This window comes from Nonomuraea monospora, from assembly GCF_039531895.1.
Classification (GTDB): Bacteria; Actinomycetota; Actinomycetes; order Streptosporangiales; family Streptosporangiaceae; genus Nonomuraea; species Nonomuraea monospora.
In genome coordinates this window covers 400,146-454,813 of sequence record NZ_BAAAQX010000004.1, presented here as the reverse complement: position 1 = coordinate 454,813, position 54,668 = coordinate 400,146, and the positions used below count along the sequence as shown (strand labels likewise).

Genomic DNA, 54,668 nt, shown 5'->3' with positions numbered 1-54,668 from the left:
CGTAAAAAGGGGGGCATGAGGCAAGGTGCCGCGGGGAAGGGTCGTGGACATGTCATTGTGCCTGGTCACCGGCGCGACCGGCTATATCGGCGGGCGGCTGGTGCCCGAGTTGCTCGCCGCCGGCCACCAGGTGCGGTGCATGGTCCGCTCGGCCGGACGGCTGCGTGATCTGCCGTGGGCGGCGCGGACGCAGGTCGCCGAGGCCGACGCCACGGACGCCGCGGCGACGCGCCGGGCGCTGGACGGGGTCGAGGTCGCGTACTACCTGATCCACGCGATGGGGGCGAGCGGCCGGTTCGCCGAGCGGGATCGGCTGGCGGCGCGCACGTTCGCGGCGGCGGCGGCCGAGGCGGGCGTGCGGCGGATCGTCTACCTGGGCGGCCTGACCGCTGATGAGAGGCTTTCGCCGCATCTGAGGTCGCGGGCCGAGGTGGGGGAGATCTTCCTGGAGGGGGCCGTGCCGGCGGTGGTGCTGCGCGCCGCGGTGATCATCGGTTCCGGGTCGGCCTCGTTCGAGATGCTGCGCTACCTGACGGAGCGGCTGCCGGTGATGACGACGCCGCGCTGGGTGCGCAGCCGTACGCAGCCGATCGCGGTGCGGGACGTGCTGCGTTATCTGCTCGCGTGGGCGCAGGTGCCGGGGACGGTCAACAGGGGGTTCGACCTCGGAGGGCCGGACGTGCTGACCTACGCCGACATGATGCACGGTTACGCGGCCGTGGCAGGGCTGCCACCCCGGCTGATCATTCCGGTGCCGCTGCTCAGCCCACGGCTGTCCAGCCTGTGGGTGGGGCTGGTCACGCCGGTCCCAGCGAGCATCGCGCGTCCGCTGGTGGAGTCGCTGCGGAACGAGGCCGTGTGCGGCGAGCACGACATCGCCCGATACGTCCCCGATCCCGAGGATGGGCTGATCGGCTTCCGGCAGGCGGTGGCGCTGGCGCTGATGAAGATCAAGGAGGCGGACGTGGCCACCCGCTGGTCCTCGGCGTCCACGCCGGGCGCGCCGAGCGATCCGCTGCCCACCGATCCCGGCTGGGCGGGCGGCAGCCTGTACGTGGACGAGCGCAGCCTTGCCGTGCCGGCGAGCGCGGAGGCGTTGTGGCAGGTCATCGAGGGCGTCGGCGGCGACAACGGCTGGTACTCCCTGCCGGTCGCCTGGAAGCTGCGAGGGCTGGCCGATCGGCTCGTCGGCGGCGTCGGCCTGCGGCGCGGCCGGCGGGACCCGGCCCGGCTGCGGGTGGGCGACTCGATCGACTTCTGGCGGGTGGAGGAAGTGGTCCCCGGCGAGCTGCTGCGGCTGCGGGCCGAGATGCGGCTACCCGGCCTGGCCTGGCTGGAGCTGGGCGCCGCCCGCGACGGCGACCGGACGATCTACACGCAGCGGGCGATCTTCCACCCGCGCGGCCTGCTCGGACATCTGTACTGGTGGGGAATCTCGCCCTTCCACGGTCTGATCTTCGGGCGGATGCCGGTCAACGTGGCGGCGGCGGCCCGGCGGCGGCAGCAGATCTTGTCCTGATTCTCGGCCGGCCGTGAGGGACGCTTGGCACGTCTCGGGGCACATGCGTCCGTGACCGGGGGCGGCTGCGAAAGACAGGGTGTGCGACAGACGCGGAGCGGACAGGACAGACGCGCGGCCCCGCGGCCGGCCCGCGTGCTGGGCGTGCTGTTCCTGGTGGCCATGATCGGCTGCCAGGTGGCGTCGGGGCTCGACGCGCGGCCCGAGCGGCTCACCACGGTGATCGTGGCGCTGCTGGCGGCGTGCGCCGTGGCGTTCGCCGCGGACGTGTGGGGCGCGCGCAGAGCGGTGGCCGCGTTCGGCGCGGCGGTGCTGATCGGGTACGCGGCCGAGCTCGCCGGGGTGTCGACCGGGTTCCCGTTCGGTGCCTACAGCTACAGCGGCGTGTTGTGGCCGCAGGTGGGCGGCGTACCGGTGGTGGTGGCGCTGGCCTGGGGCGGGATGGGGCTGGCGGCGTACGCGGTGGCCGCCGCCATCGCACCGGCCGGTTGGGCGCGGACGTTCGCGGGCGCCGGCGCCCTGACGGCGTGGGACCTGTTCCTCGACCCGCAGATGGTCCGCCTCGGGCTGTGGACGTGGGCGCAGGACGGCCTCTACCGCGGCATCCCGCTGAGCAACTTCGCGGGCTGGCTGCTGGTGTCGGCCCTGGTCATGCTGGCCGTCGGGCACATCATCGGCGGGGCAGGGGCAGGGCGGGGGCTGCTGACGCTGTACACGGTCATGGCGGTGATGGAGACGGTCGCCTTCGCGGCGGTGTTCGACCCGCCCGACGCGCTGGTGGCGGTGGCCGGAGGGATCACGATGGGCGCGTTCGCCGCGCCGGCCTGGAGGCGGTCATGGCAGAGGTGACGGTGGTCGGCGGCGGCGTGGGCGGCATGGTGTGCGCGCTGCTGCTCGCCAGGCAGGGGCACGAGGTGCGGCTGTACGAGCAGTCGCCGCGGCTCGGCGGCAAGCTGGCCGAGCATCGCCGCGACGGGTTCACCTTCTCCCTGGGGCCGTCGCTGCTCACCATGCCGGAGCTGTTCCGCGAGCTCGGGCTGGGACGCGAACTGATCGAGCCGGAGCTGCTGTGCCGTTACCGGTTCGCCGACGGCAGCGTGCTGGACGCCCGGCGCGACCCGGACCGGATGGCCGCCGCGATCGACCTGCTCGCCCCGGGCGAGGGACAGGCCTGGCGCGCCTTCCACCGCTGGGCCGAGGGCTGCCTGGAAGCGGCGAGGCGGACCGTGTTCACCGGGCCGCTCATCCGGCCGCCGCACGAGGCCAGGCTGTCGGACCTGCTGGCCGTGGCCCCCGCACACACCCTGGACGGGCTGGCCCGCCGCTACTTCACCGACGCCCGGCTGCGTCAGTACGTCGGCCGCTACGCCACCTACGCCGGGTCCAGCCCCTACCGGGCGCCCGCCGCGCTCGGCTGCGTCCCGGCGCTGGAGCACGGGCAGGGCGTCTGGTACGCGCCCGGCGGCCTCGCCAGGCTGGCCGACGACCTGGCGCTGCTGCTGAAGGCCGCGAACGTGCAGGTGCTGCTGTCCGAGCCGGTCGCCGCCGTCGAGGCCGACGGCTCCCGGGTGACGGGGGTGCGGCTGGCCAGTGGCGAACGCGTCCGGGCCGACGTGGTGGTGGCCAACACCGACGCCGCCGACCTGTACGGCCGCTTGCTGCCCGACCGCCGCCGGCTGCGGCGGATCGCCAGGCTCGGACGGTCGTCGTCGGCGCTGCTGATCCTGGCCGGGGTCGAGGGGCGGACGCCTGGCCTGCCGCATCACTCGGTGCTGTTCTCGTCCGACTACGAACAGGAGTTCGGCGACCTCTTCGACCGTGGCAGCCCGCCGCTCGACCCCACCGTCTACCTCGGCTGCTCGGCGGTCGACGACGCCTCCCAGGCTCCGGAGGGGGCGGAGAACTGGACGATGCTCGTCAACGTGCCCGCCCGCGATCCGGGGCGGTGGCCTGTCGGGGTGAACGCGTACCGGGATCTGGTGCTGGAGCGGCTGGCCGAGCGGGGCTACGACCTGGCGGGCCGGTTGCGGTTCGCCGACGTCTTCACGCCCGCCGACCTGCGTGATCGTTACGGTGCCTGGGGTGGGGCCATCTACGGCAGTGCCTATCGGGGGCGGCTGGCGTCCTTCCAGCGTCCTGGCAACCGCGGCCCGCGCAAGGGGCTGTACCTGGTCGGCGGGTCGGCGCATCCGGGGGGCGGGCTGCCCATGGTGGCGCTGGGCGCGCGCATCGTGGCCGGGCTGGTCGCCGAGGACCTGCACAGGAGCGGGCGATGAGCCCGCGCGCGGCTGCGGGATCTGCTCGGGCAGCGTGCGATGCGGCTGGCGGTGTCCGCTCGGGCGGCGTGCGAGCGGGCGGCGTGCGAGCGGGCGGCGTGCGAGCGGGCGGCGTGCGAGCGGGCGGCGTGCGAGCGGGCGGCGTGCGAGCGGGCGGTGGGCGATGAGGCTGCTCACCGCCGCACAAGCGGTCGCGGCCGCCGTCGTGGCCGCCAGGCTGGCGCGCGGACGGCGGCGGTTGCCGCCGCTGCGGCCGATCCCGCACGCGGGTGTGACGATCTCCGTGGTGATCCCGGCTCGCGACGAGGCGGCCAGGATCCGGCCGTGCCTGCGCGCCGCGCTGGCGTCCCCCGCCGTCACCGAGGTGATCGTGGTCGACGACGGCTCCCGCGACGGGACGGCCGAGGTGGCAGCCTCGCTGGGGGCCACGGTCGTCACCGCCGAGCCGCTGCCCAGCGGCTGGGTGGGCAAGCAGTGGGCGCTGCGCCAGGGGGTGGCCGCGGCCGGCGGCGAGGTGGTGGTCACGCTGGACGCCGACACCCGGCCGGAGCCGGGGCTGTTCGGGGCGCTCGCCGATGCTCTGGAGCGCTACGACCTGGTGAGCGCGGGCCCCCAGTTCGTCTGCGACGGCGTGCTGGAGCAGGCCCTGCACGCCTCCATGCTGGCGACGCTCGTCTACCGGTTCGGGCCCGTCGGCCCGGCGAGCACGCCGCCGCCGCACCGCGTCGTCGCCAACGGGCAGTGCATGGCCTTCCGCCGTGCCGGGATGGTCGATGTGGACGGGTTCGCGCTCGTCCGGGATCGGATGACCGATGACGTGGCGCTGGCCCGGTCGCTGGCTGAGCGGGGGTGGAGGGTGGGGTTCCTGGACGGGGGCGCTCTGCTGGAGGTAGACATGCACGACTCGGTGGGCGAGTTGTGGCGGGAGTGGGGGCGTTCGCTGCCGCTGAGCGACGTGACCGGGCCCGGGTGGCAGGCGGCCGACCTGGCCGTCATCTGGCTCACCGGGGCGCTGCCCGTGCTGCGGCTGGCCGCCGGTCGGCCCACCGGGCTGGACGTGGCGCTGCTGGTGGCGCGGTCGCTGCTCACGGGTGCGTTGCGGGGCAGCTATCGCGGGGCGGGTGCGGGGGTGCTGTTGTCGCCGCTGCTCGATCCGGCGTCGGCGTTCCGGCTGACCCAGGCCACGCTCCGGCCGGTACGAACGTGGCGAGGCCGCACCTACCCGGCCACCGGCGGCACCCGGCAGGACCCCCGCGACGTCCAACCGGCCACCGACCAGGGAACGGGGAGCGTCAGTGGCGGCGCGCGGCCAGTGCGGCCTGCCCGAAGCGCAGCCCGATGAGGCACATCAGCCCCCCAGTGGCCGCCACCAGCTCCACGGGCGCGAACAGCAGTTGCAGCACCGGCACCCCGAACACCGCCAGGCGCGCCCCCACCGCGAACGACCGCACCGCCAGCGCCACCCCCACCAGGGCCGCGATGGCCAGCACGAACGCCGGCGGGCAGATCACCGCGATGCCGCCCGCGAACGTCAGAATGGACCGGCCGCCACGGAAACCGGCGAAGACCGGCCACGCGTGCCCCGCCATCGCCGCCGCCACCGCCAGGTACACCGGCGCCACGCTCGCCCCCGTCACCACCCCCAGGCCGGTGGTGTGGGCGCCGCTGACGAACAGCCCCACCAGGGCCGCCAGCGTGCCCTTCGCCGTGTCGCCGGCGAACACCGGCACGGCCGCCCGCAGGCCGAGCTGCTCCTTGACGTTCCAGTACCCCGGGTTGCGGTCGCCGACCTCGCGCGGATCGACACCATGCGCCCGCGCCACCAGCACCGCGACCGGCACCGAGCCGAGCAGGTAACCGGAGATGACCGCCACCAGCACGTCAACCATCGCCTCGTTCCACCTCATCCGATACGGCGGCATCCGGGAGATGCGGCACATGGCTTTCGACCGGCCGCTGCTGCGGAGCACCGGCGGGCTGCTGTTCTGGCGGCTGCTCGGCACCGGCCGGGGCCGCACCATGTCGCTGGGGGCCGACCTGCGCCGGTGGGCCATGTTCGCGGTCTGGCGCGACGAGAGTGACCTGGAGAAGTTCCTGCGCACCTCGCCGATCGCCGCCCGATGGCGGACGGAGGCGGACGAGAGCTGGCAGGTACGGCTGGCCCCGCTCGCCTCGCGCGGCGCCTGGGCGGGACGCGACCCGTTCGCCGGGCACCCGGACCGACCCGGCGGGGCGGGGCCGGTGGCGGTGCTGACCAGGGCGTCGATCCGGGCCCGCCGCCTGGTCGCGTTCTACCGGTCGGTGCCGCCGGTCGAGGAGCTGCTGCGGCGGCAGGACGGCTGCCTGGCGTCGATCGGCATGGGCGAGTGGCCGCTGGCCCGGCAGGCGACCTTCTCCCTGTGGCGGGATCGCGCAGCGGTGAGCGCCTTCGCCTACCGGGGGCAGGCGCATCAGCGGGTCATCGAGCAGGTGCGCTCGCACGACTGGTACGCCGAGGAGCTGTTCGCCCGCTTCGTCCCGTACGCCAGCGAGGGCACCTGGGACGGAACCGACCCGCTGCGATGAGCCCATCACGGCCTCGTCGCCGCGCCCTCAAGCCCCGCCCCGATCCCGGCCGCGGGATCCTGCGCCGCCAGGGCGTGCGCCACCACGCAGGCCCGGGCGATGGTGGCCGCCCGCGATGAGCCGTGCGCGACGACGACGGTGCCCCGCAGCCCGAGCAGGGTGGCGCCCCCGTGGGTCTGCGGGTCGTAGCGGCGGGCCACCTCCGCGAGCCGGTCCGGCGACGCGATGCCGGCCTGGGCGACCATGGTCAGCGCCGTACGGACGCAACCCTCGACGTTCTTCAGCACCACGTTCCCCGTGAACCCGTCGGTGACGATCACGTCCACCACCCCGGTCAGCACGTCATGGCCCTCGATGTTGCCGTGGAACCGCACCGGCGAGGCGGCGATCAACTCCGCGGACTGGCAGGTCAGCCGGTTGCCCTTGCCCGGCTCCGAGCCGATGGACAACAACCCCGCCGTCGGGTCGGGACGGCCGAGCACGGCTCGCGCGTACCCCACGCCGAGCAGGGCGAACTGAGCCACCATGGCCGGGCTCGGATCGGCTGTCGCGCCCGCGTCCACCAGCACGCTCGCGCCGCCCGTCAGCGCGGGCAGGGCCACGGCCAGTGCGGGCCGCAGCACCCCGGCGGCGCGGCCGATGCCGCGTACCGCGCAGGAGACCACCGCGCCGGTGGACCCGGCCGACACGAACGCCCCGCCCAGGCCCCGTCCGACCAGGTCGCAGCCCACCGCCAGGCTGGAGGCGGCCAGCGCGGCGGCGCCGGCGCCGCGCTCGGTCATCGGGACCGCGTCGTCGGCGTGCACCACGGCGATCTCGCCGCTGGCGCTGTGCCTGCGCAACTCGGCGACCACGCGAGGCTCGTCGCCGACCAGGGTGATGGGCACGTGGTGGGTACGCCACGCCGCCACCGCTCCGGCGACGGTCTCGGCGGGCCCGTGGTCGCCGCCCATCGCGTCCAGCACCACCGGCGGCACGGTCGTCCTGGGGGTCATGGCAGCTCCACTCGCACCCGGCGCTCGGCCCGGCCCGCCTCGGCGGAGGCCAGCAGGTGGCGGGCGAACACGGCCGCCTTGCGCCGGCGCGGCACCCGTACCCGGGCCGTGAGCACCTCGAACCCGCGGCGCTCGATCTCCTCCAGGATGCCGCCGTACAGCTCGAACGCGGCGCGCACGCACGGCTGCGACGAGGCGACGAGCAGGCCGAAGCCGCCGGCGGCGGCGCTGTAGTGGTCGCGGGCGCGACCGGCCTCGAAGGCGAGCAGGTCCCGCACGCGGGCCGACGTGTGCCGGGCGCCCAGGTCCTCCGGCTTGACGCCGAACTTGTCCAGGTCCTCCATGGGCAGGTAGACGCGGCCCCTGGCGTGGTCCTCACCGACGTCGCGCAGGAAGTTGGTGAGCTGGAAGGCCAGGCCGAGCTGGCGGGCGGGCTCGCGGGCCGCCTGCTCGCGGCCGGGCGCCGCCTCCAGCACCGGCAGCATCATGGTGCCGATGGCGGCGGCCGATCCCGCCATGTAGCCGAGCAGGTCGTCGTAGGTCGCGTACCGGGTCACGGACAGGTCGGCCCGCATGGAGACGAGGAAGGCGCCGATGTCGTCGTGGCCGATGCCGAACGACCTCACCGTGTGCAGGAACGCCGGCAGCACCGGGCTGTCCACGTCCGCGCCGGCGAGCCCGGCCTCCACCCGGCCGGTCAGCGCGTCGAGGGCGCGGGACCGGTCGGCGGTCATCGTGAAGGAGTCGACGATCTCGTCGGCGTAGCGGGCGAAACCGTACAGGGCGTGCACATGCCGCCGCTTCCACTGCGGCAGCAGCCGGGTGGCCAGATAGTAGGAGCGGCCGTGGCGGGCGTGCAGCCGCCGGCAGCGCTCGTAGCTGGCGGTGAGCGTCAACGGGTCTCCTCGAGTATGCGTTCGGCGGCCAGCCGGCCGGAGATCAGCACGGGCGGCACCCCGACACCGGGCGCGGTGAACATGCCGGCGAAGTGCAGCCCGGGCACCCGCCGGGCCACGGCGGACGGGCGCAGCCACGCCGTCTGGGTGAAGCGGTGATCGAGCGCGAACGGCGTTCCGGCGCTGTGCCCGAGGGCCGCCCAGGCGGGCGGGTCCAGCACCAGCCGGGGCGCGGCCGACAGGTCGCCGTAACCGAGCCTGGCCATCCGGCCGAGCAGCCTCCCCTCCAGCCGGGGCCGCAGCCGCTTCCAGTCGGCGCGTTCCAGGTTCGGCGCGGGCTCCAGGACGCTGAGCGTAGTGTGCCCCGCCGGCGCGGCCTCGCCGTCCGGCTCGGGGCAGGTGACGAGCAGGCTCGGGTCCGGTTGCGGCCTGCCCGCCGCCAGCGCGCTGAACGTGTCCTCCCAGGTACGGCCGAAGTGCAGCGTGTGGTGCGCCTGGCCGGTGGGCGGGCGGTCCAGGCCCGCGTGCACCACCAGGCAGGAGGGGGAGTGGCGGGGACGGCGCAGCCGCCAGTCGTCCGCCAGGCCGGGCAGCAGCCGCCTGGCCGCCAGCCGGTCGCACGCGACGACCACCTGCCCGGCCGGCAGCCGCTCGCCGTCCGCCAGCAGGACGCCCTTGACGCCGTCGGTGTCCGTCTCGATCTCGTGGGCGCGCACGCCGTAGCGGATCCCGGCGCCCAGCTTCTCCAGCAGGGCCGCCATCGCCGCCGGGATGGCGTGCATGCCGCCGCGTTCGGGGAAGTACACGCCGCCGACGGTGTCCATGTGCGCGATGACGGCGTAGATGCCCAGCGCCTGCTGGGGCGAGAGCCCCACGTACAGGGCCTGGAACGTGTGCGCCTTGATCAGCCTGGGGTCCCTCAGGTGCCGGGCCGCCAGCCGGTCCAGCCGGCGGAAGCCGCCCAGCGCGGCCAGCCGCAGCAGCGCGGCCGGCCGGGCCAGGCCGCGCAGCCGCGTCATGTCCGCGTCGATGAACGCCGGCCACTCCAGGCGGAACATCTCCGCCAGCAGCCGCCGGTACCGCTCGTAGCGCGCCGCCTCCGCGGGCCCGCACACCGTGCGCACCTGCTCGGTCATCGCCTCGCGCTCCGGCAGCACGTCCAGCCACGAGCCGTCCTCGAAGACCATCCGGTAGGACGGGTCCAGCCGCCGCAGCGGCAGCCAGTGCCGCAGCTCCTGCCCGGCCGCGCCGAAGACCTCGGCCAGCACGTCCGGCATCGTCAGCACGGACGGGCCGGTGTCGAACCGGTACGCGCCGAGCCGGGCGGTGCCGCAGCAGCCGCCGGGCTCGTCGAGGGCCTCCACCACCGTCACCTGGCGGCCGGCCGCGGCCAGGTGAACGGCCGCCGACAGGCCGCCCAGACCGGCTCCGACGACCACCACAGCACTCATCAGCGGCTCCTCGCCATGTCCACGCCGGCACTCATCAGCGGCTCCTCGCCATGTCCACGCCGGCACTCATCACAGGCTCTTCGCCGTGGACAGGGTGGCCAGTTCCGTCAGCGCCTGCCTCGCCTCCGGTGGGATGCCGGGCGGACGATCCAACGCCGCGACCGCCTCGTCCGTCAGGGCGGCGATGCGCTGCTCCGCCGCCCCCAGCGCCCCGCACCGCACGATCAGCTCCCGCGCCGCCGCCGCCCCGCGCTCGTCGGTGATGCCGTCCAGGAGCGGGCTGCCCGTCACCCGGCGGGCGTAGGCGAGCAGGAAGGTGGCCTTGCCCTGCAGCAGGTCAGCGCAGGCCTTGCCGGTGTGCGCCGGGTCGCCGAACACGCCGTTGACGTCGTCCCTGAGCTGGAACGCCGCACCCAGCGGCAGCGCGTACGCGCTCAGCGTCCGCCGCGTCCGCGGGCAGCCGCCCGCGACGGCGTGGCCGAGATGCAGAGGCCCCTCGACCGTGTATTTGCCCGACTTGTAGAGCGAGATGGTGTCCGCCTGCTCCTGTCCCGCACCTGGCCCTGCCGCGGCGGCCAGGTCGAGGTACTGCCCGCCGATCGCCTCAACCCGCAGCCGGGTGAAGACGTCCAGCGCGGCGCCCAGGCGCGGGCCCGTCTCCAGCAGCGCGGCGTCGGCCCAGCTCCACGCCAGCAGCGCGAACAGGGTCGCCACCGACTCGCCGAACCGGCCCGCGTCGCCCCGCCGTCCCGACGCGCGGTGCAGGGCGGCCAGCGCGACGTGCGCCGTCGGCCGGCCACGCCGGGAGGCCGCCTCGTCCATCACGTCGTCCAGCAGCAGCGCCGCCGCGTGCACCAGCTCCATCGCGCAGGCTGCGGGCAGCACCTCCGCCGGCCGCTCGCCGCCGGCCGCCCGGTACCCCCAGTAGACGAACGCCGGCCGCAACCGCTTACCGCCGCTGAGCACGAACTCCACCAGGAACTCGCGCACCAGCTCGGCGTCGTGGCCGCCCAGGAAGCCGAGCCGCCCGAGCTGCTCTTCCAGCAGCTCCGCCAAACGCCGCTCGACCAGCTCACGCACCTGGCCGGTCTGCGAGGTCACGGTGTCCATGCACGCAACTCCTTCTGCCGCTATAGAAAGCCTTCGCAGGAGGAGCGGACCCGGTTGCACACGATCCGAAACGCTTCTTCACGGTAACCACCGGACGCCGGATCCCGAACGGGACACGCTCGCACATGCGTCCGAGCACCCCCACAAGCGCGAAAAGATGGTCGGACACGTCGAGCGGCAGCAGGAACCATGGGCGAGGACAAACCGGTCAGCGAAGAAGACGCGGGCTACGGCATCGGAGCCGTCTCCCGTCGGCTGGGCGTGCCCGCGCCGACGCTGCGCACCTGGAACCTGCGGTACGGCCTGGGCCCCAGCCGTCGCAGCGCCGGTGGCCATCGCCGTTACGACGCCGCCGACTTGCGCCGCCTGGCCGAGATGAAGCGCCTGATCGCCGCCGGCCTCCCTGCCGCCGAAGCCGCCCGGCTCGCCCTGGCGCTTCCGACCTCCTCACCGGACGTGGCCCTTCCGGCCCCCTCACCGGACCTGGCGCTTCCGACCCCCTCACCGGACGTCGCCCTTCCGGCCCTCTCACCGGACCTGGCTGTCCCGCCTTCCTCCGAACGGTCCGGCGCCCGCCCGGCCACCGCCGCGCTGGCTCGGGCCGCGTTCATGCTAGACAGCCACGCCGTTTCCGCGCTGGTCGAGCAGGCGCTGGACGCGCACGGTGTGGTGTGGACGTGGGAACGGCTGCTGCTGCCCGTCCTCGACACCATCTGCCGCCGCCAGGACGAGGCGGGGGCGGGCATCGACGCCGAACACCTGCTGTCCGACCGGATCCAGGCAGCCCTGCACCGCCGCGCCGGCGACGTCCCGACGGTTGAGGTCCGTCCGGTGTTGCTGGCCTGTGCCGAGGACGAGCAGCACAGCCTGCCGGTGCACGCGCTGGCCGCCGCCCTCGCCGAACTGGACGTGCAGACCCGCGTCCTGGGGGCCCGCACTCCCTATACCGCCCTCGCCCACGCCATGCGCCGGCTCGGTCCGGCCGCGGTGTTCATCTGGTCGCAGCAGGCCGCCACCGGCGACACCACCCCGCTCGCCGCCCTGCCACGGCTGCGTCCCGCCTGCCAGATCGTCATCGGCGGGCTCGGCTGGCAGGGCGAGCCGCCCCCGGGCGTCATCCGGGTCTCGACGCTGCCTGACGCGGTCGCGCGCATCACGTCCACGCTCGGTTAAGCCCGCGACGCCCCCCGGCGAAGCTTGTGGCGGCACCCTCAACCCCGCTATGAATAAGTTTTGAATAGGTTTTTCAGGTGAGGGGGCAGAGCCATGGAGATCAGTGACGAGGCAGCGCTCGACGAGTGTTACCGCACGCACGCCCCCGCCCTGCGCTCGTACCTGCGCCGGTTCGTGCCCGCTCAGGACGTGGAGGACATGATCCAGGTCGTCTTCGCCGACCTCTGGCGCTCGCGCCGCCGCTACGACCCCACCAGAAGCCAGGCCGCCTGGGTGTTCGCCATCGCCCACCGCCGCGCCATCGACCACCTGCGCGTCCGCCGGCCCGCCACGGTCCCGCTGGACGAGGTCGGCGACCCGCCCGTACGGGAGCGGCCGGTCGCGGACGTGCTCGCCGACCGCGACCGGCTCGGCAGAGCGCTCGCCGCCCTGCCGCACGCCCAACGGCAGGCCATCGAACTGGCCTACTTCGCCGACCTGACGCAGCGGGAGATCGCCGACCGGCTGCGGGTGCCGCTCGGCACGGTCAAGGCCCGCACGACACGAGGGCTACGGAGGCTTTCTGCGCTGCTGGCGGGTCTCGGCTGACCGCGCTTCGGGCCGCACCGGAGGCCCTTCGTGGTATTTGCCCAAAGAAATGCGTTTTCGGAGAAATGTTCATCCCTAGACTTAGGGATATCAAGGCTCGTTCAAGGCGCTTTATCGTCGAGTTACCAGAAAGAACTCCACTCCAAAGCGCAAGGAGAACGACAATGGCAAAGACCTACGCGTCCTGGGAGCACGGATTCACCGCCGTGGCCGAGAACCCCGCGACGAACGCGCTCCGCCAGGGATTCGGCGTCACCTTCACCCTCCCCGCGAACGGCGGCGACTGGATCCACCTCGCCATCCCCACCCCCGTCCTCGTCGAGGACCGCAGGGCAACCCTGGACAGGGTGCTCATCCTCTTCGACGCGCGGGAGACCAGCTCCCTCCTCCACGTGCACGTCTGGGACGGCCCGAACCGCATCCTGGCCAGGGACGACCTCAAGATCGAAGGCAACCACGCCCACGGCCTCAGCGGGAACAACGTGTTCCCCGTGGGCCGCGACGGCATCGGCTTCGGCTGCGGGATCTCGCTGTTCTTCGCCGCCGGCCAGATCGACAGCCACGTCTTCATCGCCGGTTTCGGCGGCGACTTCTCGCACAACATCTGACCTTCCCGCGCACCGCAAGAAAAGAAAGGAAACAATGATGCGTTTCCGAGCCCGTCTACTCGCCGGCCTGGTCGGCGCGACCTTCCTGGCGCTGGGCGCCGGCGCCGCTCCCGCGACGGCGCAGTCCGTGTACGGTCCTTATGCCAGCTTCGAGGTCTGCTGGGTGGCCGGCAACCAGGGGCAGCAGGCCGGTCAATGGGTGTCGTATTTCTGCTCGCAGAACGGCACCCCCCAGTGGTGGCTGTTCACCACCCCCTGAACGACCGGCCGTCGAACCCTCGGCGGGCCCTCCTGACTTCCCCTCCTGTCAGAAGGGCCCGCCCGAGGTGCGGGGGCGTCACGTGTTGAGGGACGCGATGAGTTCGTCGCGTCCGCTCGTGCCCGTCTTGCGGAACAGCGCCTTGAGATGGTCGCCGACCGTGTAGAGGGACAGGTCGAGCGCGCGGGCGATCTGCTTGGGCGCGGACCCGCTGTAGAGGTGCTGCATGATCTGCTGCTCGCGGGGGGTGACCCCGTACCAGTCGCAGTACGACGGCATCAGCGACCTGCCGCCCGCGCGCTGGATCATGATCGCGACGTCGCCGTCGTCGCCGAGCCGCTGGGCCTCGATCGTCGTCCACCAACCGCACCCCACCGAGGGCACGCAGAGCCGCACGTTACGCGGCTGCGCGCGAGCCGCCGCAGCCAGGCACGCGAACGAGCAGTCGGCCAGCCAGCCGGGTACGTCCAGGTACGTCCGCGTCGCCTCCAGCCATGGCTGCGCCTGCGACGTCATCGTCTTGATCCGGCTGTCGGCCCCGACGATGAGCATGCCCGGCGACGGCTCGGGTGCGAGCGACCTGGCCGGCGGGGCCGTCACGTAGTTGCGGAACGCGGCGACCAGCGCGGGCCCGACGTCGGCCAGCCGGCGCGCGTCGGCGACGTCGAACGGACGGCCGCCCGCCGCCCGCATCAGGCAGAGCACGCCCCACACGCCCCGCGTGGACCGCAGCGCCAGGCACAACTCCTCGCCGGCGCTGTGCGCGTCGAGCAGCCGGTCCCGCATGCCCGGCCGCACCCGCCGGGACAACGTCACGGGGACCTGCCGCCGCGCCAGCTCGCCCAGCTCCACCAGGTAGTCGCCGACGCGGTCCGCGCTGAGCAGCTCGCGGCCGAGGTCGGGCGTGTAGCCGTGCCAGAACGCCAGCGTGGTGATGCCAGGGCCCGACGACGGGCTGCTCGTCCCGCAGCGCATCGCGTCGTGCGGCACCACGGGCGCGATCACCCGGGACAGCTCCGCCGCGACCGCCTCCAGCCCGGCGCCCGGGACCAGCGCCGCGCACAGATCCCGATACAACCGGACACACTCCGTAATCACGGTTCCAGTGTGCGGCGGAACGCGCCGTCCGGGCCAGCGGTTTTTCCGGCCGGACGGTTACTTCTCGGCCGTGCCCTTCTTCTTGGCGAGGGATTCCTGATAGAGCGCCGCGTACGTGTTCGAATCCTTGATCAGGTCGTCGGCGAAGGCGGCGACGTCGTCGCCGATGAGTTCCAGCACTCCCTTGCCGGACGCGGCGCCTTCCTCGAAGAAATCGACGATCCCGGGAAGCAGCGGCCCGTCAGGCAGATCGACAGGGCCGACCTTGAAGAAGTACTTCTGCAACTCCTTGTAGACGATCTGATAGTCGGGCGGGAGCGCCTTGACCCGCGCCATGTGCGCCCGCCACTGCTTCTTGCCCTCGATGATGTCGTGGATGCCCACGTCAGCCTCCCAACCGGCCGAGTTTCCTGGCCACATTCCTGTTCAACTGGTCACGCCACCGGTCGCGGAAGGTGCGCGCGCCTTCTCCGCCGGCGAGTGCCGCGCAGAAGCCCGCGATGTCGTCACCGAGCACGTCGTGAATGCTCTGCCCGTCGGACGCTGTCTCCTCCAGGAGCCCCAAGGCGCCGTCGAATATGGGCATCAAATTGCGGCCGGTGAAGTCGCCGTACAGGAAAAGGTGGCTCTTGATCTGTTCCCAGGCCGCCCGGTGATCGGCCGGCAGTACCGCCGCCCGGGCTTCGAACGCCTTCCAATCTCTGGTGAGATCGCTGCCTGTGATGGTCTCCCAGAAGTTCATGCCCCGCCCTCCCTGAGCTTGTCGATCCGTGATGAGACGTACTCCCACTTCGCCCAGAACGTCGCGAGCTGTTTGCGCCCCGCGTCGTTGAGCGCGTAGAACTTGCGCGGCGGGCCCATTCCGGACGGTCGTTTGGTGACCTGGACGAGCTTGTTCTTCTCCAGTCGCAGCAGGATGGTGTAAACCGTTCCTTCGACGACGTCGGTGAAGCCGAGTTCGTTGAGCCGGCGCGTGATGGCGTACCCGTAGGTCTCCTCGCCGCCGATGATTTCGAGCACGCAGCCTTCGAGCGTGCCCTTCAGCATCTCCGTCAGGTCGTCCATCATGGTCCTCTTCGCTTCTCGTGGTACTCGGTAGCACCGAGTACTGCTATACCGTACCACGAAGTAGTGGAAGGACGGTGCGGGTTCGCTAGCTTGCGCCGCCGCCCACCGGGGAGGGGCGCGCGGCCAGCAGTGCGGCGCGAATGGCCTGCTCCAGGCTGGAGTGCACGTTGAGCAGGCCCTCGGTCTCGGTGGTGCGCAGCAGGTGCGCCGGGCCCGGCTGCAACTCGGCGAGGTGCAGGCCCGCGCCGTTGCGGTGGGCGAGGACATGGGTCTGCAGCAGGACTCGCAGGGCCGAGTCGTCGAGGTACGGCACTTCGCTCAGGTCCAGCACGATGTGCTCGCCGTGGTGGCGGCGGGTGCGGCTGATGTAGTCGTCGAGGAGGTGCGCGGTGGGGGTGTCCACCTCGCCGGCCGCCGCGATCACGGTCACGCCGGGCAGATGCTGGGAACTGAACGTCAGCGACGGCACAGCGGCGGACCTCCATCAAAGCCCAGGGGGGACGGGGCACGTGTCCGGGGTATCGCTCACACTACGCCCTCCGGAGGGCTCGGGCGCTACCCCTGTGATCGGCGTGAGACATGAATGTTTCTGGCTCATCCGGGTTTGTGAGAAAGATTCTTGCGTTGACTCGTCAATTCGACGGAGTTTCTGCGTGGAGGGGAAGGGGCGATCCTGTGGTGCGGGCGTCTCGATGAGTCGGTCGCGTACGCGCGGATGGCCTGTGCGGGTGAGTGACGACGGATCGACTGTTAGGCTTCTGGATCGTACCGATCGGTTCGATCTCAGTGGCGGTGTCGGCATGGTCATTTGGCGCGAACGCCACAGCGGGGTCGCCGAGGCGGTGCGGCTGGCCGCGGGCACCGCCTCGGCGCTGGGGCTGGCCCGCTTCGCCTACGGCCTGCTCCTCCCTGCCATGCGCGACGACCTGCACTGGAGCCTGACCCAGGCAGGGGTGATGAGCACCGCCAACGGGCTCGGCCACCTGGCCGGCGCGCTGGTGACCGCAGCACTGGTCCGCAGGGTCGGCAGCGCGGCGGCCTTCCGCTGGAGCATGGTGCTGACGGCGGTGGCGCTGGCGGTCACCGCGGTGAGCGGCCAATTTGCGGTGCTGCTGGTCACCAGGGCCGCGGCGGGCGTGACCGGGGCGGTGGTGTTCATCACCGGCGGGGTGATCGCGTCGCGGATCGCCGCGCGGGCCTCCTCCGGTGCGCCGATCGTCGTCTACTTCGCCGGCACCGGGCTGGGCATCGTCCTCAGCGGGGTGACGATCCCGGCGCTGGGCGCTCACTGGCGTCTCGCCTGGGTCGGCATGGGGCTGGCCGCGGGCCTGGCCGCGCTGGTGAGCTGGAGGGCCGCGAGCCAGGGCGGGGAGGAGACGGCGGCCACCGTCGGACGGGCGCGGCTGCGTCCTCTGTGGCGTACGGCGCTGGCCTACCTGCTGTTCGCCGCCGGATACATCACTTACATCACCTTCCTGTCCGCCTATCTCGCCGAGCGCGACGCGCCCCTCGTCCAGGTGATGCTCATCTGGACGGCGCTGGGGGCGGCGGTCATGGCGGCGCCGGCGCTGTGGAGCCGTCCCATCACCCATTGGCGCGGCGGCGGCGCGCTCGCCACGCTGCTGGTCCTGCTCGCGGGCGGGGCGGTGATCGCGCTGGCGGCCCCGGCGCTCGTGCTCGCGTCCGCGATCGTGTTCGGCGCGACGTTCATGAGCGTGCCCGCCGCCGTGACCGCGCTGGTCAAGGCAGGAACCCCGCCCGAAGACTGGACGGCCACGCTGGCCGCCTTCACCACCGTGTTCGCGGTGGGCCAGACCGCCGGGCCGTGGATCGCCGGCCTCCTCGCCGACCACACCTCGACCGACGCCACGCTCGCCTGGACCGCGATCCTGTGCGCCGCCGCCGCGGCGATCGCCGCCACCACAACGCACCGAGCAGAACCAGCCCCCGGACAAGGAGAACGACAGTGACCACCTTCGTGCTGATCCCCGGCATGTGCCACGGCGGCTGGTGCTTCAGCGACCTCACCGAAGAGCTGCGCTCCCACGGGCACCGCGCACACCCCCTGACCTTGACCGGCCTGTCCGAGCGCAGCCACGTCCCGCACGCCGGCGTGAACCTGGACACCCACATCCAGGACGTGACCGGCGTCCTGGCGGCCGAGCACCTCCAGGACGTGGTCCTGGTCGGCCACAGCTACGGCGGAATGGTGATCAGCGGGGTGGCTGACCGGATGCCGGAGCGCGTCCGATCGCTGGTCTACCTGGACGCCGTCGTACCGGGCGACGGCGAGTCCATGTGGGACCTGGTCTCCGACCGCGAACGACAGTGGTACACCGCGACCGGCGACGCGGTGCGTCCGCTGCCCTTCTTCGACCCGCGAGCCACCCCGCACCCCCTCGCGTCCCTGCTCCAGCCGCTGCGCCTCACCGGCGGCCCCGCCCGCGACCGCCGCGACGTCTACGTGTACGCGGCGGGCTGGCCGACCCCGTCGCCCTTCACCGCCACCTACGAGCGGCTGCGTCAGGACCCCCGATGGACCACCCACGCCCTCGACAGCGGCCACAACCTCATGCGCGACGCCCCGCAGGACCTGCTGAAGATCCTGCTCGCGGCCGGGTGACCCGCGCGTCCGCCGCGCCTTGGCCTGCTGTGTGGGTGGTGTTCTCTCCCGTACGCCGACCGCGCACCGCCGAGGTGAGTGTCTGAACCCAGCCGACGCGGCGCAACGGTCAGTCATCATCCAGGAAGATCGCCTGCACCGGGCAGGCACGGGCGGCCTCCTCGACGGCGGGCCACGACGCGTCGCCAGGCGTGGCGTCGTACACCAGCTCGTCATCATCGTCGAGGGAGAACACCTCCGGAGCAGCGAAGACGCATTGGGCGTGGGTCTGGCACAGGGTCAGGTCGACACGGACGCGCATGGTCGCCTTTCGTCAGGTGGGGTTGAACCGGGAGTACTTGCCGAACGACCACCGCTGCGGGAGGTAGCCGGTGATGTGCACGACACGCTCCACGTCGAAGTCGATCAGGCGTTGCGCGCCCGGCACGGCGGCGGCCCTGGCCGGGTCCCAGTCGGCGCGGGCGCGGCCGGTCAGGTGCAGGGTGTGGCCGTTCTCCCAGTCGAGGAACAGCAGCCCGCAGCGCGGTTCGAGCTCGAGGTTGCCCAACGTCATGTACATCGAGTTGCCGACGTAGTCGGGCCAGGTCAGTCGGCGGTCGCCGGTCACGGTGACGAAGCCGGGGTTGCCGCCCCGGTGCGAGGCGTCGGCGCCCAGCCCGGCCACGTAGGTGGCGACGAAGAACGTGTCGGCCGTGGCGATCCACCGCTGGTGGCCGGCGGTGAGAGCGTCCGTGACCTGTGCCGTCCTGCTCTCCGCAGGGGAGTCGCCGGCGTCGGCGCGGGTCTGGATGTACTTCGGGCAGTTCGCGTAGACCTGTTCGGTGCGGATGGTGAGCCGGCCGCCGTCGCCGCGGGCGCGGCCGTTGACGCGCATGCGTCTTCGGGTGGCCGGTTCGATCGCGAGCATGCCGACCGGTCGCTCGGTGTCGAAGAGACCGGAGAGCGGGTCGCCGGCGGCGGGCAGCCGGTCGGCGACGATGGTGCGGTCGTCGGGGACGGTGACGAATTCCGGCGGGCCGGTGAGCGCACCCGCCCAGGCGGCGCCCGTGTCGTCCGCGGCTGCGAGGACGATCAGGCGTTGCCTGGTGAGGAAGTCGGCGGCCACCTGCGGGATGGTCGCGCCGACCCCGGCCGACCCCCAGCCGTCGACGGTCAGGCCTGCGCGGCGCTGTACTGCTTGTTCACCTCGGTGGAACATGAGCGATGCCTCTCCGTCGCGGCCCGGCTGTTTAGAAGAAGCCGCACGTCGGGGCGCCCTGGACGGGCGCCGGTGCGACGTCGGCGCCGGTCGGCGCGTAGATCTCCAGCCGGATGCCGTCCGGGTCGCTGAAGAACACGCCGCCGGAGGACGCGCCCTCGCCGTGCGGGACGACCCCGTCGTAGGCGAACCGCACGCCGAGATCCTTCAGGACGGCCTCGTAGCGGCGGACCTCCTCGACGGCGGGCACCTGGAACGACAGGTGGTGCAGCCCGGGGCGGTCCGTGGCGAAGTCGCCGCCGCTCTGCTGCCACAGCGCCACCACCAGGGTGCCGTCGCGGCCGAGCAGGGCGAAGCCGCGGTCGCCGTCGGGCTGCTCGGCCAGGGTCTCGAAGCCGAAGACCTGGTTGTAGAAGGCGGTCGAACGGGCCAGGTCGGTGACGTTCAGGGCGACGTGCCCGGTCTGCAACGCGGTCATTGGTACACTCCAAGATTTTCTAACGGCTAGATGCCGTTGGGAACGTTAGAAATATGGCAGAGGGTTCCTAACGGTGTCAACATGGCGGTAGCGTTAGAAAAGTGGAAGTGGCTCTTCTGATGAACGGCGGCGCCCCGCTCCTCGGCGAACCGCCGCCGATCGAACTCGGCAACACCTCGTACGCGGCGCGCGGCCGTCCCAAGGAGGGGCTGCAGAACGCCGAGCACCTGGCCGCGTGGCTGCGCGACATGCGCCCGCGCCTGGCGGTCCCGCTCACCGACGCCGACCTGCGAGAGGTGACGGACGGCGACCTGCGCGCCGCCAGGGAGCTGAGGGACGTCATCCGAGCCCTCGCCGCGTCGGCCGTGGACGGTCGCGACCCCGACGCGGCCACGGTCGCGGCGCTCAACCGGCACGCGGGCCAGGCCCCGCGGTGGCGCGAGCTGCGCACCGATCCCGAGCCGCACGTGACGGTCCGCACGACGGGGCGGCCGGTCGAGGCCGCGATCGCCGCGCTGGCCGAGGAGGCCGTCGAGCTGTTCGCCGGGCCGCTCCGCCGTGAGCTGCGCGCCTGTCCCGGGCCCGGCTGCGTGCTGTACTTCGTCCGCGACACCTCGCGGCGCGAGTGGTGCTCGGCCGGGTGCGGGAACCGGGCGCGGGCCGCCCGCCACTACGCCAAAGTGCGGCAGGCGGACCAGGGCTGACCGTCCAGATGTCGGTTACGGTAGGGGGGTAGGGTACAGAGGGCTCGGTGGAGGTGGCATGTCTCGCCCGGTGGGTGTCGTCCGAGCACAGGCGCATGATGGCGTCGGCGAGTTCTTCCGGGCTGTCGTGCGGTGCCAGGCCGCGGGGCTGGACGTGGTTGACGGCGAGGACGACGGCGGCGCCGGCATGGCCACGGCCACATCGGTGAAGTCGCCGGTCTCGTCCGGCCGGCTGGTGGGCAGGGACGACGAGATCGGGCTGCTCGCGTCGTTGCTCGGGCAAGCCGCAGGAAGCCGCGGCGGCGGGATGATCCTGCAAGGTGAGCCCGGCATCGGCAAGACCGCGCTGCTGTCCCACGCCGAGGAGCAGGCCACCGGCTTCCTGGTGTTGCGTGCCGCCGGCGCCGAGCCGGAGTCCGATCTGGCCTACGCGACGCTGCACCAACTCCTGTTCCCCGTGCTGAGCCGGATCGGCGAGCTGCCGGAGCCGCAGGCGCAGGCGCTGGACGTGCTGTTCGGACGGGCGCACGGGGCACCGCCCGATCCGTTCCTCGTCGCTTTGTCCACCCTGTCGGCGCTGTCCCTGCTGGCCGGTGATCAGCCGGTGTTGTGCCTTGTCGACGACGCTCACTGGGTGGATCAGCCGACGCTGAAGACTCTCGCGTTCGTCGCCCGCCGCCTGAGTGACGAGCCTGTCGCGGTGGTGCTCGCCGCGCGGGCCGACGAGGGTCATGGGGCCGACCTGCCCGGTCTGCGTCGCGTCCCGCTCCTGGGGCTGGACCGGCGGTCGGCCACCGCGCTGCTGGACGGGCTGCCGTTGTCCGGCGCCGAGCAGAGCCGGTTGCTGGCGGTCACTGGGGGCAACCCGCTGGCCCTGATCGAGCTCGCCGGGACTCCTGTACCCCCGGAGGGCACGCCCGAGCCGCCCGCCATGACCGACGAGCTGCAACGGTCGTTCCTGGCCAAGGTCCGGGCCCGGCACGCCGGATCGTTGCCGCTGCTCCAACTCCTCGCCGCCGACAGCTCAGGCGGGTTGGGTGGGTTGGAACGGGCCGCCGCGGTGCTGGGGGTGGACACCGGGGCGCTGCACCGTGCCGAGCTGGACGAGCTGCTGTCCTACGACGGGATGCGGCTGGCGTTCCGGCACCCGTTGATCCGGTCCGCGATCTACCACAGCGCCACCGCCGAACGGCGCGCCGCGATCCACCGCGCCCTCGCCACGGCCCTCGACGGCACGGCCGACCAGCACCGGCGTGCCTGGCACCTCGGGCAGGCGGCGGTCGGCCCCGACGAGCGGACCGCCGAGCAGCTCGAACGCTCCGCCGAGCAGGCCGCCTCACGCGGCGGCCCGGCCGCCGCCATGGCCGCGCTGTCGAGAGCGGCCGAGCTCACCGCGGACCCCCGGCGCAGGGGACGGCGGTTGTGGACCGCCGCGCACGCCGCCCTGGAGGGCGGGTTCACCGCGAAGGCCGCGCAACTGCTCGACCGGGCCGACCGCGAACCCCACCTGGACGAGGCCGACCGGATCCCGCTGGCGGTGATGCGCGCCGTGGTGGCCGAGTTCGCCGGCTCTCCCGAGGACGCGCTGGGCCTCGTCCAGCCGTGGATCCCGCACGTCCTGCGGCTCGACCGGCGTCGTTTCGCCCCGACCGTCGCGATGTACGGGGATCTCGGGGCGCGTACCCGGCGGCCGGAGGTCTGGCACGACCTCGCGGGCCGGCTGGAGGGGATCCCGCTGGAGCCGGACGATCCGCAGGACGCGGTGCTGGTGCTGCTACGTCACACCGCTCACGTTCGTACCGGACGGGATCGGGCAGCCGCGCGGTGGGACGGGGCCGCCGCGCTGGAGTCGCTCACCGACCCGATCCTGATGACCATGGCGGGTGCCGTGGTGCGCGGGCTGGGTGACGTCGAGCTTGCCCGGCGGCTGTATCGCGAGGCCGGGAGGCTGGCGCGGGCCGGTGGGGCGCTCGGGGCGCTGGCGTGGAACCTGGAGTATCAGGCCGCCGACGAGCTGGCGCGGGGCAGGCTCGGGCTCGCCGAGGCGTACGCGGAGGAGGGGTACCAGTTCGCCGTCGAGGTCGGTCAGCCGAGCACGGCCTGCCGCAACCGCGGGCTGCTCGCTCTGTGTGCGGCGGTCCGGGGGCGTCCTGACGCTGCCGAGCTGGCCGCCGACGTGCTGGCCGAGGCCGGCGAGCGGCGGTTGACCGACGCGATGACGTACGCCTGGCGGGCGCTCGGCCTGATCGAGCTGGCCGCCGGAAGGTACGGCGAGGCGGTGCGGAATTTCGAGGCGGTTGGTGGCGAGGTCGTGCGGGACTTGGGGGCGGCTGGCGGCGGCGACTGCGAGGCGGTCGGTGGTGGGGACAGTGACCTGGTCATGGGCGTCGTGCCCGACCTCGTCGAGGCGCTGGTGCGCGCCGGTGAGCGCGACCGGGCCGCCGCTGCCGCCGCCCGCTACGAGCGGTGGAGCCGCCGCACGGCCGCACCCGAGCCCGCCGCCCTGGCCGCCCGCTGCCGGGCGTTGCTCTCCACCGGCGGCACCGCCGACGCGCACTTCGCGGAAAGCCTGAGACGAGCCTCCCCACTGGAGCACGCCAGGACACAACTGCTGCTCGGCGAGCGACTGCGCAGGGACCGGCGACGTACCGAAGCCCAGCGGCACCTGCGCGGCGCGGCGGAGACGTTCCGCAGGCTCGGCGCGCTCGCCTGGGAGGACCGGGTGCTGGGCGAGCTGCGCGCAGCCGGGGAGTCGGCCCGGGCGCACGACACGGGAGCCCTGAGCACGCTCACCCCGCAGGAGCTGCGCGTCACCCTGGCCGTCGGCGAGGGGCTGACGAACAGGGAGATCGCCGCGCAGCTCTTCCTCAGCCCCCGCACCGTGGACTACCACCTGCGCAAGGTCTTCCAGAAGACCGGCATCACCTCGCGCGCCGAGCTGATGCGGCTGGTCCTCGCCGAGCGTCCGCCCTGACCCAGGAACAGGCACCCGGAGACCGGCGACTTCACTGATTCGGCGGCAGGGCGGGCGTTCCTAACGTTGGCGCGGTCACTCCCGACCATCCGAAGGAATTGCCGCATGTCCTCCGCGGACCTCGACCGGCGCGCCGGTCTCAGACAATGGGCAGGGCTGGTGGTGCTGGTCCTGCCCGCCCTGCTGCTGTTCATGATGCTCACCATCCTGTTCCTGGCCATCCCGCAACTGGCCGCGGACCTGAAGCCGAGCAGCACCCAGACGTTGTGGATCATTGACATCTACGGCTTCCTGATGGCCGGCCTGCTGGTCACCATGGGCACGCTCGGCGACAGGATCGGCCACCGGCGGCTGCTGATCGCGGGCGCGGCGCTCTTCGCCGTCGTGTCGCTGATCGCCGCCAGCACCTCCGACCCCGCCCTGATGATCGTGTGGCGGGCGCTGCTGGGCGTCGCCGCGGCCACGCAGATGCCCGCCACCCTGGGCCTGATCTTCGCCACGTTCACCGACCCGAGGCAGCGCGGCATCGCGGTCGGCGTCTGGTCGGGCGGCATCTCCGTCGGCACCGGTCTCGGCCCGGTGATCGGCGGGGCGCTGCTGGAGGCGTTCTCCTGGCGGGCGGCCTTCCTGGTCGCGGTGCCCGTCATGGCGATCGTCGCGATCGGCGCGCCGCTGCTGCTGCCCAACCCGCGCAACCCGGCCGCCGGTCGCGTGGACCTGTTCAGCGTGCTGCTGTCGCTGGCGACGCTGCTGCCGATCGTCTACGGCGTCAAGGAGCTGGCGAGACCGGACTCGCTGCTGCCCGCGCTGGCCGGCATCGTGATCGGGCTGGCGTTCGGCGCCTGGTTCCTCGTCCGTCAGCTCCGCCTGCCCGAGCCGCTGCTGGACGTGCGGCTGTTCGCCAACCGCACGGTCAGCGGCGCGCTGGGCGTCTTCCTGCTCGCCGCGACCGCGCTCGGCGGCGTCTACCTGCTCTTCACCCAGTACCTGCAGCTCGTCGAGGGGCTTTCGCCGCTGCGGGCGGGGCTGTGGGTGCTGCCCGGCGCGGCCCTGCTGGTCGTGGTCTCCACGCTCTCACCCGTCCTGGTACGCCGCGTCCGCCCCGGCCACCTGATCGCGGCCGGGCTGGCCGTGCAGGTGATCGGCTACCTGCTGCTCACCCAGGTGGACGTCGCGGGCGGGCTGCCGCTGCTGGTCGCAGGCTTCATGGTGCTCTATCCCGCCGTCGCGCCGTCCATGGCGCTGACCACGAACCTCGTCGTCGGCTCGGTGTCGCCGCAGAAGGCGGGGGCGGCGTCCGGGCTGGCCACCACCTGCAGCGACCTGGGCATCTCGCTCGGCATCGCCGTCCTCGGCAGCATCGGCGCCGTCGTCTACCGGGCGCAGGCGAGCACCACGCTGCCCGCCGGGCTGCCGCCCGAGGTGGCCGCGGCAAGCCGCGACAGCCTCGACGGGGCGGTGTCGGCCGCGCGGGCGCTCCCGGCCGACCTCGCCGAGGCGGTGCTCGCCCCCGCCAGGGACGCGTTCGCGGGCGGGCTGAACGTGGCGGCCGTCGTCGCGGCGGTCGTCGCGGCCGGCGCCGCCGTCCTGGCGCTCGTCCAGCTCCGTCACCTCCCGCCCACCGGCTGACAGAAGGAGATCCCCCATGGTGTCGATCCGTCGTGCGACGGCCGCCGACGCGGCGACCGTGCACGCGTTGATGTGCGAGCTGGCCGGGCATCAGGGCCAGCCGTCCGCGGTCGCCGTGAGCGCCGGCCGCATGCGCGAACTGCTCGCCCGCCCCGAGATCGGCTACCTGCTCGCGGAGCGGGACGGGCGGGCGATCGGGTACGTGTCCTGGCTCGTGCGGGTCAGCATGTGGTCGGGCGAGGACTACCTCGCGCTGGACGACCTCTTCGTCTCGGACGGGGAACGCGGCCGGAAGGTCGGCGAGCGGTTGATGCACGCGGTGGCCGAGGCCGCGGACGGCAGGGTGATCCGGTGGGAGGTGGCCGCGGCCAACGTGGCGGCGCAACGGTTCTACCAGCGGATCGGCGCCGCCCTGGTCTCGAAGGTGATCTGCCGGTGGCAGGTGGGGTGACGTCATCGGGCTGGGATGCGCTGCAGGATCTTTCCCTTCGCGTCGAGGAAGTCGAGTCTCCGCACGTCGGCCCCCCGGGGATACTCCACCGACCACAGCCCGAGCCCCGCCGCGACACCTCGCGTGAGGTTCCCGGGAAGCTTCCTGCCCTTCTCGGTGACAGCCGTCACCTCGTGAACGGCGCTCTTGGCCCATCCGAACCAGACGTCGACGCCGCGCAGCTTGCCCTGCGTCCGGGCGTACTCGCCGGAGGTGAGCGGCCGGAAGCCGGAGCAGGAGCTGCCGTTCGGCCCGCTCTCGCACAGGAACAGCTCGTTCTTGCCGGGCGCGTCGGCCACCCACATGACGAGCGGCGGCACGGAGGCGATCCGGCCCTTGGGGGGATGGTCCCTCTTCGCCGCCTCGAACCCCTTGTAGGTGGGTTGTGGCGTGGCCGTGGCGGGCACGGCGACCTGTTCCTGCTGTTCCGGCTGTTCCGGCGACGGCCGGACCGTCCAGGCCGCGATGACCGCCGCGACCGTCACCGCCGCCGTGACACCGGCGACGGCCGCACGACGGCGTCGGCGCACGGCGCGTCCCGCGGCGATGGCGCGGCCGACGTCCACCGCGGCGGGCGGCTGCTCCTCGCGCGTCAGCGTGTCGAACACCTGCTTGACGTCCATCAGCATTCCTCCGCACGTGCTAGACGGGGTTCCGGCTCGCCGAGCACCGCACGCAGGGTGGCGAGGCCGCGGGCGGTCTGGCTCTTGACGGTTCCGGTGGAGCAGCCCAGCGCGTGGGCGGTCTGCTCCACGCTCAGGTCGCAGTGGAAGCGCAGGACGAGCGTGGCGCGCTGACGCGGGGGGACGGCGGCGAGGGCCCGGCGGAGGTCCATGGCCGTGTCCCGGTCGCCTTGCTCGATCGGCTCGGGGGAGGTGGCGGGCGTCAGCCGTACCCGCGAGAACCAGCCCTTGCGCTGTTCGGCGAGGAAGACCCTGACCAGCACCACCCGTACGTAGGCGTCGAGGTCGTCGGCCGCCCGCGCCTGGCGCCACTTGACGTAGAGCCGGGTGATCGCCGTCTGCACCAGGTCGTCGGCGCGGTGCCAGTCCTGGCACAACGAGTAGGCGATCTTCCGCAGCCAGGACAGCCGGCCCCGCACGTAGGCGGTGTACTCCTCGTCACGGTCCATGGGACTCCCCGATTGATGACTTCACATGACAGGAGATGCCGCCGGCCCGGTCGGAGGTTGCATCGGGCTAGGCGCGGGTGAACCAGGTGACCTGGGCCCCGTTGTCGAAGGACTCGCGCCGGGCGGGGGTGAACAGCGTCGGCCGGAACTCCCCGGAGAACATCGGGATGCCCGCGCCCGCCACCACCGGGTAGCTCTTGAGGATGATCTCGTCGATCTCCGGGAGCAGGGAGGCTGCGAGCTTGCCGCCGCCGCAGAGGTAGATGTCCAGGCCCGTGTCCTCGGCCTTCAGCCGCCGGACGAGCTCGATCGGATCGCCGGTCTCCAGCCGCACCGTGGGGTCGACGGTCGTCAGGGTGCTGGAGACGACGTACTGGCGCAGATGGGAGTACGGGCTGGTGATGGATTCGCCCGCCGCCTCGTAGGTGCCACGGCCCATCACCAGGGTGTCGAAGACCTTGTTGGGTACGCCCTCAAGGCCGGCGAGCTTCTGAATATGGGTGGGGACGGTCTCGGGGTAGCGCTCGTTGATCCAGCCGATCATCTGGTCCGACAGGGGGTAGAAGTCGACCTCGTCGTTGAGGCCGGCGATGTAGCCGTCGAGGGAGACGCCGATGTAGTAGACGAGCTTTCGCATGCGATTAACTCCGGATGTAGTACTCTGTTTGAAGTGGTCACAACGTAGTACTACAAACGGAGTGGTGTCAAGGTGCGGAAAAATCCCGAGCGGCGGCAGGCCCTGATCGACGCGGCCATCGAGGTGCTGGCCAAGGAGGGGGCGCGGGGGCTGACCTTCCGGGCCGTGGACGCGGAGGCCGCCGTGCCTCCCGGCACGGCCTCCAACTACTTCGCCAACCGCGACGACCTGTTCACCCAGGTCGGCGGGCGGATCTACGAGCGGCTGCTGCCCGACGAGGCCACGATCGCCCGCAACAGGCAGGGTGCGCAGGATCAGGCCCGGTACGCCGAGCTCATGCACGAGCTGGTGGATCGGGTCGCGTCCTTCAACTCCGGCTACCTGGCGCTGATGGAGCTCCGGCTGGAGGCGACCCGGCGGCCCGAGTTGCGGGCCGTGCTGACCAAGCGCATCCGTGAGGACATCGACGCCAACATCGGCTACCACGCCGCGTCGGGGCTGCCCGGAGACGCGACCTCGGTGGTGCTGCTCTATCTCGCCCTGAACTGGCTCATCGTGGAGCGGCTCACCTTGCCGGACATCTTCACCGAGCAGGAGGTGCACGAACTGGTGGAGGCCGCCGTGCAGAGGTCGCTGAACGCCTGATCGTGCACACCGGGTGTATATACTCGGAGTATAGTCACTCGGCATGAGTCAGTTGATCGATCTTCAGAGTCAGGCCGCGCCTCGTGGGCTGCGCGGATCCCGGGGGAGAGGGCGGCTGGCCGCCGTCGCCGGGCTGGTCGCCGTGATGACGGTCACCGGCCTCGGCCCGGCGGCCTCCGCCTCCGTTGGCGCCTCAGGCGCGGGGACGCGTGCCGCCGCCAAGCCGTACCTGCCCGCCCCCACCGGCTCCCGGCCGGTCGGCACCACGTCCCTCCACCTCAAGGACACCTCGCGCCCCGACCCGTGGGTCCCCAGCGTCAAGGCGCGCGAGCTCATGGTCTCGCTGTGGTACCCGGCCAAGGCGCCGGGCCGCCACCGGGCGCAGTACATGACGCCCAAGGAGTCCGAGCTGCTGCTCAAGGACGGGGAGATCACCACCGTCCCGGCCGACACGCTGAGCAAGGTGCGCACCAACGCCTTCACCGACGCCCGCCCCGCAGGCAGCGCGCGCAGCCTGCCCCTCATCGTGCTCTCCCCGGGGCACAGCAAGCCCAGGTCGGAGCTGACGGCCCTGGCCGAGGAGCTGGCGAGCCGCGGGTACGTGGTGGCCGCCATCGACCACACCTACGAGAACGTCGCCCAGACCTTCCCCGACGGGCGAGTCACCACCTGCGTCACGTGCGAGATCAAGAAGGACCTCGGCATGTGGCGGAAACTGGAGAAGGGCCGCGCCGCCGACGTCTCCTTCGTACTCGACGAGCTGACCGGCAAGCACCCGAAGTGGAAGGGGTCGCGGCTGATCGACACCTCCAGGATCGCCATGTCCGGCCAGTCCGCCGGCGGCGCCGCCACGCTGGCCGCCATGGCCACCGACTCCCGGCTGCGCGCCGGCATCGACGTGGACGGCACCGTGGAGGCCGAGCTGCCCAAGGAAGGGCTGTCCCGGCCGTTCCTGCTGCTGGGCAAGCCCGCCACGTACACGCCGGGCCGGCCCGGCACCGGCGCCAACTGGGAGGGCGTCTGGGCGGGGCTGCACGGCTGGAAGCGGTGGCTGCTCGTGACGGGGGCCGCGCACACGTCCTTCACCGACCTCGGGGTGCTGGTGGATCAGCTCGGCATCGAGGACGGCGCCGACATCCCGGGCGCGCGTGCCATGGCCATCACCCGCCGGTACGTCGTCGCCTTCTTCGACCAGCACCTGCGTGGGAAGCCGCAACCCCTGCTGAAGAAGCCGTCGGCGAGCTACCCGGAGGTCAAGTTCTGCGCCCCGGAGAAGAAGACCTGCGCCTAGCACCGCGACCCTCATGGTGAGGGATGGCGTTCGGCCTCCTGGAGCCGTGACCACTTCGTCATCGACTCCTTGATCTCCTCGCGCATGAACGCGAAGAACCGCCGGGTCTCGTCCAGTCGCCGCCCGGCGGGGGAGTCGAGGCCCAGCAGGGCGGTGCCCTCGCCGGAGCCGGCCTCGATCCGGACGAGCGTCGGGTCGGACTGGCTGATGAACTCGCTCCAGGTGTGCTCGTGGATGCGGCAGAAGTCGTGCCGGGTGCCCGGTTCGCGGCCGCGTTCGACGAGCCGTACCTGCACCAGGTACTTGACCGCGCCCGAGATCGCCGGCGCGCCGGCGCCCAGTTGGCCGGCGAGCTCGGCGGCCGACAGGCGGCCGGAGTCGGTGACCAGCAGCGCGGCGTAGACGCGCGCGGCCATCCGGGGCATGCCGGACTCGACCATGATCTGTGCGAACCGTTCACGGAAACCGGCGATGGCGCCCTCGTCCGCTCGCGTCACCGGCGGCTCCCCTCCTCGTCGTGGGCCTCACAGTTTAAGCTATTCAGACACTTCACAAATTTCGTGAAATAAGAGTAGCGTCGGTGCCGTGAAGCAGACCGAACTCGTCGGGGTGCAGAAGACGCTCAGCCCCGTCCTCAAGGCCAAGGCCCTGGACAACCGGCTGCCGGACCCGATTCTCGGCGACGAGCACGCCGAGCGGGTGATGCGCCTCCTCGACCCCGGCTACGACCAGCGCCGATTCGGCACCAGCCAGCTCGGCCTGGCGGCCGTGGTGCGCACCAAGGCCCACGACGACTGGGCCCGGAGCTTCCTGGCCGGCCACCCCGACGCCGTGGTCCTGCATCTGGGCTGCGGCCTCGACGCCCGCGTGTACCGGATCGACCCGCCCGCCACCGTCGACTGGTACGACCTGGACTACCCCGCCGTCATCGAGCTGCGGCGGCGCCTGCTGCCGGAGCGCGAGCACTACACGCTGATCGGCTCCAGCGTCACCGACCTGACCTGGCTGGAGCGGATCCCGCGCGGCCGCCCGGTGCTGATGATCGCCGAGGGGCTGGTGCCGTACCTGACGGAGACGGACGCGCGGCGCCTGCTCACCAGCGTCGTGGACGCCTTCCCCACCGGCCAGATCCAGATCGACACGGTGCCGGTCTGGGCGTGGCGCACCTCGAAGTGGGATCCCACGCTGCGCAAGTACGGCACCCGGTTCAACTGCGGCTTCAACGATCCGGCCGCGCTGGCCGGATGGCATCCGCGGCTCGAGTACGTGGACGAGACGCCCATGTACGACTCGCCGGTTCTGATGGCCAAGGCCCCGGCGAACGTCCGCCGCATGCACCGCCTCATGCTGCTGCTGCCGGGCATGAGACGCTCCACCCGCATCGTGCGCTTCCGGTTCTGAGCGGCCCCGCGTCACGGGGTGTAGCGGTAGCCCATGCCCGGCTCGGTGATGAGGTGCCGCGGGTGCCCCGGGTCGCGCTCGAACTTCTTGCGCAACTGGGCCATGTACTGGCGCAGGTAGTGGGTCTCCTTGACGTGCTTGCTGCCCCACACCTCGGTGAGCAGGTAGCGCTGGGGGATGAGCTTGCCGGGGTTGCGCAGCAGGATCTCCAGGATGTGCCACTCGGTGGGGGTCAGCCGCAGGCCGCCCGAGACGGTCTTGCTGGTCAGGTCCACGACGTGGTCGCCGATCTGGACGCGGGCCAGCTCGGCCTCGGCGATGGCGGCACGGCGGGAGACGGCGCGGATGCGGGCCAGGAACTCCTCGATGCCGAACGGTTTCGTCACGTAGTCGTCGGCACCGGCGTCCAGGGCGTCGATCTTGTCCTGGTTCCCCGCCCGTCCGGACAACACCACGATGGGCGTCCTGGTCCAGCCGCGCAGCCCGTGGATGACGTCCACGCCGTCGATGTCGGGCAGCCCGAGGTCGAGGACGATGAGGTCGGGATGCCACTCGGCGGCCTGGCGCAGCGCCGTCGCGCCGTCGGCGGCGACCGCGACCTCGTAGTGGCGGGCGGCCAGGTTGATGCGCAGGGCGCGCAGGATCTGCGGCTCGTCGTCCACGACGAGGATCTTGGTCATGGGGTCCCCGCCCGGGACGAGATGGGCATGCTGACGATCATCGTGAGGCCCCCTCCTGGGGTTTCGTCGGGCGTGAGCGTGCCGCCCATCGCCTCGGTGAGGCCGCGCGAGAGTGCGAGGCCGAGGCCGACGCCGGTGCCGTTGTCGCGGTCGCCGAGCCGCTGGAACGGCAGGAAGATCCGGTCGTGGATCTCGCGGGGGATGCCGGGGCCGCGGTCGATGACCCGGATCTCCACCTGGTCGTCGTGCCAGCTCGCCGTGATGAGCACCTTCTGCTCGGGCGGGCTGTAGCGGACGGCGTTGCTCATCAGGTTGACCAGGACGCGTTCCAGCAGGGCCGGGTCGGCGACGATCTCGGGCAGGTCCACGCAGAGGTCGCCTTCGACGCGGTCGCGCAGCGGCCCGAGGTCGTCGATGGAGCGGGGCACGATCTCCTCCAGCGCGACAGGCTGCAACGCGAGGCCGAGCACGCCCGCTTGCAGGCGGCTCATGTCGAGCAGGTTCGCCACCAGCCGGTCGAGCCGGTCGAGGGATTCGCCGGCGGTGGCGAGCAGCTCGTCCCGGTCCTTGGGCGTCCAGGTGATGTCGTCGCTGCGCAGGCTCTCGACGGCGGCTTTGGCGGCGGCCAGGGGTGTGCGCAGGTCGTGGCTGACGGCGGCGAGCAGCGCGGTGCGCATCCGGTCGGCCTCGGCCAGCGGCTTGGCCTGCTCGGCTTCCTGCTGGAGGCGTTCCTGACGCAGCGCGACGGCGGCCTCGGCGGCGAACGCCTCCAGCACCCGCCGGTCGCTGGCGTCCAGCAGCCGGCCGCGCGCGGCGAGCACCAGCCGGTCGTCGATCCGGACGTCGTTGTCGGCCGAGGCGGGGCTGGTGCAGGGCGCGGCGCCGGAGGTGGCGATGATCCGCCACGCCTCCGGCTCCCCCTGGTCGTCAGGGGCGGGCTCGCCCAGGCGCTCCAGCAAGGTCACCGACTCCAGGCCGAACGTCTCCCGCAACCGGCCGAGCAGCGACGGCAGCGCCGCCTCGCCGCGCAGCACGTGCCCGGCCAGCGTGGACAGCGCCTCGGCGTCGGCGCGGGCGCGGGCCGCCTCCCTGGTACGGCGGGCGGCCAGATCCACGATCGTGGAGACCGCCGCCCCAACCAGGATGAACACGATCAGCGCGAGGAAGTTCTCCGGATCGGCGATCGTCAGCTCGCCGATGGGCGGGGTGAAGAACCAGTTGAGCAGCAGCGAGCCGCCCACGGCGGCGGTGAAGGCGGGCCAGGTGCCGCCGACGAGGGCGACCCCCACGACCAGGCACAGGAACAGCAGGATCTCGCTGGGCAGCGAGATCACGTCGCGGAACGGCAGCAGGACGCTGGTCAGCAGCGGCAGGCCCGCCACCGCCGTCGCCCATCCGGCCAGCCTGCGCTTCCTGTTCAGCGCGGCCCTGGACCGTTCCGGCCGGCGGCGGCCCTGCTTGACCTCCTCGTGGGTGACCAGGTGCACGTCGATGGGGCCGGACAGCGCCGTCGTCTCGACGCCCACCCCGCGCGCGAAGATCTGCGCGAACCGCCCCCTGCGGGAAGCGCCGAGCACGAGCTGGGTGGCGTTGACGCCGCGGGCGAAGTCCAGCAGTGCTCGCGGGATGTCGTCGCCGACCACCTGGTGGTAGCTGCCGCCCAGGCTCTCCGCCAGGGAACGCTGGCGGGTCAGGGTGGCCGGATCGCCGCCGGTCAGCCCGTCCGAGCTGGTGACGTGGACGGCCAGCAGGTCGGCGCCCTTGGTGCGGGCGGCGATGCGGGCGGCCCGGCGGACGAGCGTGTCGCCCTCGGGGCCGCCGGTCAGCGCCACCACGACCCGTTCGCGCGCCTCCCACGTCCCGGCGATGCCGTGGTCGGCGCGGTAGCGGTCGAGCTGGTCGTCCACCTTGCCCGCCACCCACAGCAGGGCCAGCTCGCGCAGCGCGGTCAGGTTGCCGACGCGGAAGTAGTTCGACAGGGCCGCGTCCACCTTCTCCGGCGCGTACACGTTGCCGTGCGCCATCCTCCTGCGCAGCGCCTCCGGGGACATGTCGACCAGCTCGATCTGGTCGGCCCTGCGCACCACCTCGTCGGGGACGGTCTCGCGCTGCGGGATTCCGGTGATCTCCTGGACGACGTCGTTGACCGACTCCAGGTGCTGGATGTTCACCGTGGTGATCACGTCGATGCCGGCGTCCAGGATCTCGTCGATGTCCTGCCAGCGCTTGACGTTCTTCGCGCCCGGCACGTTGGTGTGGGCCAGCTCGTCGATCAGCGCCACCTTCGGCGCGCGCTCGACGACCGCCGCCACGTCCAGGTCGGTGAACGTGGCGCCGCGGTGCACGAAGGCCTTGCGCGGCACGACCTCCATGCCTTCCAGCAGGGACGCGGTGCGGGGGCGGCCGTGGGTCTCCACGAAGCCGACGACCACGTCCCTGCCACGCTCCCGGCCGCGGCGGCCCTCGCTGAGCATCGAGTAGGTCTTGCCGACCCCGGGGGCCGCCCCGAGGTAGACCCGCAGGCGGCCCCGGGTCATGGCCGGTCCAGGGCCAGGTTGAGTTCGAGCACGTTGACGGCCGGTTCGCCCATGAAGCCGAGGGCGCGGCCGGTGGTGTGCTGCTGGATGAGCTGCTCCACCCTGGCCTGGTCGAGGCCGCGTTCCCTGGCCACGCGGGGGGCTTGGAGCCGTGCGTAGGCGAGGGAGATGTGCGGGTCCAGGCCGGAGCCGCTGGCGGTCACCGCGTCGGCGGGGACGACTGCTTTGGCGTCGCCTCGGATGGGGACGGTGCGGCCGGCCGCGTAGTCCTCGCCCGGCGTGGCGCATGCGACCTTGAGGCCCTGGTAGGTGGAAACGAACGGGGTGGCCGGGCAGGGCTGGTTGACGCTGACCGCGCGGCCGGGGAAGACCTTGAGGACCGCGCCGACGCCGTCCGGGGTACAGAACGGGCGGGCGCCGCTGACGCCCTCCAACTCGCCGACGGCCCGGGAGCGGGCGCAGACCTGGGTGAGCAGGGAGGGCCGGTCGGGGGTGTCGAGGACGTCTTCGGGGCCGAGGTTGCCGGCGGCGGTGGCGGTCGGGTCGTAGCCGTCCCCGGCCGCCGAGGGGCGGGACTGGAAATAGGTGCGGACGGGGTTGCCGTCGGTGTCGGTGAAGGACTGGCCGATCAGGGCGCTGCCCTGGCCGGTGGCGACCATCGAACCGTTGGCCTGATCGTGGAACAGGGCTTGGGCGACGCCGGTGGTGGCCAGCGGGTAGATGATGCCGGTGATCAGCGTGAGCACGAGCAGCGCGCGTAGCGCGGCCAGGTGCTGGCGGAGCCAGCTCGGTAGGCGTTGCATTCAGGACATCCCCGGAAGGAACTGGATGATCAGGTCGATGAGTTTGATGCCGAGGAACGGGACGATGATCCCGCCCAGGCCGTAGACGTACAGGTTGCGCGACAGCAGCTTGGAGGCGCTGGACGGCCGGTAGCGCACGCCTCTGAGCGCGAGGGGGATGAGGGCGATGATGACCAGGGCGTTGAAGATGACCGCCGCGAGGATGGCGGACTGGGGGCTGGCCAGGCGCATGAGGTTGAGTGCGTCCAGGCCGGGGTAGACGGCGGCGAAGATGGCCGGGATGATCGCGAAGTATTTGGCGATGTCGTTGGCGATGGAGAAGGTGGTCAGCGCGCCGCGGGTGATGAGGAGCTGCTTGCCGATCTCGACGATCTCGATCAGCTTGGTCGGGTTGGAGTCGAGGTCCACCATGTTCCCGGCCTCCTTGGCGGCGGAGGTACCGGTGTTCATCGCCACCCCGACGTCGGATTGGGCCAGGGCGGGGGCGTCGTTGGTGCCGTCGCCGGTCATCGCGACCAGCCGGCCGCCCTCCTGCTCCTTGCGGATGAGGGCGAGCTTGTCCTCGGGGGTGGCTTCGGCCAGGAAGTCGTCCACGCCGGCCTCGTCGGCGATGGCCTTGGCGGTCAGCGGGTTGTCGCCGGTGATCATGACGGTGCGGATGCCCATCCGGCGCATCTCGTCGAAGCGCTCGCGCATGCCCTCCTTGACCACGTCCTTGAGGTGGATGACCCCGAGCACGCGGCCCTTCTCCGCGACGACGAGCGGCGTGCCGCCCGAGGCCGAGATGCCGTCCACGATGTGCCCGATCTGGTCGGTCGGGTGGCGCACCCACTGCATCACGGCGGTGGCGGCGCCCTTGCGCACTTGCCGGCCGTTCAGGTTGACGCCGGACATGCGGGTCTGGGCGGTGAACGGCACCCATTCGGCGCCGTGGACCTCCCGCTCGCGCAGGCCGTAGTGTTCCTTGGCGAACACCACGATGGAGCGGCCTTCCGGGGTTTCGTCGGCCAGGCTGGACAGTTGTGCGGCCTCGGCGAGTTCCTCTTCGCTGACCCCGTCCACCGGGACGAACGCGGCGGCTTGGCGGTTGCCCAGGGTGATGGTGCCGGTCTTGTCCAGCAGCAGCGTGGACACATCGCCGGCGGCTTCGACGGCGCGGCCGGACATGGCCAGCACGTTGCGCTGGACCAGGCGGTCCATGCCGGCGATGCCGATCGCCGACAGCAGCGCGCCGATGGTGGTCGGGATGAGGCAGACGATCAGCGACACCAGGACGATGCCGGTGACGCCGTCGGAGGTCAGCGCGAGGGAGTCGGCGACGCCCGGGTTGATGGTCTTGGAGTAGATGGCCAGGGGCTGCATGGTGGCGGTGGCGACCAGGAAGATGACGGTCAGCGCGGCCAGCAGGATGTTGAGGGCGATCTCGTTGGGGGTTTTCTGCCGGTTGGCGCCCTCGACCAGGGCGATCATGCGGTCCACGAAGCTGTCGCCGGGCTTCTGGGTGATGCGGACGGTGATCCGGTCGGACAGCACCTTGGTGCCGCCGGTGACGGCGGAGCGGTCGCCGCCGGATTCGCGGATGACGGGGGCGGATTCGCCGGTGATGGCGGATTCGTCGACGGAGGCGATGCCGTCGATGACGTCGCCGTCGCCGGGGATGGTCTCTCCGGCTTCGACGATCACCACGTCGCCCTGCCGTAGTTCGGCGGCGGGGATGATCTCGCCGGTGGCGCGGCGGGCGGTGGTGTCGCGTTTGGCCGCGCGCAGGGTGGCGGCCTGGGCCTTGCCGCGGCCTTCGGCGACGGCTTCGGCGAGGTTGGCGAAGATCACGGTCAGCCACAGCCAGACCACGATCGCCCAGGCGAAGATCGAGGGGTCGAGGACGGCGAGCACGGTGGTGAAGACCGCGCCGATCTCGACGATGAACATGACCGGGTTGCGCCACATGACGCGCGGGTCGAGCTTGCGCAGCGCGTCCGGCAGCGACCGGATCAGCTGTCTCGGGTCGAGCAAGCCGCCGCCCACCCGAGCCGTCGAGGGCTTCTCCAGCACAGGGGTTGACATGTCTACAGCAGTCCTTCTGCGAGCGGGCCGAGCGCGAGGGCGGGCAGGAACGTCAGGGCGACCAGGATGATCGTCACGCCGACGACCAGGCCGACGAACTGCGGCCGGTACGTCGGGAGCGTGCCGGCGGAGGCGGGCACCGGCGCCTGCCGGGCCAGCGACCCGGCCAGGGCGAGCACCAGCACGATCGGCAGGAACCGGCCGAGGGCCATGCACAGGCCGAGCGTGGTGTTGTGGAACGTGGTGTTGACGCTCACGCCCGCGAAGGCGGAGCCGTTGTTGTTGGAGGCGGAGGTGTAGGCGTAGAGGATCTCCGACAGGCCGTGGGGGCCGCTGTTCAGCATCGCGGCGCGGCCGGTCTCGGTGGCCATCGCGACCGCCGTGCCGAGCAGCACCAGCGTGGGGGTGACCAGGAAGTAGAGGGACGCGAGCTTGATCTCGCGGGCGCCGATCTTCTTGCCGAGGTACTCCGGGGTGCGGCCGACCATCAGGCCCGCGACGAAGACCGTGATGACGGCCAGGATGAGCATGCCGTACAGGCCCGCGCCGACGCCGCCGGGGGCGACCTCGCCGAGCAGCATGTTGAAGATCAGCATGCCGCCGCCGATCGCGGTGTAGGAGTCGTGGAAGGAGTTCACCGCTCCGGTGCTGGTGAGGGTGGTGGCGGTGGCGAACAGGCCGGAGTTCGAGACGCCGAAGCGGGTCTCGCGGCCTTCGAGGGCCTGGCCGATCGCCTGCGGCACGGTGCCGCTCGCGCTCAGCTCGGCCCACTGGGTGACGCCGACGCTGACGATCGCGATGATCGCCATCACGCTGATGATCGCGTAGCCCTGCCGGTTGTCGCCGACCATGCGGCCGAACGTGCGCGGCAGGCACGACGCGATCAGCGTCAGCAGGAGGATCGTCAGCCAGTTCGTCCACGCCGTGGGGTTCTCGAACGGGTGGGCCGAGTTGGCGTTGAAGATGCCGCCGCCGTTCGTGCCCAGGTCCTTGATGGCCTCCTGCGAGGCTGCCGCGGCCGGGGTGAAGGTCTGCTCGCCGCCGGTCAGCGTCGTCCACGTGCTGTGGTCGGCGAACGTCTGGATCGCGCCGCCCGCCACCAGCAGCAGCGCCGCCACGAACGCGATCGGCAGCAGGATGCGGATCGTGCCGCGGACCAGGTCCACCCAGAAGTTGCCGAGCGTGTCGGTCTTCGAGCGGGCGAAGCCGCGCACCAGGGCGACGGCGACCGCCATGCCGACCGCGGCGGAGACGAAGTTCTGCACCGCCAGGCCCGCGGTCTGCACCACGTGGCCCATCGTGGACTCGCCCGAGTAAGCCTGCCAGTTGGTGTTGGTGACGAAGCTGACCGCGGTGTTCCAGGCCAGCGACGGCTCCACCGCGTCCATCCCGAGGGACAGGAACAGGTGGTTCTGCAGCCGCTGCAACCCGTACAGGAACAGGATCGACAGCACCGAGAACGCCAGCACGCCGCGCGCGTAGACGCCCCACCGCTGCTCGCTGTCCGGCTGGACGCCGAGCAGCCGGTAGACGACGCGCTCGACGCGCAGGTGCCTGGTTCCGGTGTAGACGCGGTACATGTAGTCGCCCAGTGGCTTGTAACACAGGGCCAGGGCGAGCAGCAGGGACCCGATGAACAGGATCCCCGCCATGGTCGATGACATCAGAAGCGCTCCGGGAACAGCAGGGCCGCGACCACGAAGATCACCAGGCCGACGACCACGACGAGACCCACGGCGTTGACGGCACTCACAGCCGTTCCACCGCCTTGACGACCAGCCCGAGGATCACGAAGATCGCGATCGTCAGGGCGACGAAGATGACGTCGGTCATCCCCACTCCTCAATCTGGACAGGATGTGCGCGCCGCCCTGTCCGGACGGCGCTTAACGCCAGCAAATCCTGTGTTTTGGGCGGTTTGGTCTTTCTTGACGGGTTCCATACGGCGGGGGCCCGAATATTGACGCGGTTCGTACGCGCGGGCCTGTTCGTACGGTCGTCCGGCACCGGTTGCGCCGTGGTGGTGCTTGCGGTGGTGGCTGGACGCTGATCGTGGTGGCGCTGCTCACCGGGGGCTGATCAGGGGCGTAGCAGGTTGCGGAGCCGGTCGATCGTCGCGTTCGCCCGCTCCAGGTTGTCCTGGAGCGGGCCGGTGGCGTCGCGGAGCCGCTCGCCGATGAACCGCCGTTCGCCGAAGAGCGCGTTGCCCGCGCCGAGGCGCTCCTCGGCGCGCCTGCGCTCACCGGCCTCGGCCTGCTCCCTGGCCTGGCGGAGCACGTCGAGGATGGTCCCGGCCAGCCGATCCGAGTCCATGCGCATGGCCCGGGGGTTGAGCCGCAGGTCACGAACGCCCGCCGCGCTGTCGTACAAGACGCTCACCCAGCCGTCCGCGGACTCGGCCCGCACGGTGACGGCGTCGCCGGGCAGGTCGTCGAGCCGCGCGAAGAAGCGGTCGGCGTCGGCCGCGAGGCGTTCGGGGTCGATGCCGAGCGCCTGCTCGAAGTCCTTCACGCACTACTCCCAGGGGAACGCGTAGGAGCCGTCGGCGCCCTGCTCAGGCAGGTGGCGGCCGGTGATCGCCTGGCTGCCGGCGCCGACGTCGTACGCCGCCTTGGCGCCCGCGACCTGCGGCAGCCCCGTTCCGGCGAGGGGGAGGGCGAGGGCGTGGGCGGTCAGGTCGCGTTCGACGCGGTTGGCGGTGCCCCAGACCAGCAGCGGGCCCTGCGCCATGGTGGCGGAGGCCAGGTCCGTCAGCGCCGTGTCGTCGCCGCGCAGCGCCTCGCGCCCCACCCGCACGGCGACGGCGGCGGTCAGCGCGGCGGCGCAGCCGTGCAGGAGCTGGTCGAGCAGCTTCTCCGTCGTCCGGTAGACGGAGAAGAGCCTGGTCAGGCACTGGGTGGCCGCGGTTCTGGCGGCCGTCAGGCTGACCGGGGTGACGGCCGCGGCCAGCACCCACGCCGCCACCGCCGCCAGCGCCGCCGCGACCAGGAACTGGAACAGGACGAACGCGGCCAGCGCCGCCCCCGCCGTGTGGAGGACGAGGGCGGTGACCACGGCACGCAGCTCGATGCCGCGCAGGTCGGCCAGGTAGGCGTCCACGCGCCGTTCGAAGGCCCGGCCGTCCTCGCTGCGCCAGCCGCTCGCGGCGACCCCGCCGGTGAGGTCCCTGAGGTTCCGCCGGGTGTCCGAGGCGCGGTCGTGCACGTCCAGCCAGGCGTCGGCGGCGTCGAAGAACGCCTGCGGGGTGTACTGGTGGACGTACATCTTCCCGGCGAACGGCCACGCGGCGGGCACGCCCAGCGCCGACAGCGTGACCGCCGCGCCGGTGCCCAGCAGCAGGCTGCGCTGCCCCAGGTGCGCGAGGTTCATCCGATCCTCGGCGTGCCGGCGTCCTCGGCGTGCCGCCAGGCGGCGGCGGACAGCGTCACGGTGTCGCGGATGCGCTCGGCGTCGTCGCCCAGGCGGCGGGCTTCGGCGATGGTGAACGTCTCGACCTCGTTGTAGGCCAGCGCCAGGGAGTAGGTGAACGAGGTGAACGCGGCCTCCGCCACGGCGAGCCCCGTCAGGCCGGGCACCACCCCGTCGAGCGGCCGGGCGGCGGCGGGGAACAGGGCGGCGAGCCGGCTGATCCGGCCCCGGTCGATCTCGATCTCGGTCGATCCGGCGGGCGCCGGTGGAAGTGGGTTGGTGGGCATGGTTCGCTTTCGGGTCGAGTGCTGATTTTTCCAGCTTCGAGGGTGATCGTCCCTGGTGGGGACGCCCTGACGTGACCTCTACGCGAACCCTGCGCGCCCCTTCGCGATCTTGACGCCGGGCAGGGCCGTCGCCCCGGCCCGGCGCCCGGCGTGTCCGGGCGTCCCGTCTGTCGTGACGTCAGTCCTCCCAGGTGACGAGCAGGCTCTTGACCCCGTAGATGTCGGCGGCCTCAGGGCGCAGGGGCACCTGGCCGGCAGGGACGGCGAGGCGGAGCGTGGGGAACCGGCTGAGCAGGGCGGGCAGCGCCACGCGCAGCTCGACGCGGGCGAGCTGCTGGCCCAGGCACTGGTGGATGCCGTGGCTGAAGGCCAGGTGGCCGCCTTCCTGCCGGTGGATGTCGAGGACGTGCGGGTCGGTGTAGCGGTCGGGGTCGCGGTTGGCGGTGCTGAGCGACAGGATGACCGTGGTGCCCGCCGCGATGGTGTGGCCGCCCAGCTCCACGTCCTCCAGCGCGACCCGGAAGAACTGCTTGGCGACCGACAGGTAGCGCAGCAGCTCCTCGACGGCCTGCTCGGCGAGGGCGGGGTCGGCGCGCAGCGCGGCGAGCTGCTCCGGGTTCTGCAGCAGCGCGAACGTCCCCAGGGCGATCATGTTGGCGGTCGTGTCGAACCCGGCGGAGAGCAGGATCAGGGCCATGCCCTTCAGCTCCTCGTCGGTGAGGTCGCTGTCGAGCAGGTCGCTGAGCACGTCGTCGGTGGGGTTGGCGCGCTTGGCCGCGACCAGCTCCGCGAGGTACTCCTGGGTGGCGAGGTAGGCGGCGAACAGCTCCTCGTCGCTCACCTCACCGCCGAGGAATTTGTCGATGTTGTCCTGGAAACGGCCCCGGTCCTCGTACGGCACGCCGAGCAGCTCGCAGATGACGACGGCGGGGATGGGCTTGGCGAACGCGGTGACCAGGTCGGCGCCCGGGCCGGCCTTGGCCATCGCGTCCAGGTGCTCGGCGGTGATCTGCTCGACCCGCTCGGTGAGCAGCCGCATCCGGCGGACGGTGAACTTACCGACCAGCGGCTTGCGGTAGCGGCCGTGCTGCGGCTCGTCCATCAGCAGGAACTCGCCGGGCGGGGCCGGGGGCACCTCGACGTCGCCGTAGTCGATGGTCGGGTGGTGCTTCATGAGCTCCTTGCGGGAGCTGAAGCGCGGGTCGGCGAGGACGGCGCGGGTCAGCTCGTAGCCGGTGACCAGCCAGCCCTGGTGGCCGTCGGGGAAGGTGAAGCGGCTGATCGGGCTCTGCTCGCGGGCCTCGACCAGCTCCTTGGGCGGGTCGAAGGGGCAGCCGGGCTGACGGCTGGTGGGCATCGAGGGGAGGGTGTGGGTCATGGGGGCTCCTTCAGGAGATCTTGCGGCGGTAGGTGGTCATGGCGAAGCCGTAGGCGACGACGAGGATGCCGACGCACCAGGCCAGCGCGATCCAGATGTCGTTGCCGACCGGCTGCCCGGCGAACAGGGCGCGGATGGCGTTGACGATGGAGGTCACCGGCTGGTTCTCGGCGAACAGGCGCAGCGGGCCGGGCATGGTGGCGGTCGGCACGAAGGCCGAGCTGAGGAAGGGCAGGAAGATGAGCGGGTACGAGAACGCGCTCGCGCCCTCCATGGTCTTGGCCGTCAGGCCGGGGATGATGGCGATCCAGGTCAGCGCCAGGGTGAACAGCACCAGGATGCCGCCCACCGACAGCCAGGCCAGCACGCCGGCGCTGGAGCGGAAGCCCATCAGCAGCGCGACCAGCATGACGACCACGAGCGAGACGAGGTTGGCGACCAGCGAGGTCAGCACGTGGGCCCACAGCACCGACGAGCGGGCGGTCGGCATGGACTGGAAGCGTTCGAAGATGCCGCCCTGCATGTCCGTGAACAGCCGGTAGGCGGTGTAGGCGATGCCCGAGGCGACGGTGATCAGCAGGATGCCGGGCAGCATGTAGTTCACGTACGAGGTGCCGGAGCCCGTGCTGATCGCGCCGCCGAACACGTAGACGAACATCAGCATCATGGCGATCGGCATGATCGCGGTGGTGATGATGGTGTCGGGGCTGCGGGTGATGTGGCGCAGGGAGCGTCCCAGCAGGACGGACGTGTCGCCGAAGAAGTGCTTGCTCATGGTGGGGGTCCTCAGGCTTTCGTGCCGACGAGGGAGAGGAAGACGTCCTCCAGGGTCGGCTGCTTCTCGATGTATTCGACCTTGGCGGGCGGCAGCAGTCGCTTCAGCTCGTCCAGGGTGCCGTTGACGATGATGCGGCCCTCGTGCAGGATCGCGATGCGGTCGGCGAGCTGCTCGGCCTCGTCCAGGTACTGGGTGGTGAGCAGCACTGTGGTGCCGCCCTCGGCCAGCTCCTTGACGGCCTGCCAGACCTCGATGCGGGCCTGCGGGTCGAGGCCGGTGGTGGGTTCGTCGAGGAAGATGACGGGCGGGTCGCCGATCAGGCTCATCGCGATGTCGAGGCGGCGGCGCATGCCGCCGGAGTAGGTGGCCACCTTGCGCCCGCCGGCGTCGGTGAGGGAGAACCGGGCCAGCAGGTCGTCGGCGACCTGGCCGGGGTTCTTCAGGTGGCGCAGCCGGGCGACCAGGATCAGGTTCTCCCGGCCGCTGAGGATCTCGTCCACGGCGGCGAACTGGCCGGTCAGGCTGATCGACTCGCGGACGTCCGCGGCCTGGGTGGCCACGTCGAAGCCGTTGACGCGGGCGGTGCCCGCGTCGGCCCTGAGCAGCGTGGACAGGATCTTCACGGCGGTGGTCTTGCCGGCGCCGTTCGAGCCGAGCAGCGCGAAGATGCTGCCGCGCGTCACCTCGAAGTTCACGCCGCGCAGCACGTGCAGGTCCTTGTAGGACTTCTCCAGGCCGTGCACCTGGATCGCCGGAGCGTGGGTGGGCATGTGGGGCTCCTGTCGTCTGTCGTCGGAGGGGGTGGTCGTGGCGGGGGAGAAGGCCGGCGAGGTCATGCCGAGGCTCCCTGGGTGCGGAGCCGTTCGAGCCGCTGGGCCAGGAAGCTCCAGGTCTGCCAGAACTCCTGGAGGTATTCCCGGCCCCGGGCGTTGAGGCTGTAGACCTTGCGCGGCGGGCCCTTCTCCGAGGGCGTCCGCTCCGCGTCGACCAGGCCGCGCTGCTCGACCCTGACCAGCAGCGCGTAGACGGTGCCTTCGGCGATGTCGGAGAAGCCCTGGCCGCGCAGCCACGCGGTGATCTCGTAGCCGTAGGCGGGCCTGCCGGACAGGATCGCCAGGACGATGCCCTCCAGCGTGCCCTTGAGCATCTCGGTCGCGAGCTTGCCCATGAGGCACCTCCACTTCTACTATTCGGTGGCACTGACTACTGGTACAAAGTAGCACTGACTACCAGTACCTAGCAACACCGAATAGCAGGGCGGCGTGCCCGCATGAAAAAACGGCCCGTCCGATGGACGGGCCGCCTTCTTCAGCGGTGGGCTCAGTGGCGGGACGGCGGGCCGAAGGGGCGGTCGCCGCGCAGCGTGATGCGGTGCATGACCCGGTGGGCGGCGCCGTAGTCGCGGTTGGCGTAGTGGGAGGTGCTCCGGTTGTCCCACATGGCGACGTCGCCGAGGCTCCAGCGGTGGCGGACGATGTGCTCGGGCTTGGTCAGGTGGGCGTAGAACAGGTCGAGGAGATGGCGGCTCTCGGCGTCCGAGACGCCCACGAGGTGCGAGGTGAAGCCGGGGTTGACGAACAGGCCCTTGCGCCCGGTCTCCGGATGGACGCGGACGACGGGATGCTCCACGGGGTCCAGCCGGGTGACGATCTCGCCGTCCCAGAGGCTGCCCTGACCGCCGCGCCGCTGCGCCAGGTAATACCCGAACTCGCGGTTGCCGTCGTGCACCGCGGTGAGCTGGTCGGCCAGCTCGCGCACCGGCGCCGACAGCGAGTCGTAGGCGAGCTGGCTGTCGGCCCAGCTCGTGTCCCCGCCGGTGGGCGGCAGGACGACGGCGCGCAGGATCGAGCCGAGCGGCGGGCGGGGCATGAACGTGACGTCGGTGTGCCAGACGTCGGCGAAGCCGTTGTCGGCGCTGTCGAGCGCGTAGATCTCCGGGTGCGCGTCGTCCACGCCGCCGACGACCGGGTGGGAGGCGGTCAGCTCGCCGAGGCGGCGCCCCAGGGCGACCTGGCCGTCCTCGTCGAGCGTCTGCCCGGAGAAGAAGAGCACCTTGCGCTCGACGAGGGCGGCGCGCACCGCGGCCAGTTCCTCGTCGCCGGCCGTCGCCAGGTCGAGCCCCTCCACCCGGGCGCCGAAGTGCGGTCCGAGCGGCTGCAGGGTGAGCTTGGCGGCCAGAGGTGTGGACATGTGGGCTCCTGTTCTGTCCTGTGGTGGTTCAACCGGCGGCTTCGCGGACGGCGTGGCTGACGGTGGCACGCAGGGCCGCGTACTCGGGCAGGGCGCGCAGCTCGTCGGGCTCCAGGCCGGTGCGGGGCAGGGGGATGTCGAGGTCGAGGGCGATCTGGCCGGGCCTGCTGGTGAGCACGACGACGCGGCTGCCGAGGAAGACCGCCTCCTCGACGCTGTGGGTGACGAACACCGAGGTGCGGCCGGTCTGCTCGCTGACCCGGCGCAGGTCCTCCTGCAGCCGCTCGCGGGTGAGCGCGTCCAGGGCCGCGAACGGCTCGTCGAGCAGCAGCAGCGGGTCATCGCCCGCCAGCGCCCTGGCGATGGCCACGCGCTGCTGCTGGCCGCCGGAGAGCTGCCAGGTCCGGCGGTGGGCCACGTCGTGCAGGCCGACCCGCTGCAGGAGCTCCGGCACCCGGCGGGCACGCTCCTCGCGGGGGACGCCGGCGTAGCGCAGCGCCAGCCCGACGTTGCCGCCCACGCTCTTCCAGGGGAACAGCCGCGGCTGCTGGAACACGATCCCCGCGCCGGTGCCGGGAACGGGCCGCGCTCCGGCGGTGCTGACGACGCCCGCGGTGGGCTGCTCGAAGCCGGCGATCAGGCGCAGCAGCGTGCTCTTGCCGCAGCCGGACGCGCCGACGATCACCAGGAACGAGCCGCGCGGCACGTCCAGGGAGATCGGGCCGAGCGCGGTCACCAGGTCGGGGCCGCTCCCGTACACGTGAACGACCTCCTTGACGCGCACGGCGGGCTCAGGGGGAGAGGACATCGGGCAGGCCCTTGGTGTAGATGGCGTTGCGCACGGTCGCCAGGTCGGGCACGGCCTCGATCTTTTGCAGGTCCTTGAGGAACTGGGCCGCGCTGACGAGGTTCTCGGCCAGCGCGCCGGGCTGCTCCGGCGTGCCGAGCCATTCGGGGGAGGCCAGGTCGGCGGGCTTGAGGAAGACGCCCTGGGCGAGCTGGTCCTCGGCGTCCTGCTTGGTCAGGTTCAGCTCGGCGGCGACGGCCGCGGCGGCCTCGGCGCGGTTGTCCGCGATGAGCTGCAGGGCCCTCGCCTCGGCCTTGCGCCAGGCGTCCACCGCCTCCGGGTGCGCCTTGACGAACGCCGTGGACACCACCCCGAGGTCCAGCGTGGGCTTGCCGGCCGTGGCCAGCTCCCGGCTGGCGATCAGCACCTTGCCGTCCTTCTTCAGCTCGTTGAGCGTGGGCAGCCAGGTGTAGGCGGCGTCGATGTCGCCGCGCGTCCAGGAGGCGAGGATGTCCTGCGGTTCGAGGTCCACGATGGTCAGCTCCGACTCGCGCACCCCCTCCTTGTCGAGCGCGGCCAGCAGGCTGTAGTGCGCGGTCGAGGCGAACGACGTGGCGACCTTCTTGCCGCGCAGGTCATTGATGCTCGTCACGCCGCTGTTGTTCTTGGCGACCAGCGCCTCGTTGTCGCCGGCCACGTCCAGCACGAACGCCACCTGGTACGGGATGTTCAGCGGGGCCGACAACCCGCGCGCCACGGGACTGGAGCCGATGGCGGCGATGTCCACGCTGCCGGCCACGAAGGCGGTGTTGATGCTGGCGCCCGAGTCGAACTTCGTCCACTGGATCTGGTAGCCGGGCAGCGCCTCCTCCAGCCACCTCTTGTTCTTGACGATCAGGTCGCCGCTGGGGAAGGCCTGGTAGGCCAGGCGGATGCGGTTGGCCGCCGCGCCGTCACCGCCTCCCCCGGACGCGGTGCCGTCACCGCAGGCGGCCAGGGCCGCGATCAGCACGAACGACAGCAGGAGTCTCAGACGCATGGCGGCTTCCTCATGGGGGACGTGCGGCGGGTCACGAGCGGCCCCGCCAGGGGATGAGCCGTTTCTCCGCGACCCGCAGCAGCCCGTCGATGAGCAGGCCTGACAGGCCGATGGCCAGCAGCCCCAGCGCGACGACGTCGGTCTGCAGGTAACGCTGGGCGTCCCTGACCATGCCGCCGATGCCGGGCACGCCGTTGACCGTCTCGGCGGCGACCACGGAGGAGTACGCGATGCCCACGGCCAGGCGGACGCCGGTGAAGATCTCCGGCAGCGCGTGCGGGAGCACCACGTCGCGGATGACGTCGCGCCGTGAGGCGCCCAGCGCCCTGGCCGCCTCGACCAGGTCGGTCGGCGCGCCGTGCACGGCGGCGGCGGTGGCCACCGCGACCGGCGGCAGCGCCGCGATCGCCAGCAGCCACAGCTTGGGCGTCTCGTCGATGCCGAACCAGATGATCAGCAGGCTGAAGTACGCCAGCGGCGGCAGCGCCCGCACGAACGTCACCACCGGCTCGGCCACCACGCGGATCCACGGCACGGTGCCGAGCACGACGCCTGCGACGAGCCCGCCGGCGACGCCGATCGCGGATCCGATGAGGATGCGCCGCAGGCTGATGCCGAGGTGCTCCAGGAGCAGGCTGCCGCTGTAGCCGCGGATGCCGTCGTGCGTGGTGGACAGCCGCAGGAGCTGCTCCCACACGGCGCCGGGGGAGGGGATGAACGAGGGGTTGGCCGCGGCGACGGCGGCGAGCTGCCACAGGCCGAGGAGCGCGACGCCGGCGAGCGCGCGCACCACGACCCTGCGGGTCGCCGGGCGCCATCGCCGGGTGGCGGGCGCCGGGCCGCCTTCGGGGACGGCGGTCGGGGGGACGGCCGTCGAGGTGGGCGAGGTCACCGCCTCGGAGGCCTGGTCGGGGGGCTCATGGGCACGAAGCTACGGTGACCTTCGGATAAAGTCAACATTTCCTACTAGGTTTGCAGGTTATAGTGGCCTGGACCTCGCACACCGTCTCCGTCATGAGCAAAGGACGCATCGTGGAAACCGGAACCACCGGCATGAGCACACCCGTGGAGCGGGTGCGATGAAACTTGGATTCTTCACCCGGGTGCTGGACGACGGGCCGCCCGCCGAGCGTTACCGGCTGGCCGCCGAGCAGATCAGGCACGCGGAGGCGCACGGGTTCGACACCGCGTGGGTGGCGCAGCACCACTTCGACGGCGAGGAGGGCGGGCTGCCCGCGCCGCTGGTGTTCCTGGCCCACATCGCGGCCACGACCAGCCGCATCAGGCTCGGCACCGGCATCATCACGCTGCCTCTCGAACAGCCGCTGCGGGTGGCCGAGGACACCGCCGTGCTCGACCTGCTCACCGGCGGGCGGCTGGAGGTGGGGGTCGGCGGGGGCGGCACGCCGTCGTCGTTCGCGCCGTTCGGGCACGACACCGCCGACCGCGCAGCCCTGTACGCCGAGCACCTGTGGGTGCTGCGGCGCGCCTGGGCCGGTGAGGACCTGGGCGGCGGGAACCGGCTCTACCCGCCCGCGCCCCGGCTGCGCGACGCCGTCTGGGAGGCCACGTTCTCGGTCGCGGGCGGCGCCCGCGCGGGCCGGGCGGGGCACGGGCTGATGCTCTCCCGCACCCAGCCGAGGCCGGCGGACGATCCGCAGGCCACCCTGGCGGACCTGCAGCTCCCGATCGTCGCGGCCTACCGCGAGGCGCTGCCGTCCGGGACGGAGCCGCGGATCGTGGCCTCGCGCACCGCGTTCGTCGCCGACAGCCGCGCGGAGGCGCTGCGCTACGCCGAGCTCGGCCTCGGCCGCGGCAAGCTGCCGTTCGAGCTGCCGCACAGCGACCTCGACAGCCGGATCGCCGCCTTCGACGTGCACCTGGGCACGCCGCAGGACGTCGTCGAGAGCCTGCTGGCCGACCCCACGCTGGAGCAGGTGACCGACGTGGTCTTCCAGGTGCACTCGGTGGACCCGCCGCACCCGCTCGTCCTCCGCTCCATCGAGCTGCTGGCGACGCAGGTCGCGCCCGCGCTCGGCTGGCAACCCTCCACCGAATCGAGCAGGAAATGATCACCGACGTCATCGACCACCTGGCCGGGATCACGCCCGGCTCCTCCCTCGACCGGCTGCGCGACCGGCGTCCCGACGCCCGCGAGCACGCTCAGCGCAGCTACGACGCGCTGTTCAGCCCCGACGACGAGGGCGAGGTGACGCTCGTCGAGCGCGACGCGGTGGCCGCCTTCGTCACCGGCCTGCACCGCGACGGCCCGGTCGCCCGCTTCTACGCCGACCGCCTCGCGGAGCTGGCCCCCGGCCTGGTCAAGGCGGTCGAGACCGAGATCGAGGCCGGCGCCACCACCGGGCCCTACGGCGTGTACGAGGGCGTGCTGGCGCCGGAGAGCGACGAGGGGCTGCGTTACCGGGTGAGCGACCCTGACGCGCTCGGCGAGCGGCTCACCGCCGCCTTCGAGCACGCCCACCTGCTCGTCTTCCGTCCCCGCGAGGCGGACAGGAGCGCGCTGGACGCCCTGGCCCGCGCGGGCTGGAGCGCCACGGGCGTGGTCACGCTGTCGCAGCTCGTCGCGTTCCTCAGCTTCCAGGTACGGGTGATCTCCGGCCTGCGCCTGCTCAACCAGGAAGGACTCACCGTATGACCGGCTTCACCCAGGAACGGCTCGGCTGGCGGCCGTGGCTGGAGCCGCTGACCGAGGACGAGCTGACCGACGCCCACCACGAGGCGCTGGTGGACAAGGCGCGCGCCGCGTCGCCGTACTTCAGGCTGCTCGCCCGCGACCCGGAGATCCTGCACGCCCGCACCAAGACCGACCAGGACATCTTCTACAACATCGACGGCGGGCTGCCGCGCGCGGAGCGGGAGCTGGCGGCCACGGCCGCCTCCCGCCACAACGGCTGCGTGTTCTGCGCCTCGGTGCACGCGCGCTTCGCCGCCCACTACTCCAAGCGCCCCGCGGACGTGCGGCGGCTGCTCGACGAGGGGGTGAGCGCGCCGCAGGACGGCAAGTGGCGGGCGGTCGTGGACGCCGCGGTGGCGCTGGCCGCCACGCCGTCCGCGCTGGGCGCCGAGCACATCACGGCGCTGCGCGCGGCCGGGTACGACGACCTCGCGATCAGCGACGCGCTGCACGCCGCCGCGTTCTTCAGCTGGGCCAACCGCCTCATGTTGTCGCTCGGCGAACCGGACAAGGAGGGCGGCGCATGACGGAGCCGCCGCTCGACCACCTGGTCTACGCGGTGCCCGACCTCGCCGCCGGGGTCGAGGAGTTCGCGCGGCGCACGGGGGTACGCCCGGTGCCCGGCGGCAGCCATCCGGGCGGCACCGCGAACCACCTCGTGCGCTTCGGCCCCGGCTCCTACCTGGAGATCATCGGGCCTGATCCGGCAGCCGAGGCGCGGCCCAGGGCGTTCGGGCTGGAAAGCCTGACGGCGCCGAGGCTGGCCGCCTGGGCGGTGCGCCCGCAGGACCTGGACAAGGCGGTGTGGCAGGCCCGCGAGCAGGGCTACGACCCGGGCGACGCGCAGCCCCTGTCCCGGCGCACCCCAGCGGGCGAGCTGCTGGAGTGGCGGCTGACCCGGCGCGACGACCCGGCGGCCGTGCGGCCGGTGCCGTTCCTCATCGACTGGGGCGGCACGCCGCATCCCGCCGCCGCTGACCTGCCGCTCGTCAGCCTGACGTCGTTCTCCGCCGTGCATCCCGACCCGGACGCGCTGCGCCGCGACCTGTCCGCGCTCGGCGTCCGGCTGGACGTCTCGCGGGGGCCCGAGGCGGCGCTGCGCGCGGTGCTCGGAACCCCGCACGGCCACGTGACTTTGAGGTGAGCGTGATGACCCCTGCCATAAAACCTACAAAAATCATCGGAAAACCCGGAAATATGGCCGCGGATATGCCAGAGTCCTGGTCATGAGCTTGGACGAGATCCGCCCCCTGAGCGCTCGTGCCCACTCTCCGATGACGGCCGCCATCTCCACCGCGCGCTGGATCAGGTCCGCCGCCGTGGACGACGAGCACGGCAGGCACTGGCGGGCCAACCCGGACCGGCACGGCAGGCCGGCGCTGCGGCCACGACCCCGGTCCCTGTACTCGGGAGCGGCCGGGATTGTGCTGTTCTTCCTTGAGCTGGCGGCCGCCACCGGGCAGGAGTCCTACCTCGACGACGCGCGGCGCGGCGCCGAGTGGCTGGCGGCCACCTGGCGGCGCGAGGACGACCTGACGCTGCACCACGGGCTGACCGGCACGATGATCGCGCTGATGGAGGCCGGCTGGGTGCTCGGCGACGGCCGGCTCGACGCCGAGGCCGCGGCCATCGCCGACCAGATCGTGGCGAGCGGGCGCACCCGCCCTGACGGCTTCGGCTGGACGTTCGACCCCGCCCAGCGCGCCGACGGCGGCATCGTGCTGGGCCTGCTGCGCGCCGCCGCCCGGTTCGGCGAGCCCGCGTACGAGTCGGCCGCCGTCTCCGCCGGCCTGCGCATCGCCGGGCTGCCCGTGCCCGGACGGCGGCACGGCGACCTCGACGGCCTGCCCTCCGACGCGATCACCCCCGGCTTCCTGGCCGGCTCGGCCGGGATCGCGTTCCTGCTGGCCCGCCTGTACGGGGTGACCGGCGAGGAGCGTTTCCTGCGCGCCGCCCGCAGCGGGGCCACGTTCGTGCGCGAGGTGAGCGTGACGGGCGACGGCCGGGCTCTGGTCCCGCACCACGTGCCGCAGTCCAGGGAACTGCACTACGCCGGGTTCTGCTCGGGCGCGGCAGGGGTGGCCAGGATGTTCTACGAGCTGCACCGGGTGACCGGCGACCTCGAAGACCTGGACTGGGTGGAGCGGCTGGCCCACGGCGTGGTCGACAGCTCCGCCCCGCCGCGCCGGACGCCGGGCTACTGGAACTCGGCCTGCCAGTGTTGCGGCGCCGCGGGGCTGGTGGAGCTGTTCGTGGGGCTGTGGGCGGTCACGGGGCGGGCCTCCTGCCTGGAGTTCGCCCGCGTACTCGCCGCCGACCTGGTGGCCAGGGCGGACGATCACGACGGGCGCGGCTTCCGCTGGTACCAGGCCTACCGGCGGGTGCGGCCCGGCGAGGTCAGCGCGGACACCGGCTACATGGTCGGCGCGGCGGGCATCGGGGCGGCGCTGCTGCACCTGGACGCGGCCGGGCAGCCCGATCGGGCGCGCCGGGTCCTTCTCCTGCCCGACAACCCGTTCCCCGCGATCCCGGTGCCGCACTGATATTCATGTATATCCAGTAGGGAAAGTTGACTTTATGCTCGGCGGTGGGTAGCGTCAAGATCATGAGCCCTCGCCTCTCGCTGGTCTCCCGCGCGTACGTGGACTTCGGCCGCGTCGCCAGCTCCCGGTGTCGTTGATCCGCCGCAGGTGTGGTGACGACGACGACACGGACTCGAGGCAGGGAGGACGCGCGAATGGGCGCGATCGTGGTGATCGGCGCGGGAGTGGCGGGGGCGTGCGTGGTGGAGCGGATCTGCGCCCACGCCCCGCGGCCGGGTGGGGAGCGGGCGGTGGAGGTCCACGTGGTGGACCCCGACCCGTCCGGGATGGGGCCCGCGTGGGGGGACGCTGAGCACGCGTACGAGTGGATGGCGTGCGACCAGCCTGATGGCGGGCGGACGGCGCGCGACCAGCCTGATGGCGGGCGGACGGCGCGCGACCAGCCTGATGGCGGGCGGACGGCGCGCGACGGGCAAGGCGGCGGGCGGACAGTGCGTGACGGGCGGGGTGGCGTGCGGGTTCGGGTGCACCGGGATCGGGCGGTCGGGCTCACCGAGTCGGCGGGCAGGCAGCTCGTGCGGCTCGCGGGCGGCGAGACCCTCAGGGCGGACGCCGTGGTGCTGGCCCAGGACCGCCCCCGCGTCCCGCCCGGACGCCCTGAGCACGGGGAGGCCGACTTCGCCGCCCGGCACGGCCTGCTCTACCTGCCCGGCGGATCCTCCCAGGAGGACGTGCCGCCGGGCGAGCCGGTGCTGGTGCGCGGCGCGGGGCGGGTGTTCACCGACCTGCTGGCCCCCCTCACCACCGGGCGCGGCGGCCGCTTCTCCGAGGGACGCAAGGGCGAGCTGGTCTACCTGCCCGGCGGTTACGAGCCCCTCCTGTACGTGGGCTCGCGACGCGGCGTCCCCCACCACGCCCGTCCCGGCTACCGCCTGACCGGCGAGGCGCGGCCACGGCGGTTCCCTGACGAGGCCGACGCGCGGCAGGCGGTGGCCAAGGAGCTGGCGTACGTCTACTACCAGGAGCTGTTCACCGCGCACCCGTCCCGCACGAGGACGACGTGGGAGGCGTTCGAGGAGGCCTTCGCCCGCGCGGAGCAGGGCGGCAAGGAGATGCGCGCCCTGATCACCAAGTCCGTGCCGCGCTTCGCCGACCGGCTCCATCTCGACCGGCTCGACCGCCCGCTGCGCGGCATGCGCTTCGGCGACCTGACCGGGCTGCAACGGTGGATGCACGGCTACCTCGCGGCCGACCTGAAGCGGCGGGCCGACCCCGGCTTCAGCCCCGACCTGGCGCTGGTCCACGCGCTGCTGGACGCGGGGCTGCGGATGGCGGGCGATCCGTGGTTCGACGGGCTGTCCGGGCTGCTGGCCGACGGCCCGTCCCTGAGCCGTCAGGCCGAGCTGCACGCCCTGGCCAGGGCGGGAGTCGTCACCTTCATCGGCGCCGAGCCGCGCATCGAGCAGGACGAGGACGGCTGGCGGGCGAGCGGCCCCACCGTTCCCGGCGTGACGAGGGCGCGCACGCTCATCGAGGCGCGGCGGCCCCGCTCCGGGCTCACGGGCGACGCCGACCCGCTGATCGCGTCCCTGCGCGCCAGGGGCGAGTGCCGCGAGCTGGCGGGCCTGCTGGACGTGCGACTCCCCGACGGCCGGCTGGTCACCGGGGACGGCGCCGTCCACGGCCGCCGCTTCGCCGTGGGCTCACTGGTGGAGGGCGGCGACGGCCCGCCGGGGTTGCCGCGCAGGGCCGAGGCGGTGGCGCGGGCCGTGCTGTCCCAGGTCTCCGGGACGCTGGTGCACGCGGCGGCCTGACACGGCACTCTTCACAAACCGGACCCGGCATGCCAAAATCATGCACACCCTGTAGGAAATTAGGATTTTCAGAAGGTGGGCGCATGGCGGCAGGGGTGGGACTGCGCGGCCTCGGCCACACCTACGGCAACGGGCACGTCGTCCTCCGGGACATCGAGCTGGACGTGCCGCCAGGTGAGATCGTGGCCATCCTGGGCCCCTCGGGCTGCGGGAAGTCGACCCTGCTGCGACTGGTGGCCGGGCTCGAAGCCCCGGCGACCGGCGAGGTGCTGGTGGACGGGCACGCCGTGCGCGGCATCGACGAGCGCTGCGCCGTCGTCTTCCAGGAGCCGCGCCTGCTGCCCTGGCGCGACCTCGCCGGGAACGTGGCGCTCGGCCTGCCCAAGGGCACCGGCCGCGCCGACGGGAACCGCGTCGTCCGGCACTGGCTCGACGTCGTCGGGCTGGCGGGCTTCCACGGGCACCGGCCGCGGCAGGTGTCCGGCGGCATGGCCCAGCGCACCGCGCTCGCCAGGGCCTTGGCCCGCGAACCGGGCGTGCTCCTGCTCGACGAACCGTTCGCCGCGCTGGACGCCCTCACCCGGCTGCGCATGCAGGACCTGCTGGCCGACGTGCAACGCGGCGCCGGGACCACGGTCCTGCTCGTCACGCACGACGTGGACGAGGCCCTGCACCTCGCCAACCGGGTCGTCCTGCTCGGCGACCCGCACGCCGCGACCACGCACGGCGACTCGCTCGGCGACGACCCGCTCGGCGACGGCGCGCTTGGTGGCAGGTCGCCGGGTGCGACCGTCGTGACCGTGCTCGACGTGCCTCATCCCCGCCCGCGCGACCGCGCCCACCCCGAGCTCGCCGCGC

59 protein-coding genes (1 of these 59 only partly in view) are annotated in these 54,668 nt (G+C 72.4%); 25 read left to right on the top strand and 34 right to left on the bottom strand.

All coding sequences use genetic code 11. The features are described from left to right. Positions 1–49 precede the first annotated feature (49 nt). From ABD331_RS11045 to ABD331_RS11030, 4 genes are all read left to right on the top strand, one after another. Positions 50–1,519: an SDR family oxidoreductase gene (locus tag ABD331_RS11045; RefSeq protein ID WP_344473408.1), complete on the top strand. Its 1,470-nt coding sequence runs from the start codon at positions 50–52 to the stop codon at positions 1,517–1,519. An 81-nt stretch (positions 1,520–1,600) separates the two neighbouring features. Further along, positions 1,601–2,368, top strand: a complete 768-nt coding sequence (locus tag ABD331_RS11040; protein ID WP_344473306.1) for a carotenoid biosynthesis protein — start codon at positions 1,601–1,603, stop codon at positions 2,366–2,368. Then, a complete protein-coding gene (locus ABD331_RS11035) occupies positions 2,356–3,795 on the top strand; it encodes a phytoene desaturase family protein (protein WP_344473305.1) in 1,440 nt (479 codons plus the stop codon). Before ABD331_RS11040 ends, ABD331_RS11035 begins: the two co-directional genes overlap by 13 nt. A 163-nt stretch (positions 3,796–3,958) precedes the next feature. Further along, positions 3,959–5,137: a glycosyltransferase family 2 protein gene (locus ABD331_RS11030; RefSeq protein WP_344473304.1), complete on the top strand. Its 1,179-nt coding sequence runs from the start codon at positions 3,959–3,961 to the stop codon at positions 5,135–5,137. Here ABD331_RS11030 and ABD331_RS11025 read toward each other — a convergent pair. Continuing rightward, positions 5,088–5,684 carry a glycerol-3-phosphate acyltransferase gene (locus tag ABD331_RS11025; RefSeq protein ID WP_344473302.1) on the bottom strand — a complete coding sequence of 199 codons (597 nt, stop codon included), beginning with the start codon at positions 5,682–5,684 and terminating at the stop codon, positions 5,088–5,090. The genes ABD331_RS11030 and ABD331_RS11025 overlap by 50 nt on opposite strands. On the opposite strand from ABD331_RS11025, the gene ABD331_RS11020 reads away from it, so the two are divergent. Beyond that, positions 5,659–6,360, top strand: coding sequence for a spheroidene monooxygenase (locus ABD331_RS11020; protein WP_344473300.1), 702 nt, complete (start codon positions 5,659–5,661; stop codon positions 6,358–6,360). The genes ABD331_RS11025 and ABD331_RS11020 overlap by 26 nt on opposite strands. 5 nt (positions 6,361–6,365) lie before the next feature. On the opposite strand, the gene plsX is transcribed toward ABD331_RS11020, so the two are convergent. The 4 genes from plsX to ABD331_RS11000 all read right to left on the bottom strand — a co-directional run bounded on the left by plsX (position 6,366) and on the right by ABD331_RS11000 (position 10,812). Next, positions 6,366–7,355 carry a phosphate acyltransferase PlsX gene (gene plsX / locus ABD331_RS11015; protein ID WP_344473298.1) on the bottom strand — a complete coding sequence of 330 codons (990 nt, stop codon included), beginning with the start codon at positions 7,353–7,355 and terminating at the stop codon, positions 6,366–6,368. After that, on the bottom strand, positions 7,352–8,251 hold the full coding sequence (locus ABD331_RS11010) for a phytoene/squalene synthase family protein (RefSeq protein ID WP_344473296.1): 900 nt from the start codon (positions 8,249–8,251) through the stop codon (positions 7,352–7,354). The genes plsX and ABD331_RS11010 overlap by 4 nt, the downstream gene beginning before the upstream one ends. Next, a complete protein-coding gene (locus ABD331_RS11005; RefSeq protein WP_344473294.1) occupies positions 8,248–9,702 on the bottom strand; it encodes a phytoene desaturase family protein in 1,455 nt (484 codons plus the stop codon). Before ABD331_RS11005 ends, ABD331_RS11010 begins: the two co-directional genes overlap by 4 nt. A 69-nt stretch (positions 9,703–9,771) precedes the next feature. Next, the gene (locus tag ABD331_RS11000) at positions 9,772–10,812 is read right to left on the bottom strand and encodes a polyprenyl synthetase family protein (RefSeq protein ID WP_344473292.1); all 1,041 of its coding nucleotides are present in this window, start codon (positions 10,810–10,812) and stop codon (positions 9,772–9,774) included. Between the two features lie 189 nt (positions 10,813–11,001). On the opposite strand from ABD331_RS11000, the gene ABD331_RS10995 reads away from it, so the two are divergent. The 4 genes from ABD331_RS10995 to ABD331_RS10980 all read left to right on the top strand — a co-directional run bounded on the left by ABD331_RS10995 (position 11,002) and on the right by ABD331_RS10980 (position 13,440). Further along, entirely contained in the window at positions 11,002–11,985 is a 984-nt protein-coding gene (locus tag ABD331_RS10995; protein WP_344473290.1) for a MerR family transcriptional regulator, read from the top strand. A 93-nt stretch (positions 11,986–12,078) separates the two neighbouring features. Then, positions 12,079–12,573, top strand: coding sequence for an RNA polymerase sigma factor (locus ABD331_RS10990; protein ID WP_344473288.1), 495 nt, complete (start codon positions 12,079–12,081; stop codon positions 12,571–12,573). Positions 12,574–12,737: 164 nt separating this feature from the next. Beyond that, positions 12,738–13,181, top strand: coding sequence for a DUF6623 family protein (locus ABD331_RS10985; protein ID WP_344473286.1), 444 nt, complete (start codon positions 12,738–12,740; stop codon positions 13,179–13,181). A 37-nt stretch (positions 13,182–13,218) separates the two neighbouring features. After that, a complete protein-coding gene (locus tag ABD331_RS10980; RefSeq protein ID WP_344473284.1) occupies positions 13,219–13,440 on the top strand; it encodes a hypothetical protein in 222 nt (73 codons plus the stop codon). A 78-nt stretch (positions 13,441–13,518) separates the two neighbouring features. On the opposite strand, the gene ABD331_RS10975 is transcribed toward ABD331_RS10980, so the two are convergent. The 5 genes from ABD331_RS10975 to ABD331_RS10955 all read right to left on the bottom strand — a co-directional run bounded on the left by ABD331_RS10975 (position 13,519) and on the right by ABD331_RS10955 (position 16,075). After that, positions 13,519–14,538, bottom strand: coding sequence for a helix-turn-helix transcriptional regulator (locus tag ABD331_RS10975; RefSeq protein WP_344473282.1), 1,020 nt, complete (start codon positions 14,536–14,538; stop codon positions 13,519–13,521). 57 nt (positions 14,539–14,595) lie between these two features. Then, positions 14,596–14,922, bottom strand: coding sequence for a DUF1048 domain-containing protein (locus tag ABD331_RS10970; RefSeq protein ID WP_344473280.1), 327 nt, complete (start codon positions 14,920–14,922; stop codon positions 14,596–14,598). A gap of 1 nt (position 14,923) precedes the next feature. Next, entirely contained in the window at positions 14,924–15,280 is a 357-nt protein-coding gene (locus ABD331_RS10965) for a DUF1048 domain-containing protein (RefSeq protein ID WP_344473278.1), read from the bottom strand. Beyond that, positions 15,277–15,603, bottom strand: a complete 327-nt coding sequence (locus tag ABD331_RS10960; protein WP_344473406.1) for a PadR family transcriptional regulator — start codon at positions 15,601–15,603, stop codon at positions 15,277–15,279. Before ABD331_RS10960 ends, ABD331_RS10965 begins: the two co-directional genes overlap by 4 nt. An 88-nt stretch (positions 15,604–15,691) precedes the next feature. Continuing rightward, a complete protein-coding gene (locus ABD331_RS10955) occupies positions 15,692–16,075 on the bottom strand; it encodes an STAS domain-containing protein (RefSeq protein ID WP_344473276.1) in 384 nt (127 codons plus the stop codon). Positions 16,076–16,406: 331 nt separating this feature from the next. Between ABD331_RS10955 and ABD331_RS10950 the strand changes: the two genes are divergently transcribed. Next, on the top strand, positions 16,407–17,576 hold the full coding sequence (locus tag ABD331_RS10950; protein ID WP_344473274.1) for a YbfB/YjiJ family MFS transporter: 1,170 nt from the start codon (positions 16,407–16,409) through the stop codon (positions 17,574–17,576). Further along, the gene (locus tag ABD331_RS10945; protein WP_344473272.1) at positions 17,573–18,229 is read left to right on the top strand and encodes an alpha/beta fold hydrolase; all 657 of its coding nucleotides are present in this window, start codon (positions 17,573–17,575) and stop codon (positions 18,227–18,229) included. Before ABD331_RS10950 ends, ABD331_RS10945 begins: the two co-directional genes overlap by 4 nt. 109 nt (positions 18,230–18,338) lie before the next feature. On the opposite strand, the gene ABD331_RS10940 is transcribed toward ABD331_RS10945, so the two are convergent. The 3 genes from ABD331_RS10940 to ABD331_RS10930 are packed head-to-tail and all read right to left on the bottom strand — an operon-like array spanning position 18,339 to position 19,905. Then, positions 18,339–18,530, bottom strand: a complete 192-nt coding sequence (locus ABD331_RS10940; protein WP_344473270.1) for a ferredoxin — start codon at positions 18,528–18,530, stop codon at positions 18,339–18,341. A 12-nt stretch (positions 18,531–18,542) separates the two neighbouring features. Beyond that, positions 18,543–19,427, bottom strand: coding sequence for a pyridoxamine 5'-phosphate oxidase family protein (locus tag ABD331_RS10935; protein ID WP_344473268.1), 885 nt, complete (start codon positions 19,425–19,427; stop codon positions 18,543–18,545). Between the two features lie 31 nt (positions 19,428–19,458). Then, positions 19,459–19,905 (bottom strand): VOC family protein, encoded by a 447-nt coding sequence (locus ABD331_RS10930; protein WP_344473266.1) that lies wholly within the window; start codon positions 19,903–19,905, stop codon positions 19,459–19,461. A gap of 101 nt (positions 19,906–20,006) precedes the next feature. Here ABD331_RS10930 and ABD331_RS10925 point away from each other — a divergent pair, with 101 nt between their 5' ends. From ABD331_RS10925 to ABD331_RS10910, 4 genes are all read left to right on the top strand, one after another. Beyond that, a complete protein-coding gene (locus ABD331_RS10925; protein ID WP_344473263.1) occupies positions 20,007–20,609 on the top strand; it encodes a CGNR zinc finger domain-containing protein in 603 nt (200 codons plus the stop codon). 58 nt (positions 20,610–20,667) lie between these two features. Then, positions 20,668–23,583, top strand: a complete 2,916-nt coding sequence (locus ABD331_RS10920; RefSeq protein ID WP_344473261.1) for an AAA family ATPase — start codon at positions 20,668–20,670, stop codon at positions 23,581–23,583. 105 nt (positions 23,584–23,688) lie between these two features. Continuing rightward, on the top strand, positions 23,689–25,212 hold the full coding sequence (locus ABD331_RS10915; RefSeq protein ID WP_344473259.1) for an MFS transporter: 1,524 nt from the start codon (positions 23,689–23,691) through the stop codon (positions 25,210–25,212). 16 nt (positions 25,213–25,228) lie between these two features. Then, positions 25,229–25,663, top strand: a complete 435-nt coding sequence (locus tag ABD331_RS10910; protein ID WP_344473257.1) for a GNAT family N-acetyltransferase — start codon at positions 25,229–25,231, stop codon at positions 25,661–25,663. 2 nt (positions 25,664–25,665) lie between these two features. On the opposite strand, the gene ABD331_RS10905 is transcribed toward ABD331_RS10910, so the two are convergent. From ABD331_RS10905 to ABD331_RS10895, 3 genes are all read right to left on the bottom strand, one after another. Then, entirely contained in the window at positions 25,666–26,325 is a 660-nt protein-coding gene (locus ABD331_RS10905; RefSeq protein WP_344473255.1) for a hypothetical protein, read from the bottom strand. Further along, positions 26,325–26,834, bottom strand: coding sequence for a SigE family RNA polymerase sigma factor (locus tag ABD331_RS10900; RefSeq protein ID WP_344473253.1), 510 nt, complete (start codon positions 26,832–26,834; stop codon positions 26,325–26,327). Before ABD331_RS10900 ends, ABD331_RS10905 begins: the two co-directional genes overlap by 1 nt. A gap of 67 nt (positions 26,835–26,901) precedes the next feature. After that, a complete protein-coding gene (locus ABD331_RS10895; protein ID WP_344473251.1) occupies positions 26,902–27,471 on the bottom strand; it encodes a dihydrofolate reductase family protein in 570 nt (189 codons plus the stop codon). A gap of 72 nt (positions 27,472–27,543) precedes the next feature. On the opposite strand from ABD331_RS10895, the gene ABD331_RS10890 reads away from it, so the two are divergent. Both ABD331_RS10890 and ABD331_RS10885 read left to right on the top strand, forming a co-directional pair. Then, on the top strand, positions 27,544–28,116 hold the full coding sequence (locus tag ABD331_RS10890; protein ID WP_344473249.1) for a TetR/AcrR family transcriptional regulator: 573 nt from the start codon (positions 27,544–27,546) through the stop codon (positions 28,114–28,116). A gap of 43 nt (positions 28,117–28,159) precedes the next feature. Then, positions 28,160–29,407, top strand: a complete 1,248-nt coding sequence (locus tag ABD331_RS10885; protein WP_344473247.1) for an alpha/beta hydrolase family protein — start codon at positions 28,160–28,162, stop codon at positions 29,405–29,407. Between the two features lie 11 nt (positions 29,408–29,418). Here ABD331_RS10885 and ABD331_RS10880 read toward each other — a convergent pair whose 3' ends face one another. Continuing rightward, entirely contained in the window at positions 29,419–29,904 is a 486-nt protein-coding gene (locus ABD331_RS10880) for a GbsR/MarR family transcriptional regulator (RefSeq protein WP_344473245.1), read from the bottom strand. A gap of 88 nt (positions 29,905–29,992) precedes the next feature. On the opposite strand from ABD331_RS10880, the gene ABD331_RS10875 reads away from it, so the two are divergent. After that, on the top strand, positions 29,993–30,808 hold the full coding sequence (locus ABD331_RS10875) for a class I SAM-dependent methyltransferase (RefSeq protein ID WP_344473243.1): 816 nt from the start codon (positions 29,993–29,995) through the stop codon (positions 30,806–30,808). Positions 30,809–30,819: 11 nt separating this feature from the next. Here ABD331_RS10875 and ABD331_RS10870 read toward each other — a convergent pair whose 3' ends face one another. The 17 genes from ABD331_RS10870 to ABD331_RS10790 form a co-directional block, all read right to left on the bottom strand. Further along, positions 30,820–31,488, bottom strand: a complete 669-nt coding sequence (locus ABD331_RS10870; RefSeq protein ID WP_344473241.1) for a response regulator — start codon at positions 31,486–31,488, stop codon at positions 30,820–30,822. After that, positions 31,485–34,025 carry a DUF4118 domain-containing protein gene (locus ABD331_RS10865; RefSeq protein WP_344473239.1) on the bottom strand — a complete coding sequence of 847 codons (2,541 nt, stop codon included), beginning with the start codon at positions 34,023–34,025 and terminating at the stop codon, positions 31,485–31,487. The genes ABD331_RS10870 and ABD331_RS10865 overlap by 4 nt, the downstream gene beginning before the upstream one ends. Continuing rightward, entirely contained in the window at positions 34,022–34,828 is an 807-nt protein-coding gene (locus ABD331_RS10860) for a potassium-transporting ATPase subunit C (protein ID WP_344473237.1), read from the bottom strand. The genes ABD331_RS10865 and ABD331_RS10860 overlap by 4 nt, the downstream gene beginning before the upstream one ends. After that, the gene (kdpB, locus tag ABD331_RS10855; RefSeq protein WP_344473235.1) at positions 34,829–36,892 is read right to left on the bottom strand and encodes a potassium-transporting ATPase subunit KdpB; all 2,064 of its coding nucleotides are present in this window, start codon (positions 36,890–36,892) and stop codon (positions 34,829–34,831) included. 2 nt (positions 36,893–36,894) lie between these two features. Next, positions 36,895–38,556 (bottom strand): potassium-transporting ATPase subunit KdpA, encoded by a 1,662-nt coding sequence (kdpA, locus tag ABD331_RS10850; RefSeq protein ID WP_344473233.1) that lies wholly within the window; start codon positions 38,554–38,556, stop codon positions 36,895–36,897. Further along, the gene (gene kdpF / locus ABD331_RS10845; protein WP_148433700.1) at positions 38,556–38,645 is read right to left on the bottom strand and encodes a K(+)-transporting ATPase subunit F; all 90 of its coding nucleotides are present in this window, start codon (positions 38,643–38,645) and stop codon (positions 38,556–38,558) included. The genes kdpA and kdpF overlap by 1 nt, the downstream gene beginning before the upstream one ends. Before the next feature lie 325 nt (positions 38,646–38,970). Further along, positions 38,971–39,402 carry a YbaB/EbfC family nucleoid-associated protein gene (locus tag ABD331_RS10840; protein WP_344473227.1) on the bottom strand — a complete coding sequence of 144 codons (432 nt, stop codon included), beginning with the start codon at positions 39,400–39,402 and terminating at the stop codon, positions 38,971–38,973. A 3-nt stretch (positions 39,403–39,405) separates the two neighbouring features. Then, positions 39,406–40,260: a hypothetical protein gene (locus ABD331_RS10835; RefSeq protein ID WP_344473226.1), complete on the bottom strand. Its 855-nt coding sequence runs from the start codon at positions 40,258–40,260 to the stop codon at positions 39,406–39,408. After that, positions 40,257–40,586: a hypothetical protein gene (locus ABD331_RS10830; RefSeq protein WP_344473225.1), complete on the bottom strand. Its 330-nt coding sequence runs from the start codon at positions 40,584–40,586 to the stop codon at positions 40,257–40,259. Before ABD331_RS10830 ends, ABD331_RS10835 begins: the two co-directional genes overlap by 4 nt. A gap of 178 nt (positions 40,587–40,764) precedes the next feature. Next, entirely contained in the window at positions 40,765–41,964 is a 1,200-nt protein-coding gene (locus ABD331_RS10825) for a cytochrome P450 (protein ID WP_344473224.1), read from the bottom strand. 10 nt (positions 41,965–41,974) lie between these two features. Beyond that, positions 41,975–42,739 (bottom strand): ABC transporter permease, encoded by a 765-nt coding sequence (locus ABD331_RS10820; protein WP_344473223.1) that lies wholly within the window; start codon positions 42,737–42,739, stop codon positions 41,975–41,977. An 11-nt stretch (positions 42,740–42,750) separates the two neighbouring features. Next, positions 42,751–43,578: an ABC transporter ATP-binding protein gene (locus ABD331_RS10815; protein WP_344473222.1), complete on the bottom strand. Its 828-nt coding sequence runs from the start codon at positions 43,576–43,578 to the stop codon at positions 42,751–42,753. After that, complete coding sequence (locus ABD331_RS10810; RefSeq protein ID WP_344473220.1) at positions 43,575–43,910, bottom strand: PadR family transcriptional regulator; 336 nt, start codon at positions 43,908–43,910, stop codon at positions 43,575–43,577. Before ABD331_RS10810 ends, ABD331_RS10815 begins: the two co-directional genes overlap by 4 nt. A 152-nt stretch (positions 43,911–44,062) precedes the next feature. Further along, positions 44,063–44,932: a TauD/TfdA dioxygenase family protein gene (locus ABD331_RS10805; RefSeq protein WP_344473219.1), complete on the bottom strand. Its 870-nt coding sequence runs from the start codon at positions 44,930–44,932 to the stop codon at positions 44,063–44,065. Positions 44,933–44,960: 28 nt separating this feature from the next. Further along, on the bottom strand, positions 44,961–45,740 hold the full coding sequence (locus ABD331_RS10800; protein ID WP_344473216.1) for an ABC transporter ATP-binding protein: 780 nt from the start codon (positions 45,738–45,740) through the stop codon (positions 44,961–44,963). Then, positions 45,724–46,758 (bottom strand): taurine ABC transporter substrate-binding protein, encoded by a 1,035-nt coding sequence (locus ABD331_RS10795; protein WP_344473213.1) that lies wholly within the window; start codon positions 46,756–46,758, stop codon positions 45,724–45,726. Before ABD331_RS10795 ends, ABD331_RS10800 begins: the two co-directional genes overlap by 17 nt. Before the next feature lie 31 nt (positions 46,759–46,789). Then, positions 46,790–47,650: an ABC transporter permease gene (locus tag ABD331_RS10790; RefSeq protein WP_344473211.1), complete on the bottom strand. Its 861-nt coding sequence runs from the start codon at positions 47,648–47,650 to the stop codon at positions 46,790–46,792. Between the two features lie 187 nt (positions 47,651–47,837). On the opposite strand from ABD331_RS10790, the gene ABD331_RS10785 reads away from it, so the two are divergent. The 7 genes from ABD331_RS10785 to ABD331_RS10755 form a co-directional block, all read left to right on the top strand. Next, entirely contained in the window at positions 47,838–48,830 is a 993-nt protein-coding gene (locus tag ABD331_RS10785; RefSeq protein ID WP_344473209.1) for a putative FMN-dependent luciferase-like monooxygenase, read from the top strand. After that, on the top strand, positions 48,827–49,414 hold the full coding sequence (locus ABD331_RS10780; RefSeq protein WP_344473207.1) for a CMD domain protein: 588 nt from the start codon (positions 48,827–48,829) through the stop codon (positions 49,412–49,414). The genes ABD331_RS10785 and ABD331_RS10780 overlap by 4 nt, the downstream gene beginning before the upstream one ends. Continuing rightward, positions 49,411–49,980 (top strand): alkylhydroperoxidase domain protein, encoded by a 570-nt coding sequence (locus ABD331_RS10775; protein ID WP_344473206.1) that lies wholly within the window; start codon positions 49,411–49,413, stop codon positions 49,978–49,980. Before ABD331_RS10780 ends, ABD331_RS10775 begins: the two co-directional genes overlap by 4 nt. After that, the gene (locus ABD331_RS10770) at positions 49,977–50,597 is read left to right on the top strand and encodes a VOC family protein (protein ID WP_344473205.1); all 621 of its coding nucleotides are present in this window, start codon (positions 49,977–49,979) and stop codon (positions 50,595–50,597) included. Before ABD331_RS10775 ends, ABD331_RS10770 begins: the two co-directional genes overlap by 4 nt. An 82-nt stretch (positions 50,598–50,679) precedes the next feature. Further along, on the top strand, positions 50,680–51,996 hold the full coding sequence (locus tag ABD331_RS10765) for a lanthionine synthetase LanC family protein (protein ID WP_344473202.1): 1,317 nt from the start codon (positions 50,680–50,682) through the stop codon (positions 51,994–51,996). Positions 51,997–52,190: 194 nt separating this feature from the next. Further along, positions 52,191–53,810 carry an FAD/NAD(P)-binding protein gene (locus tag ABD331_RS10760; protein WP_344473201.1) on the top strand — a complete coding sequence of 540 codons (1,620 nt, stop codon included), beginning with the start codon at positions 52,191–52,193 and terminating at the stop codon, positions 53,808–53,810. An 83-nt stretch (positions 53,811–53,893) separates the two neighbouring features. Then, positions 53,894–54,668, top strand: the 5' portion of a protein-coding gene (locus ABD331_RS10755) for an ABC transporter ATP-binding protein (RefSeq protein ID WP_344473200.1). It continues 68 nt past the right edge of the window; only the first 775 of its 843 coding nucleotides appear in the window; its start codon is at positions 53,894–53,896; its stop codon lies beyond the right edge, outside the window.

Bases quoted from the DNA above. Each gene is read 5' to 3' on its own strand.
- ABD331_RS10805 (WP_344473219.1), bottom strand. From the start codon at position 44,932: ATGTCCACACCTCTGGCCGCCAAGCTCACCCTGCAGCCGCTCGGACCG.
- ABD331_RS10865 (WP_344473239.1), bottom strand. From the start codon at position 34,025: ATGACCCGGGGCCGCCTGCGGGTCTACCTCGGGGCGGCCCCCGGGGTC.
- ABD331_RS10770 (WP_344473205.1), top strand. From the start codon at position 49,977: ATGACGGAGCCGCCGCTCGACCACCTGGTCTACGCGGTGCCCGACCTC.
- ABD331_RS11035 (WP_344473305.1), top strand. From the start codon at position 2,356: ATGGCAGAGGTGACGGTGGTCGGCGGCGGCGTGGGCGGCATGGTGTGC.
- ABD331_RS10900 (WP_344473253.1), bottom strand. From the start codon at position 26,834: ATGGACCGTGACGAGGAGTACACCGCCTACGTGCGGGGCCGGCTGTCC.
- ABD331_RS11000 (WP_344473292.1), bottom strand. From the start codon at position 10,812: ATGGACACCGTGACCTCGCAGACCGGCCAGGTGCGTGAGCTGGTCGAG.
- ABD331_RS10825 (WP_344473224.1), bottom strand. From the start codon at position 41,964: ATGACCCACACCCTCCCCTCGATGCCCACCAGCCGTCAGCCCGGCTGC.
- ABD331_RS10910 (WP_344473257.1), top strand. From the start codon at position 25,229: ATGGTGTCGATCCGTCGTGCGACGGCCGCCGACGCGGCGACCGTGCAC.
- ABD331_RS10760 (WP_344473201.1), top strand. From the start codon at position 52,191: ATGGGCGCGATCGTGGTGATCGGCGCGGGAGTGGCGGGGGCGTGCGTG.
- ABD331_RS10895 (WP_344473251.1), bottom strand. From the start codon at position 27,471: ATGCGAAAGCTCGTCTACTACATCGGCGTCTCCCTCGACGGCTACATC.
- ABD331_RS10965 (WP_344473278.1), bottom strand. From the start codon at position 15,280: ATGAACTTCTGGGAGACCATCACAGGCAGCGATCTCACCAGAGATTGG.
- ABD331_RS10870 (WP_344473241.1), bottom strand. From the start codon at position 31,488: ATGACCAAGATCCTCGTCGTGGACGACGAGCCGCAGATCCTGCGCGCC.
- ABD331_RS10930 (WP_344473266.1), bottom strand. From the start codon at position 19,905: ATGACCGCGTTGCAGACCGGGCACGTCGCCCTGAACGTCACCGACCTG.
- ABD331_RS10800 (WP_344473216.1), bottom strand. From the start codon at position 45,740: ATGTCCTCTCCCCCTGAGCCCGCCGTGCGCGTCAAGGAGGTCGTTCAC.
- ABD331_RS10775 (WP_344473206.1), top strand. From the start codon at position 49,411: ATGACCGGCTTCACCCAGGAACGGCTCGGCTGGCGGCCGTGGCTGGAG.
- ABD331_RS11020 (WP_344473300.1), top strand. From the start codon at position 5,659: ATGACCGCCACCAGCACGTCAACCATCGCCTCGTTCCACCTCATCCGA.
- ABD331_RS10780 (WP_344473207.1), top strand. From the start codon at position 48,827: ATGATCACCGACGTCATCGACCACCTGGCCGGGATCACGCCCGGCTCC.
- ABD331_RS11045 (WP_344473408.1), top strand. From the start codon at position 50: ATGTCATTGTGCCTGGTCACCGGCGCGACCGGCTATATCGGCGGGCGG.
- ABD331_RS10860 (WP_344473237.1), bottom strand. From the start codon at position 34,828: ATGCAACGCCTACCGAGCTGGCTCCGCCAGCACCTGGCCGCGCTACGC.
- kdpB (WP_344473235.1), bottom strand. From the start codon at position 36,892: ATGTCAACCCCTGTGCTGGAGAAGCCCTCGACGGCTCGGGTGGGCGGC.
- ABD331_RS10905 (WP_344473255.1), bottom strand. From the start codon at position 26,325: ATGGACGTCAAGCAGGTGTTCGACACGCTGACGCGCGAGGAGCAGCCG.
- ABD331_RS11005 (WP_344473294.1), bottom strand. From the start codon at position 9,702: ATGAGTGCTGTGGTGGTCGTCGGAGCCGGTCTGGGCGGCCTGTCGGCG.
- ABD331_RS10795 (WP_344473213.1), bottom strand. From the start codon at position 46,758: ATGCGTCTGAGACTCCTGCTGTCGTTCGTGCTGATCGCGGCCCTGGCC.
- ABD331_RS10935 (WP_344473268.1), bottom strand. From the start codon at position 19,427: ATGTTCCACCGAGGTGAACAAGCAGTACAGCGCCGCGCAGGCCTGACC.
- ABD331_RS11030 (WP_344473304.1), top strand. From the start codon at position 3,959: ATGAGGCTGCTCACCGCCGCACAAGCGGTCGCGGCCGCCGTCGTGGCC.
- ABD331_RS10885 (WP_344473247.1), top strand. From the start codon at position 28,160: ATGAGTCAGTTGATCGATCTTCAGAGTCAGGCCGCGCCTCGTGGGCTG.
- ABD331_RS10765 (WP_344473202.1), top strand. From the start codon at position 50,680: ATGAGCTTGGACGAGATCCGCCCCCTGAGCGCTCGTGCCCACTCTCCG.
- ABD331_RS10985 (WP_344473286.1), top strand. From the start codon at position 12,738: ATGGCAAAGACCTACGCGTCCTGGGAGCACGGATTCACCGCCGTGGCC.
- ABD331_RS10950 (WP_344473274.1), top strand. From the start codon at position 16,407: ATGGTCATTTGGCGCGAACGCCACAGCGGGGTCGCCGAGGCGGTGCGG.
- ABD331_RS10940 (WP_344473270.1), bottom strand. From the start codon at position 18,530: ATGCGCGTCCGTGTCGACCTGACCCTGTGCCAGACCCACGCCCAATGC.
- ABD331_RS10920 (WP_344473261.1), top strand. From the start codon at position 20,668: ATGTCTCGCCCGGTGGGTGTCGTCCGAGCACAGGCGCATGATGGCGTC.
- ABD331_RS10990 (WP_344473288.1), top strand. From the start codon at position 12,079: ATGGAGATCAGTGACGAGGCAGCGCTCGACGAGTGTTACCGCACGCAC.
- kdpA (WP_344473233.1), bottom strand. From the start codon at position 38,556: ATGTCATCGACCATGGCGGGGATCCTGTTCATCGGGTCCCTGCTGCTC.
- ABD331_RS10810 (WP_344473220.1), bottom strand. From the start codon at position 43,910: ATGGGCAAGCTCGCGACCGAGATGCTCAAGGGCACGCTGGAGGGCATC.
- ABD331_RS10785 (WP_344473209.1), top strand. From the start codon at position 47,838: ATGAAACTTGGATTCTTCACCCGGGTGCTGGACGACGGGCCGCCCGCC.
- ABD331_RS10820 (WP_344473223.1), bottom strand. From the start codon at position 42,739: ATGAGCAAGCACTTCTTCGGCGACACGTCCGTCCTGCTGGGACGCTCC.
- plsX (WP_344473298.1), bottom strand. From the start codon at position 7,355: ATGACCCCCAGGACGACCGTGCCGCCGGTGGTGCTGGACGCGATGGGC.
- ABD331_RS10915 (WP_344473259.1), top strand. From the start codon at position 23,689: ATGTCCTCCGCGGACCTCGACCGGCGCGCCGGTCTCAGACAATGGGCA.
- ABD331_RS10830 (WP_344473225.1), bottom strand. From the start codon at position 40,586: ATGCCCACCAACCCACTTCCACCGGCGCCCGCCGGATCGACCGAGATC.
- ABD331_RS11025 (WP_344473302.1), bottom strand. From the start codon at position 5,684: ATGGTTGACGTGCTGGTGGCGGTCATCTCCGGTTACCTGCTCGGCTCG.
- ABD331_RS10815 (WP_344473222.1), bottom strand. From the start codon at position 43,578: ATGACCTCGCCGGCCTTCTCCCCCGCCACGACCACCCCCTCCGACGAC.
- ABD331_RS10995 (WP_344473290.1), top strand. From the start codon at position 11,002: ATGGGCGAGGACAAACCGGTCAGCGAAGAAGACGCGGGCTACGGCATC.
- ABD331_RS10960 (WP_344473406.1), bottom strand. From the start codon at position 15,603: ATGGACGACCTGACGGAGATGCTGAAGGGCACGCTCGAAGGCTGCGTG.
- ABD331_RS10980 (WP_344473284.1), top strand. From the start codon at position 13,219: ATGCGTTTCCGAGCCCGTCTACTCGCCGGCCTGGTCGGCGCGACCTTC.
- ABD331_RS10835 (WP_344473226.1), bottom strand. From the start codon at position 40,260: ATGAACCTCGCGCACCTGGGGCAGCGCAGCCTGCTGCTGGGCACCGGC.